General features: G+C 62.0%; 50 protein-coding genes and 1 pseudogene. 26 read left to right on the forward strand and 25 right to left on the reverse strand.

Going from position 1 to position 53,802, the window contains the following annotated elements; genetic code table 11:
• Positions 1–275: 275 nt before the first annotated feature.
• Genes minE through minC form a run of 3 tightly spaced genes read right to left on the reverse strand, consistent with a single transcriptional unit; the run spans position 276 to position 2,240 of the window.
• Positions 276–548: a cell division topological specificity factor MinE gene (gene minE, locus NKH54_RS30905; RefSeq protein WP_023684809.1), complete on the reverse strand. Its 273-nt coding sequence runs from the start codon at positions 546–548 to the stop codon at positions 276–278.
• Entirely contained in the window at positions 545–1,360 is an 816-nt protein-coding gene (minD, locus tag NKH54_RS30910) for a septum site-determining protein MinD (RefSeq protein WP_023670342.1), read from the reverse strand. The genes minE and minD overlap by 4 nt, the downstream gene beginning before the upstream one ends.
• Before the next feature lie 49 nt (positions 1,361–1,409).
• Positions 1,410–2,240, reverse strand: coding sequence for a septum site-determining protein MinC (minC, locus tag NKH54_RS30915; protein ID WP_353029607.1), 831 nt, complete (start codon positions 2,238–2,240; stop codon positions 1,410–1,412).
• A gap of 685 nt (positions 2,241–2,925) precedes the next feature.
• On the opposite strand from minC, the gene NKH54_RS30920 reads away from it, so the two are divergent.
• The 5 genes from NKH54_RS30920 (at position 2,926) to NKH54_RS30940 (ending at position 7,775) form a co-directional block, all read left to right on the forward strand.
• Entirely contained in the window at positions 2,926–3,420 is a 495-nt protein-coding gene (locus NKH54_RS30920; RefSeq protein WP_353029608.1) for a hypothetical protein, read from the forward strand.
• Positions 3,421–3,531: 111 nt separating this feature from the next.
• Positions 3,532–4,575, forward strand: a complete 1,044-nt coding sequence (locus NKH54_RS30925) for an SIR2 family protein (protein ID WP_353029609.1) — start codon at positions 3,532–3,534, stop codon at positions 4,573–4,575.
• The gene (locus tag NKH54_RS30930) at positions 4,565–6,397 is read left to right on the forward strand and encodes an ATP-binding protein (RefSeq protein ID WP_353029610.1); all 1,833 of its coding nucleotides are present in this window, start codon (positions 4,565–4,567) and stop codon (positions 6,395–6,397) included. Before NKH54_RS30925 ends, NKH54_RS30930 begins: the two co-directional genes overlap by 11 nt.
• Before the next feature lie 38 nt (positions 6,398–6,435).
• Positions 6,436–7,089 carry a hypothetical protein gene (locus NKH54_RS30935; protein WP_353029611.1) on the forward strand — a complete coding sequence of 218 codons (654 nt, stop codon included), beginning with the start codon at positions 6,436–6,438 and terminating at the stop codon, positions 7,087–7,089.
• 8 nt (positions 7,090–7,097) lie between these two features.
• Positions 7,098–7,775, forward strand: coding sequence for a PIN domain-containing protein (locus tag NKH54_RS30940; protein WP_353029612.1), 678 nt, complete (start codon positions 7,098–7,100; stop codon positions 7,773–7,775).
• Between the two features lie 74 nt (positions 7,776–7,849).
• On the opposite strand, the gene NKH54_RS30945 is transcribed toward NKH54_RS30940, so the two are convergent.
• The 4 genes from NKH54_RS30945 to NKH54_RS30960 all read right to left on the reverse strand — a co-directional run bounded on the left by NKH54_RS30945 (position 7,850) and on the right by NKH54_RS30960 (position 14,114).
• Positions 7,850–8,164: a DUF2934 domain-containing protein gene (locus NKH54_RS30945; RefSeq protein WP_353029613.1), complete on the reverse strand. Its 315-nt coding sequence runs from the start codon at positions 8,162–8,164 to the stop codon at positions 7,850–7,852.
• 87 nt (positions 8,165–8,251) lie between these two features.
• A complete protein-coding gene (locus NKH54_RS30950) occupies positions 8,252–8,842 on the reverse strand; it encodes a BA14K family protein (RefSeq protein WP_352915814.1) in 591 nt (196 codons plus the stop codon).
• A gap of 190 nt (positions 8,843–9,032) precedes the next feature.
• Entirely contained in the window at positions 9,033–12,842 is a 3,810-nt protein-coding gene (metH, locus tag NKH54_RS30955) for a methionine synthase (protein ID WP_353029614.1), read from the reverse strand.
• Positions 12,843–12,992: 150 nt separating this feature from the next.
• A complete protein-coding gene (locus NKH54_RS30960) occupies positions 12,993–14,114 on the reverse strand; it encodes a KamA family radical SAM protein (RefSeq protein WP_353029615.1) in 1,122 nt (373 codons plus the stop codon).
• A 201-nt stretch (positions 14,115–14,315) separates the two neighbouring features.
• Between NKH54_RS30960 and NKH54_RS30965 the strand changes: the two genes are divergently transcribed.
• The 3 genes from NKH54_RS30965 (at position 14,316) to NKH54_RS30975 (ending at position 19,984) form a co-directional block, all read left to right on the forward strand.
• The gene (locus tag NKH54_RS30965; protein ID WP_353029616.1) at positions 14,316–15,962 is read left to right on the forward strand and encodes an acyl-CoA synthetase; all 1,647 of its coding nucleotides are present in this window, start codon (positions 14,316–14,318) and stop codon (positions 15,960–15,962) included.
• Between the two features lie 244 nt (positions 15,963–16,206).
• Positions 16,207–17,100: a hypothetical protein gene (locus NKH54_RS30970; RefSeq protein WP_353029617.1), complete on the forward strand. Its 894-nt coding sequence runs from the start codon at positions 16,207–16,209 to the stop codon at positions 17,098–17,100.
• A gap of 262 nt (positions 17,101–17,362) precedes the next feature.
• Entirely contained in the window at positions 17,363–19,984 is a 2,622-nt protein-coding gene (locus tag NKH54_RS30975; RefSeq protein WP_023827696.1) for a bifunctional diguanylate cyclase/phosphodiesterase, read from the forward strand.
• A 45-nt stretch (positions 19,985–20,029) separates the two neighbouring features.
• Here NKH54_RS30975 and NKH54_RS30980 read toward each other — a convergent pair whose 3' ends face one another.
• Positions 20,030–21,652 carry an ABC-F family ATP-binding cassette domain-containing protein gene (locus NKH54_RS30980; RefSeq protein ID WP_023670331.1) on the reverse strand — a complete coding sequence of 541 codons (1,623 nt, stop codon included), beginning with the start codon at positions 21,650–21,652 and terminating at the stop codon, positions 20,030–20,032.
• Positions 21,653–21,878: 226 nt separating this feature from the next.
• Between NKH54_RS30980 and NKH54_RS30985 the strand changes: the two genes are divergently transcribed.
• The gene (locus NKH54_RS30985; protein WP_023814884.1) at positions 21,879–22,193 is read left to right on the forward strand and encodes an EthD family reductase; all 315 of its coding nucleotides are present in this window, start codon (positions 21,879–21,881) and stop codon (positions 22,191–22,193) included.
• Between the two features lie 52 nt (positions 22,194–22,245).
• On the opposite strand, the gene NKH54_RS30990 is transcribed toward NKH54_RS30985, so the two are convergent.
• The 3 genes from NKH54_RS30990 to NKH54_RS31000 all read right to left on the reverse strand — a co-directional run bounded on the left by NKH54_RS30990 (position 22,246) and on the right by NKH54_RS31000 (position 24,246).
• Positions 22,246–22,989: a 2OG-Fe(II) oxygenase gene (locus tag NKH54_RS30990; RefSeq protein ID WP_353029618.1), complete on the reverse strand. Its 744-nt coding sequence runs from the start codon at positions 22,987–22,989 to the stop codon at positions 22,246–22,248.
• 265 nt (positions 22,990–23,254) lie between these two features.
• Entirely contained in the window at positions 23,255–23,779 is a 525-nt protein-coding gene (locus NKH54_RS30995; RefSeq protein ID WP_353029619.1) for a carboxymuconolactone decarboxylase family protein, read from the reverse strand.
• Between the two features lie 44 nt (positions 23,780–23,823).
• Positions 23,824–24,246: an OsmC family protein gene (locus tag NKH54_RS31000; protein WP_023670326.1), complete on the reverse strand. Its 423-nt coding sequence runs from the start codon at positions 24,244–24,246 to the stop codon at positions 23,824–23,826.
• Positions 24,247–24,447: 201 nt separating this feature from the next.
• On the opposite strand from NKH54_RS31000, the gene NKH54_RS31005 reads away from it, so the two are divergent.
• The 7 genes from NKH54_RS31005 (at position 24,448) to NKH54_RS31035 (ending at position 30,132) form a co-directional block, all read left to right on the forward strand.
• Positions 24,448–25,179 carry a 3-keto-5-aminohexanoate cleavage protein gene (locus tag NKH54_RS31005; protein ID WP_353029620.1) on the forward strand — a complete coding sequence of 244 codons (732 nt, stop codon included), beginning with the start codon at positions 24,448–24,450 and terminating at the stop codon, positions 25,177–25,179.
• Positions 25,180–25,281: 102 nt separating this feature from the next.
• Positions 25,282–25,791: an Lrp/AsnC family transcriptional regulator gene (locus NKH54_RS31010; protein WP_023670324.1), complete on the forward strand. Its 510-nt coding sequence runs from the start codon at positions 25,282–25,284 to the stop codon at positions 25,789–25,791.
• Positions 25,788–26,951: a saccharopine dehydrogenase family protein gene (locus tag NKH54_RS31015; protein WP_023733917.1), complete on the forward strand. Its 1,164-nt coding sequence runs from the start codon at positions 25,788–25,790 to the stop codon at positions 26,949–26,951. Before NKH54_RS31010 ends, NKH54_RS31015 begins: the two co-directional genes overlap by 4 nt.
• A 108-nt stretch (positions 26,952–27,059) precedes the next feature.
• The gene (locus tag NKH54_RS31020; RefSeq protein WP_023684789.1) at positions 27,060–27,848 is read left to right on the forward strand and encodes an ABC transporter substrate-binding protein; all 789 of its coding nucleotides are present in this window, start codon (positions 27,060–27,062) and stop codon (positions 27,846–27,848) included.
• 136 nt (positions 27,849–27,984) lie between these two features.
• Positions 27,985–28,662: an amino acid ABC transporter permease gene (locus NKH54_RS31025; protein ID WP_352710028.1), complete on the forward strand. Its 678-nt coding sequence runs from the start codon at positions 27,985–27,987 to the stop codon at positions 28,660–28,662.
• Positions 28,659–29,333 (forward strand): amino acid ABC transporter permease, encoded by a 675-nt coding sequence (locus NKH54_RS31030; protein WP_023684787.1) that lies wholly within the window; start codon positions 28,659–28,661, stop codon positions 29,331–29,333. The genes NKH54_RS31025 and NKH54_RS31030 overlap by 4 nt, the downstream gene beginning before the upstream one ends.
• 70 nt (positions 29,334–29,403) lie before the next feature.
• On the forward strand, positions 29,404–30,132 hold the full coding sequence (locus NKH54_RS31035; RefSeq protein WP_353029625.1) for an amino acid ABC transporter ATP-binding protein: 729 nt from the start codon (positions 29,404–29,406) through the stop codon (positions 30,130–30,132).
• A gap of 208 nt (positions 30,133–30,340) precedes the next feature.
• On the opposite strand, the gene NKH54_RS31040 is transcribed toward NKH54_RS31035, so the two are convergent.
• The 9 genes from NKH54_RS31040 to NKH54_RS31080 all read right to left on the reverse strand — a co-directional run bounded on the left by NKH54_RS31040 (position 30,341) and on the right by NKH54_RS31080 (position 40,795).
• Entirely contained in the window at positions 30,341–31,408 is a 1,068-nt protein-coding gene (locus NKH54_RS31040; protein ID WP_352805498.1) for a cyclic nucleotide-gated potassium channel, read from the reverse strand.
• A gap of 143 nt (positions 31,409–31,551) precedes the next feature.
• On the reverse strand, positions 31,552–32,622 hold the full coding sequence (locus NKH54_RS31045) for an adenylate/guanylate cyclase domain-containing protein (RefSeq protein ID WP_023821290.1): 1,071 nt from the start codon (positions 32,620–32,622) through the stop codon (positions 31,552–31,554).
• Positions 32,623–32,625: 3 nt separating this feature from the next.
• Positions 32,626–33,120, reverse strand: coding sequence for a Rab family GTPase (locus tag NKH54_RS31050; RefSeq protein WP_023670316.1), 495 nt, complete (start codon positions 33,118–33,120; stop codon positions 32,626–32,628).
• Positions 33,121–33,131: 11 nt separating this feature from the next.
• A complete protein-coding gene (locus NKH54_RS31055; RefSeq protein ID WP_352805501.1) occupies positions 33,132–35,810 on the reverse strand; it encodes an OmpA family protein in 2,679 nt (892 codons plus the stop codon).
• Positions 35,811–35,817: 7 nt separating this feature from the next.
• Complete coding sequence (locus NKH54_RS31060; RefSeq protein ID WP_023670314.1) at positions 35,818–36,483, reverse strand: hypothetical protein; 666 nt, start codon at positions 36,481–36,483, stop codon at positions 35,818–35,820.
• Positions 36,484–36,679: 196 nt separating this feature from the next.
• Positions 36,680–37,081, reverse strand: coding sequence for a GFA family protein (locus tag NKH54_RS31065; protein ID WP_023715108.1), 402 nt, complete (start codon positions 37,079–37,081; stop codon positions 36,680–36,682).
• 21 nt (positions 37,082–37,102) lie between these two features.
• Positions 37,103–38,161, reverse strand: a complete 1,059-nt coding sequence (locus NKH54_RS31070) for a Gfo/Idh/MocA family protein (RefSeq protein ID WP_023684783.1) — start codon at positions 38,159–38,161, stop codon at positions 37,103–37,105.
• A 103-nt stretch (positions 38,162–38,264) separates the two neighbouring features.
• Positions 38,265–39,050: a ThuA domain-containing protein gene (locus NKH54_RS31075; RefSeq protein WP_023701869.1), complete on the reverse strand. Its 786-nt coding sequence runs from the start codon at positions 39,048–39,050 to the stop codon at positions 38,265–38,267.
• A 182-nt stretch (positions 39,051–39,232) separates the two neighbouring features.
• The gene (locus tag NKH54_RS31080) at positions 39,233–40,795 is read right to left on the reverse strand and encodes a DUF2778 domain-containing protein (protein ID WP_502907581.1); all 1,563 of its coding nucleotides are present in this window, start codon (positions 40,793–40,795) and stop codon (positions 39,233–39,235) included.
• A gap of 482 nt (positions 40,796–41,277) precedes the next feature.
• Here NKH54_RS31080 and NKH54_RS31085 point away from each other — a divergent pair, with 482 nt between their 5' ends.
• From NKH54_RS31085 to NKH54_RS31095, 3 genes are all read left to right on the forward strand, one after another.
• Complete coding sequence (locus tag NKH54_RS31085) at positions 41,278–41,817, forward strand: cytochrome c (protein WP_023689047.1); 540 nt, start codon at positions 41,278–41,280, stop codon at positions 41,815–41,817.
• 130 nt (positions 41,818–41,947) lie between these two features.
• Complete coding sequence (locus tag NKH54_RS31090) at positions 41,948–42,370, forward strand: hypothetical protein (RefSeq protein WP_023684778.1); 423 nt, start codon at positions 41,948–41,950, stop codon at positions 42,368–42,370.
• A 286-nt stretch (positions 42,371–42,656) separates the two neighbouring features.
• Positions 42,657–42,767: an FCD domain-containing protein gene (locus NKH54_RS31095; RefSeq protein WP_348524571.1), complete on the forward strand. Its 111-nt coding sequence runs from the start codon at positions 42,657–42,659 to the stop codon at positions 42,765–42,767.
• Between the two features lie 323 nt (positions 42,768–43,090).
• Here the strand turns inward: NKH54_RS31095 and NKH54_RS31100 are convergent, their stop codons facing one another.
• Positions 43,091–44,023, reverse strand: a complete 933-nt coding sequence (locus NKH54_RS31100) for a dimethylarginine dimethylaminohydrolase family protein (protein WP_023693913.1) — start codon at positions 44,021–44,023, stop codon at positions 43,091–43,093.
• Positions 44,024–44,037: 14 nt separating this feature from the next.
• On the reverse strand, positions 44,038–45,639 hold the full coding sequence (locus NKH54_RS31105) for a zinc-binding metallopeptidase family protein (RefSeq protein ID WP_353029622.1): 1,602 nt from the start codon (positions 45,637–45,639) through the stop codon (positions 44,038–44,040).
• A gap of 83 nt (positions 45,640–45,722) precedes the next feature.
• Here NKH54_RS31105 and NKH54_RS31110 point away from each other — a divergent pair, with 83 nt between their 5' ends.
• From NKH54_RS31110 to NKH54_RS31135, 6 genes are all read left to right on the forward strand, one after another.
• Complete coding sequence (locus NKH54_RS31110; protein WP_023684774.1) at positions 45,723–46,619, forward strand: LysR substrate-binding domain-containing protein; 897 nt, start codon at positions 45,723–45,725, stop codon at positions 46,617–46,619.
• Positions 46,620–46,722: 103 nt separating this feature from the next.
• Complete coding sequence (locus tag NKH54_RS31115) at positions 46,723–47,814, forward strand: ABC transporter ATP-binding protein (RefSeq protein WP_023689051.1); 1,092 nt, start codon at positions 46,723–46,725, stop codon at positions 47,812–47,814.
• Positions 47,815–47,896: 82 nt separating this feature from the next.
• Positions 47,897–49,012 carry an ABC transporter substrate-binding protein gene (locus NKH54_RS31120; RefSeq protein WP_353029623.1) on the forward strand — a complete coding sequence of 372 codons (1,116 nt, stop codon included), beginning with the start codon at positions 47,897–47,899 and terminating at the stop codon, positions 49,010–49,012.
• Between the two features lie 21 nt (positions 49,013–49,033).
• Positions 49,034–49,867 carry an ABC transporter permease gene (locus tag NKH54_RS31125; protein ID WP_023701874.1) on the forward strand — a complete coding sequence of 278 codons (834 nt, stop codon included), beginning with the start codon at positions 49,034–49,036 and terminating at the stop codon, positions 49,865–49,867.
• Positions 49,867–50,673 (forward strand): ABC transporter permease, encoded by an 807-nt coding sequence (locus NKH54_RS31130; protein WP_023689053.1) that lies wholly within the window; start codon positions 49,867–49,869, stop codon positions 50,671–50,673. Before NKH54_RS31125 ends, NKH54_RS31130 begins: the two co-directional genes overlap by 1 nt.
• A gap of 137 nt (positions 50,674–50,810) precedes the next feature.
• Positions 50,811–51,395: a LysE family translocator gene (locus tag NKH54_RS31135; RefSeq protein ID WP_280790913.1), complete on the forward strand. Its 585-nt coding sequence runs from the start codon at positions 50,811–50,813 to the stop codon at positions 51,393–51,395.
• Between the two features lie 45 nt (positions 51,396–51,440).
• Here NKH54_RS31135 and NKH54_RS31140 read toward each other — a convergent pair whose 3' ends face one another.
• Both NKH54_RS31140 and NKH54_RS31145 read right to left on the reverse strand, forming a co-directional pair.
• On the reverse strand, positions 51,441–52,331 hold the full coding sequence (locus NKH54_RS31140) for an alpha/beta fold hydrolase (RefSeq protein ID WP_502907582.1): 891 nt from the start codon (positions 52,329–52,331) through the stop codon (positions 51,441–51,443).
• Positions 52,331–52,666 (reverse strand): antibiotic biosynthesis monooxygenase family protein, encoded by a 336-nt coding sequence (locus NKH54_RS31145; RefSeq protein ID WP_352790576.1) that lies wholly within the window; start codon positions 52,664–52,666, stop codon positions 52,331–52,333. Before NKH54_RS31145 ends, NKH54_RS31140 begins: the two co-directional genes overlap by 1 nt.
• A gap of 166 nt (positions 52,667–52,832) precedes the next feature.
• Here NKH54_RS31145 and NKH54_RS31150 point away from each other — a divergent pair, with 166 nt between their 5' ends.
• Positions 52,833–53,213: a hypothetical protein gene (locus NKH54_RS31150; RefSeq protein ID WP_023684767.1), complete on the forward strand. Its 381-nt coding sequence runs from the start codon at positions 52,833–52,835 to the stop codon at positions 53,211–53,213.
• A gap of 160 nt (positions 53,214–53,373) precedes the next feature.
• On the opposite strand, the pseudogene NKH54_RS31155 reads toward NKH54_RS31150, so the two are convergent.
• Positions 53,374–53,656 (reverse strand): annotated as a pseudogene (locus tag NKH54_RS31155) (helix-turn-helix transcriptional regulator).
• Positions 53,657–53,802 lie beyond the last annotated feature (146 nt).

Below are 53,802 nucleotides of genomic sequence, written 5' to 3' on the forward strand. Positions count from 1 at the left end.
AACCGTTTGGTTGAATATTTTTTGGGGAGACGGAAAAGGCCGGCTAACGGCGATGGTTGGCGAAGCCGAAGAGGCGCGCAATCTCCCCCCTCGTGGGGGAGATGTCCGGCAGGACAGAGGGGGGCGCGAAGGATCGCTACGTTCGACAAGTCGTGTCGGCTAGGACCGACTTCGGCCCAAGCCGTTGCCAAACAATCGACAGGCCGGCGGGACAGCGCCCCCCTCTGTCCTGCCGGCCATCTCCCCCACAAGGGGGGAGATCAGCAGCTTCAATCTCACCCCGCCATGGCCAGCGGCACCGCGCTCTTGTTGGGGATCTGGATGTCGATCTCCAGCGTCGACATGGTCTCGCCGCGGTCCATCGAAACTTGCAGATAATCCTGGTCGATCTGCACATGCTTGGCGATCACCGCCATGATCTCTTCGCGCAGGATGGAGACGAGATCGGGCTGGCTGCGGTTGCGGCGCTCATAGGCGAGAAGCACTTGCAGCCGTTCGCGCGCCACCGGCGCGCTGGTGCGCCGCTTGAAGATGTCGAGCAGGTTCATGCCGCCCTCCTTCCCAAAAGACGATCGAGAAAGCCCTTGCGCTCGAAGGGCACGATGACCGGCAGCTGTTCGCCCTCGAGCCGCTTGGCCGCGTCGATGTAAGCCTTGGCAGCGGCGTTCAGCGGCTCCGACAGCGTCACCGGCGAACCGAGGTTGGAGGCGCGCAGCACATCCTGGCTCTCGGGGATAATGCCGAGCAGCGGCACCGACAGGATCTCCAGCACATCGTCGATCGACAGCATTTCGCCGCGCGCGGCGCGTCCCGCATCGTAGCGCGTGACCAGCACATGCTTGGCGATCTGCTCGCCCTCCTCGGCCCGCAAGGTGCGGGAATCGAGCAGGCCGATGATGCGATCGGAATCGCGCACCGACGACACTTCCGGATTGGTGACGATGACGGCCTCGTCGGCAAAGCGCATCGCAAGCTGAGCGCCGCGCTCGATGCCGGCCGGGCTGTCGCAGAAGACGTAGTCGAACACCGAGCGCAGCTTGCCGATGACCTCGGCCACGCCCTCCTCGGTCAGCGCATCCTTGTCGCGCGTCTGCGAGGCCGGCAGCAGGAACAAAGTCTCGACCCGCTTGTCGCGGATCAGCGCCTGCGACAGCTTTGCCGAGCCCTGGATGACGTTGACGAGGTCGAACACCACGCGCCGTTCGGCGCCCATGATCAAATCGAGGTTGCGCAGTCCGACATCGAAATCGACCAGCGCCACCTTCTTGCCGGTCTTGGCGACCGCCGCCCCCAGAGCCGCGGTAGAGGTCGTCTTGCCGACGCCCCCCTTGCCCGAGGTGACCACCACTACCTTGCCCATCAATAAAGCCTCCGTTGTTGTTCGTTATGTCGTTGTCGGGCGAGACGCATTAGCTGAAAGGGGCGATGCGCAGCATGCCGTTGTCGAGAAATGCCTGCACAGGCTTGCCCCGGACTGACGGGTCCATCTCCTCGGCCGTGCAATACCAGCCATCGACCGAGAGAAGTTCGGCCTCGTTCCTGCGGCAGAAGACACGCGCCGCCGTGTTGCCTTGAGCGCCTGCCGAAGCGCGGCCGCGCAGCGTGCCATAGACGTGGATCGAGCCGGTGGCGACGATCTCGGAGCCGGAGGCGACGGAGCCCAGCACGATGACATCGCCATGCGGGTGGAAGATCAGCTGCCCTGAACGGATCGGCGAGCGGATCATCAGCGTGCTGGCGTCGGGTGCGGCGATTTTGGCGTCTTTCGGCTGTGCCTTGGCATCGCTCGCCGGTTTCAAATCGCCCGCCTTCAAATCGCCGGCCTCTGCCTTGATGTCACCGGCCGCCTTCATGTCGCTTACCGCAGTGTCCTCCTCCGCCCTGCCCGCCTTGCGGCTGGGCTGCAGCAGACCGTCGGTGGTCGCCTCCTTGGCGCCGACCAGCACCGGCGGCAGATGCGTGCCAAGCTCGGCGCCACCATCGAGTTCCATGGCATAGATGCGGATTCCGCGCTGGCCGAGCAGATCGACCAGCGCTTCGATGGCCACGACATCGGGCTTCAGCACGTTCAGGTCGAGCACCACCGGGCGCCCCGCAAAATATCCCGGCGAGTTGCCGACCCAGCGATCGAGGCTCTCCAGCCAAACATCCAAAGGCGCCTCCGGCGTCAGCGTGAAAGCCACGAAGGAGCGGGCGCGAAAGCGAATGGATTTGGCCTCGAGGGGAGCGGCAAAGGTCACAGCGGGCGATTCCTTACTGAGAGGTAAACGCTAGCCGTGGTATGGTTAATGAAAGGTTAACGGGAGGGGGTATTCGCGGGCTTTGGGAGCGCCTTTCCTGACAACCCGTGCCAGGCATCCCTGCCTCCCTTGCAAAGGCGCTAATCGACACGCCGGCGGTAGGGCAAGCTGCAATCGCGACGACTGCGGCGCGACAAGTGTCGGCGCAGATTGTTGGAAATAATCATGTATTGCCGAGCGCCGAATACTTGCGCACCGCCACGCACCGCGTAATGTCGGCGTGGGACGGGTTTTATTTGGGGGGATTATGAAACGTAGTGTTTTGACACCATCGCTGCTGGCTGGCCTCGCGGGTGCGCCACGCCGCCTGACAAGATTGCCGGCGTTCCAAATTCCGGCCCCTGCATGCCGGCCGACAGACAGCGCCTTGCCGTCATATTGAACCAGCAGAACAAGGCGTCGACTGGAGACGCCCTGGGTGTCCTCCTAATCGGCGTGCCGGTGGCGTCCATGTCGGGAGGCGACCACGAGGCCGAGATCGCGATTCTTAAGGGACGCTGCGGCTCGCCCAAGACGTAATCCAGGCCCGGTCGCTACTATCTTCTTCCGATTCCCGCCCTCTTGGCGTGGCCGGCAGCGCATTTTAGATACCAAACAAACGATCGTCATTTAGGAAGGATCTACTGTGAAAAGGCGCCTTTTTATCGGAGTGTTGGGCAATCGGAATTCAGGCAAATCGACGACTTGGAACACCTTATTCGGAGCAACGGTTCGGACCGGTCGCCACACGCGAACCTTGGCGCTCTATGGCGGTGAATGCGTTGAAGTGTTTTTGGTCAGTGGTTCTCCCGAAGAGCGTCAGCTCTATGCCGGAGACATCCTCGACGATCAGGATTGCCGCATTGTACTATGCTCGATTCAATATATCGAGACTGGACGCAGAACGCTCGACTACGCAGCGGAAGGCGACTTCGATATCTTCGTCCAATGGCTCAACCCCGGTCGTTCGGATGCTGGAGAGAACTACGACCGATTAGGTCTAGTTCCTTGGCTTGTTGGCCACGGGGCGACTGTGTCGATGCGCAATGGGAAGGAACCACCTCGGGAAAGGACCGAGCAAATCCGTCAATTCATTTACGGCTGGGCAAAATCTCGGCAACTGACCTTTGCGTGCCCATAGCTACTCAAAATCAACGAGGCTCCCCGTTACTGTGGTCAAACGCATCCTATGGACACAGAGCCCAGACAGCAGATTCAAATACAACGGTGATACAGACAGACGAGGGATGTGATGGCCGACATCATCGAGGTCGCGGCTGACAACGAAAAGGCGTCGAAGATCTTTGAGTCATACATCCAGTCAGGCAATCTCAATTTCCTGATTGGATCTGGCGCCTCATTTCCGGCCATAGCGACAGCCGGAAACATTGAAACTGAAATCGACACACTGTTAGCCGCGGGCAACGAGAACGAAGCGAGCCGGCGTTGCCTCGAATTCGTGGAGCAGATCGACGCCGTTCATGGCCAGATTTCCGCCGCCGCAATGAGCGATGCTGTTCTTAGTGTCGTTGACAATTACAGAATTTTTCTCTCGCTCATCGATCGCATATTGTTCACCCGAAAGAACATCCTTCTTCCCCGCCAAGCGACGGTTTTTACAACCAACTACGACATGTTCTTGGAACATGCGTCCAGCCTGGTTCCAAGCGTAATCTTGAACGACGGGTTCGATCGGTCTTCGAGCCTCAGTCCGGAATTCATGTTCACGCCTGAGCGTTTCTTTGACCGGACCTATAGATCAGGCCCCATTTATGGGCACCAGATCGAGATCCCCACGATCAACTTGGTCAAGCTGCATGGGTCTCTGTCATGGCGTCGCAGCAAGGATTCCGTCGTATTCGACCCCACGGCGATTCCAAAGCTAACCGACGATCAGAAGGCCGATATCACGCATGTAACCGCCTATCTGGAAAAGCACTTTCTCATTCTGCCGAACTTGAGGAAATTCCATACGACGCTAATGGAACGCGTTTACTACGACCTACTCCGACTGTTCTCGAAGGCGATGGACTACGAAAACTCCGTGCTCATCGCATTCGGGTTTTCGTTTGCCGACGAGCACATCCTTGACCTGACGCGTCGCGCCCTCCGAAATCCGACATCGCAACTCATCATTCTGTCCTACAATACCGCATCGGCAGCGACCTATCAGGCCAAGTTTACCAAGCAGCGGAACGTGACAGTGCTCGCGCCATCGGCAGGCACCGTGATCGATTTCAAGCGCCTCAACGACCTGCTCGTCTCCATTCTGCCAGGACAACCCGATGCCCATTGAACCGGATCGCTTGGCCACCGAGGCCGCCTTGCGCGTGGGCGAAGTTTCAGCTGTTACCGGTCGCAAGGTATTCATCTCTGTGGACAGGGATAAGAACCTTTCCGAACTGTTCTTCAATGGCGACGTGCTGCGCAACATCGCCGTGGGAAGCTACGTGGATATTCGAAAGGGCTTTCTCAGCCTGATCGGCAAAGTCGAAGGGGAGAACGCACAGGCCGAAGACCGCAAGCCGAGCGCACTAGCCTATCTCAATGGCAAGCGCATACTGACGGTCTCGCTAGTTGGATTTCTAGATCACAAGGGTCGATTTTTCGGCGGCACGAAGGAACTACCCTTGGTGGGCAACGAGGCGTTCCTACTAACGAAGGAGAAGGTTCATCAGGTCCATAATCTGATCAGCCAGAACGGCGTTGGGCTCGATGTAGCCCAATCTGAGTATGAGGGCTATGATATTGCTTTGCCGGTTGACGGCCTCATGAACAGCCACATAGCGATCTTTGGCAACACCGGCAGTGGCAAATCGAACACCTTGGCGATGATCTATCAGGAGTTCATCGCCAGAATGCGCGAACGCAATGCCGTTGCCTTTGCGCACAACTGCCGAATCTTACTGTTCGATTTTAACAACGAGTATGTCGGGGACAACTGCCTGACTGCGCACAAGACAGTACTCGCTCTGTCCACGAGGAACGACAACGGGGGAAAGATTCCCCTCGGAGCGGGCGGCTTCAGCGACATCGAAATCATCAGCATACTAGCCGATGCGACAGAGAAGACGCAGAAGCCGTTCTTAAAACGAGTTCTTGCGCTGCAGCATCGCATTCTCAGTGGGGACGATCCTACTGGCCATATCCGGAACACCCTGCGCCAGCAGATCACTCAGATTCTGCAAATGTCGGACAAGGTCAGGGTAGATCTGCTTATGGATTATTTGCGGCAAGTGCTGCCTGAGACAGATGATGCAGATGAGCCAGTCGAACTGGCAGCCGACCTTGAATGGCACAATCAAAGCAACGAGTTCAGGCGTCAGGGCATCTTCTTGAAAGCGAACCCGGCCCAGATTCACAACACGATCGTCTACGGACACGTTGACAATTTCAATTTTGCCAACGACACGATCTCCGATTTGATCACGTTTGCCTACGTGCAACTCATCTACGACGTGCTCTCTAATCGGGCGCAGAATGAGCACATTGCTCCCGCGATAAATAAGCTGCGGAGCAAACAGGCGGACATTCGCAAAGTGTTCAACCCGAATCCCGCAGCCGAGCTATTCGCGTCCAATGTGGTTGTGATAGCCCTTGGAGACGTCAATCTTGAGATGAAGAAGACCATACCGCTTCTAGTTTCAAAAAAAGTCTACGAAGACCACAAACAGCTTGGACCGGGCCACTCACTGACAATCATTATCGATGAAGCGCACAACATTCTCTCGCGGGAGTCCTTCCGCGAATCTGAAAGTTGGAAAGATTATCGCTTGGAAACTTTCGAGGAGATCGTCAAAGAGGGTCGGAAATTCGGTGTGTTTGTAACCATTTCGAGCCAGAGGCCCAATGACATTTCGCCCACCATCACATCGCAGGCCCACAATTATTTCATACATCGGCTCATAAACCAAAAAGACCTCCAATCCATCGCGAGCGCAGTGTCCTACATCGACAAGTTGACCGAGGAATCGATCCCAACGCTGCCGACAGGAACGTGCATTTTTAGCGGAGTCGCGGGGCAGATGCCGCTGAAGCTCGCCATCCGCCCACTTGCGGAGCAGTTGCAGCCGCGTAGTGCGACGGTCCGCTTTCAGGATATCGTTCCTGCCATTTAGGATTGGAAATCCTCTCAGAGATTGTTTGGAAAAAAATGGTGAAACAAATCGAAGTCTTTCAGGACATGTCCATGGCGGGCCCAATTGCTGCGCGGCCCGCGTTGCGTCTTGCCCTTATCGAAGCTGCGGTTCATCCATGGCGCGTCGATCTCGAAAGATCGGCCGAGGTCGCACGAAGTGCGATGACCTCGGAGGATGTAATTCTATTCCGCCGTACTCCGGGCCGGGACCATCCATCCGCTGGGTTAACTCTTTGGGGAAACAACGAAGGCTACTACGTGCCAAACATTGTCCCACTTGAGAGTGGCAGCTTAACCTTCACTCAATACAATACTATCCTTAAGGACTTCATCGCACGTGTCGCTGCTCCAGTTGTGAACAAATTTGGCTATGAAATTACTACTACTGAAGGTCAGCAGTCACCTGATACCTGGTTGTCGTCCAATACCGCGCTGATGTTGCGTCGTTTTTCAAGCGCGGCTAACAAGTCGACGGGTGCGAGCCACCCATCAGATGAACAGCGATGGTTTGACTTTCTCGTTGCCGTGCATCGCTCCAGAGACAAACTCGGGGCCGACATGCTGGCTCGTTGGCTCCATGAAGCGGACGGCTGGGATATAGATTCCGCCCACAAACTCGCGGGAGACTTTGAGAAATCTCTGGCTCTTTTAGATTTCTACGATGAGCACTGAGCCAGAGGATGGATTTGCACACCATTGAATCAGCAGCTGCCCCGATACTATGCATCGACACATGCTCTATCTTGGACGTCATGCGCGACCCCACGCGCGAGACGGCCAAACCACACGATCGACAGGCCGCAATCGATCTGGTGATCGCAGCGGAAGCTGGCAACCTCGTATTGCTTATGGCCGAACAGGTGGAAATTGAGTTCGCTGAACATGACCAGGCTGTGCAGGATGAGGCCGAACGCAACCTCAAGAAACTGGTTGAGCAGGTCAAACGCTTGGACAAGCTTTCCACCGTTTATGGAGCCCAAGGAGCGGTGAGCCTGAGGCATCTTAGCGATCACGTACCTCGTGCCCGTAAGATTGTAGAACGCTGGCTGGCGCAATTACAAAAGGTGAGAACGAGCCACTTGGCTCCGGGCAAAGCATTTGCGCGAGTGAATGCAGGACTAGCACCGGCCAAGCGTGGTAAAGAATCGTCCAAAGATTGCCTGATCTATGAAACTTACCTGGAAGTGGTAGGGGCCTTGCGGGACGCAGGAGTCAGGGCAAAGATTGTGTTCCTCTCCTCAAACATCCACGAGTATTTGACCGGTGTGCTAAGGCCTGAGATTGCCGATGATTTTGGTAAGCTCAATGTCGTTTACGCATCAAACATGAGTGCCGCCAAACACGCGCTTGGCATATAATTCGTCTGCGCTCGCCCAGTGAATCGAGATGCCCAGCCGATCGCAAGAGCTCTTTTTTGCGAAACGCGGCCCGATCAGGACTTCGCCCGCCTCCCCTCAATCCCCCGCGCCGCCTGCTCAACCGCCGCCCTGTCCGTGCCCAGCCTGTCGATCAGCTCCTGCGCCTCGTCGCCCGATATGCCGGTGCGTAGGGCCAGTTCCTCGACCGCCAGGATGTCGGTGCTGGCGATCTCGCGCGGCAGGGCGTCGTCGGCGGTCAGCGGCAGAGCGGCTTCGCGGTCGATTTCGGCCTCGGCCCGGTGCCAGTGGTGCTCGGGGTCGCCAGTGCCTTCGCGCTCCCAGATCTGGTAGGCGCGCTGCTGTATCTTGTGATGGCGGTCGTCTTCCATGGTGGTTCCTCCCCTGGGCTTTGAGGACGATCCGAACGACCCCAGAAATCGCGCGGTCGCAATCGTTCGCGGCGCCCTTCGCGCTGGCTATTCGCATTGCCGTCTCGGCCCGCCGGAATATGGCTGGTAGCTGTTGTCTTCCGGACGGTAGGAGCGATAGCGGCTGAAGCAGGAGGCGACATGGTCCGGTTCGCCGCCGGCGGCCGCGTAGGCGCCCGCGCCCTCGACATAGCTTGCCTCTCGCGGCGCGGCGCGGTCGGCGGCGAGATAGGGCGATACGCAGGTGCGCTGCTGTCCGCTATAGGACATGTAGCTGTTGTCCTCGGGATCGTAAGAGCGGTAGCGGCTGGCGCACCAGGCGAGATGCGGCGGCGGCAGTTCGGTCCTCGCGATGGCGCCGGTGACTGTGGGATCGGGCTGCTGCCTGGCCGGGTCCTGGGCTGGCTCCCTGGCGGCGATGTCGGCAGGCGCGGACTGCTCGGGCGGCACACGTTCGAAGTCCTGCGCCGTCTTGTCCACCGGCCGCGCTTTCCGGGTCCACAGTTCCGCCACGCTGACGGTCGGCCTTGCCTCCCGCGCTGGCTTGGCGGCAAGCAGCCAGGCTGCGAAAACCAGCCCGCTGCCGAACACCGCGAGGGTCAGCACGAAGCCGCCGACCAGTCCCAAAATCGCTTTCACTCGACACTCCTTGTGTCCCTGCCAATAAAATGCGGGACATCACGGCTTGTTCCAGAAAAGCAGGCGCGAGGGACCTAAGTCTGACCGACCGACAACCGGCAGCTCGCCGAGAACCGGGTGCGGCGCGATTTTTTTCGACGGTGAAAAATCAAGGGAGCGGTCGAGCAGCCATTGGGCCACGTCGCAGCCGCTATTCCGCCGCCTCGGCATAGTGCTGAGGGACATAGTTGAGGATCGGGCCGAGCCAGCGCTCGACATCGGCCAGCGGCATGGCTTTGCGGCGGGCATAGTCCTCGACCTGGTCGCGCTCGACTTTGGCGACGCCGAAATAATAGCTTTCGGGGTGGGCGAGATAGATGCCGGAGACCGAGGAGCCCGGCCACATCGCATAGCTCTCGGTCAGGCTGACGCCGGCATTGCGCTCGCCGTCGAGCAGCCGGAACAAGGTCGCCTTCTCGGTATGATCGGGCTGCGCGGGGTAGCCGGGCGCCGGGCGGATGCCGCGATAGGGCTCGCCGACCAGTTCGTCGGGCGCCAGCTTCTCATCAGCGGCATAGCCCCAGAATTCCTTGCGCACTTTCTCATGCATGCGCTCGGCAAAGGCTTCGGCGAAACGGTCGGCCAGCGCCTTGACCATGATCGAGGAGTAATCGTCATTGGCGCGCTCGAAGCGCTCTGATATCGCCACCTCCTCGATCCCCGCGGTGAGGATGAAGCCGCCGATATAATCCGGCTTGCCTATGTCCTGGGGCGCGACGAAATCCGACAGCGCGACATTAGCCTTGCCGTCGCGCTTGGGCAGTTGCTGGCGCAGCGTGAAGAAGGTTGCCAGTTCCTGCGAGCGTGCCTCATCCGTGAACAACCTGATGTCGTCGCCGACGGTGTTCGCCGGCCAGAAGCCGATGACGGCGCGCGGCGCGAACCATTTTTCCGCGATGATCTTTTTCAGCATCGCCTGCGCGTCCTCGAAAAGCTGGCGCGCGGCGGCTCCCTGCTTCTCGTCGTCGAGGATCTTGGGGTAACGCCCCTTTAGCTCCCAAGTCTGGAAGAACGGCGTCCAGTCGATGTAGCGCGCGAGCTCCGTCAGGTCCCAGTTGCCGAAAACCTTGACGCCGGTGAAGGACGGCTTCGGCGGCTCATAGGCGGACCAGTCGACCTTGTGCGCATTGGCCCTGGCCTTGGCCAGCGGCAGCCGCTGCTTGTCGGCCTCGGAGCGGGCATGCGCGTCGGCGACCTTTTTGTACTCGGCCCGCACTCTGTCGACGTAGCCGCCCTTGGTCTCGTTCGACAGCAAGGACGAGACGACGCCGACCGCCCGGCTGGCGTCGTTGACATAGACCGTCTGTCCCTTGGAATAGCGCGGGTGGATCTTCACCGCCGTGTGCACGCGGCTGGTCGTGGCGCCGCCGATCAGCAGCGGAATGTCGAAGCCTTCACGCTCCATCTCGGCGGCCATGTGCACCATCTCGTCCAGCGACGGGGTGATCAGGCCGGACAGGCCGATGATGTCGACATTTTGCTCACGCGCCGTCTGCAGGATCTTTGCCGCCGGCACCATGACGCCGAGATCGATGATCTCGTAATTGTTGCAGGCCAGAACGACGCCGACGATGTTCTTGCCGATGTCGTGGACATCGCCCTTTACAGTCGCCATCAGGATTTTGCCGGCCGTCTGGCACTCGCCATTGTCGATACCATTGGCCGCATTGGCCAGTTTTTCGGCCTCCATGTGCGGCAGCAATCCGGCCACCGCCTGCTTCATCACGCGCGCCGACTTCACCACTTGCGGCAGAAACATCTTTCCCGCGCCGAACAGATCGCCGACGACATTCATGCCGGCCATCAGCGGGCCTTCGATGACATGCAGCGGCCGCTCGGATGCGAGGCGCGCTTCCTCGGTGTCGGCGTCGATGAATTCGGTGATGCCGTTGACCAGCGCGTGCGAAATCCGCCGCTCGACTGTCCAGTCGCGCCAGGCGAGATCGCGCTCCCTGGCTTCCTTGCCGGCGGTGCCCTTGAAACGCTCGGCGATCTCCAGCATGCGTTCGGTGGCGGTGCCGCCGGCCCTGGGCACGCGGTTGAGCACGACATCCTCGCACGCTTCGCGCAGCCCCGGCTCGATCGTGTCGTAGACGGCAAGCTGGCCGGCATTGACGATGCCCATATCCATGCCGCGCTGGATGGCATGGTAGAGGAACACTGCGTGCATGGCCTCGCGCACCGGCTCGTTGCCGCGGAACGAGAAGGACAGGTTCGAGACGCCGCCCGAGATATGGACATGCGGCAGCGTGGCGGTGATCTCGCCGGTGGCCTCGATGAAGTCGACGCCGTAATTGTCGTGCTCCTCGATGCCGGTGGCGACCGCGAAGACATTGGGGTCGAAGACGATGTCCTCGGGCGGGAAACCGGCCTGTTCGGTGAGCAGCTTGTAGGCGCGGGTGCAGATCTCGACCTTGCGCGCCCTGGTGTCGGCCTGACCGGCCTCGTCGAAGGCCATGACGACCACGGCCGCGCCATAGGCGCGCACCAGCTTCGCGTGATGCAGAAAGGCTTCCTCGCCTTCCTTCATCGAGATGGAGTTGACCAGCGGCTTGCCCTGCACGCATTTCAGCCCGGCCTCGATGATCTCCCATTTCGAGGAGTCCACCATCACCGGGACCCGCGCGATGTCAGGCTCGGCGGCGATCAGGTTTAGATACTCGACCATCGCCTTCTTCGAATCGATCAGGCCTTCATCCATGTTGATGTCGATGATCTGTGCGCCATTGGCGACCTGGTCGCGCGCCACGTCGAGCGCCGGAACATAGTCGCCCGCCGTGATCAGCTTTCGGAACTTGGCCGAGCCGGTGACGTTGGTGCGCTCGCCGACATTGACGAAGGGAATCTCATCGGTCAGCGTGAACGGCTCCAGCCCGGACAGGCGCATCTTGCGCTCGATCTCGGGAATCGCGCGCGGCGGATATTTTTTCACGGCCTCGGCAATGGCGCGGATGTGGTCCGGCGTCGAGCCGCAGCAGCCGCCGACGACATTGACCAGCCCTTCCCGCGCAAAATCCTCGATCTGCGCGGCCATGAAGTCCGGGCTCTCGTCGTACCTGCCGAATTCATTGGGCAGGCCGGCATTCGGATAGGCGCAGACAAAGGTGTCGGCGGCACCCGATATTTCAGCCAGATGCGCGCGCATGGCGTTGGCGCCGAGCGCGCAGTTGAGGCCGATGGTGAAGGGGCTCGCATGGCGCACCGAATGCCAGAACGCCGTCGGCGTCTGGCCCGACAGCGTGCGGCCGGAGAGATCGGTGATGGTGCCGGAAATCATCACCGGCAGGTGCACGCCCTTTTCGAGAAAAATCTCGTTGCAGGCGAAGATCGCCGCCTTGGCGTTCAGCGTGTCGAAGATGGTCTCGATGAGAATGATGTCGGCGCCGCCGTCGATCAGGCCGCGCAGCTGCTCGCCATAGGCCAGGCGCAGATCGTCGAAGGTGACGGCGCGGTAGCCTGGATTGTTGACGTCGGGCGACATCGAGGCGGTGCGGTTGGTCGGCCCGAGCGCGCCGGCGACGAAGCGCCGCTTGCCGTCCTCCTGCTGTGCCCTCGCCGCTGCCCGACGCACCAGCCGCGCGCCGCCGCGGTTCAGCGCGTAGACGGCATCCTCCATGCCGTAATCCGCCTGGGCGATCGAGGTCGAGGAGAAGGTGTTGGTCTCGAGGATATCGGCGCCAGCGATGGCGTATTGATAATGGATCTCCTCGATCGCCTTCGGCTGCGTCAGGATCAAGAGGTCGTTGTTGCCCTGCTGGTGGCAGGCGCAGCCGGCAAAAGCCTCGCCGCGGAAATGCTCCTCGTCGAAACCGAGACCCTGGATCTGCGTGCCCATGGCGCCGTCGAGGATGAGGATGCGTTCGCGTGCCGCCGCGGTGAGCGCCGCAAGCACTTCCGAACCGTCGGGCTTGGCCGCGACGGGGCCGAACAATGCGTCCAGCGATGCAGAATTCTGCGACATTTTTTATCCTTGAGGCGACAACCATCACATAAGGATATCTTTATGTCAACATACGGAATGCAGGCGAACGCGTAGTGGCGAGAGTTTGGTGCGATGGTCATCCCGATCGACAATGTGACGGCGGCGGTCATCGTCGCCGCTGCGCCGTGCCTACACCACCACGTCCCGATATACCCTCACCTCGCCATCCTGGCCGCGGATGCGCCAGTCCTGCCCTTCCCGTCCCTCGACATGGCATGGCCCGAGCGGCACCTTGCCACCGCCTTCCGGCAGGTCCAGCACATAGACGGGATTGCAGATGCCCGACAGGCGGGCGCGCAGCGCGCCGGCCAGCGCCTGTCCCTGCGCAATCGTGGTGCGCCTGTGCGCCATGCCGCGCGCGAGGTCGCCATGGTGCAGGTAATAGGGTTTGACGCCGAGCCGGTACATCAGTTCGCGGCAGAGTTCCTCCAGCACCTCGACCGTATCGTTGACGCCCTTGAGCAGGACGGTCTGGTTGAGCAGCACGAAGCCTGCCTGGCGCATGACGCGACAGGCCAATTCGGTGGCCGGCGTGATCTCCCGCGCATGGTTGAAATGGGTGACGATTGTGACCATCAGCCGGCCCTGCAAGGCGCCAACCAGCCCCGACGTGATGCGCGCCGGCAGCACGACAGGCACGCGCGTGTGGATACGCAGCAGCCTGACATGCGCGATCGCCTCGATGCGGGCGCGGATTTCAGCCAGCGCCTTGTCGGGCAGCGAAAGCGGATCGCCGCCGGTCAGGATCACTTCGCGGATTTCGGTATGGGCTTCGATATAGGCAAAGGCGTCTTCGAGCGCCTCGCGCGTATAGCCGCGGCCGATCGAGGTCAGAGACTCCTTGCGGAAGCAGAAGCGGCAATAGACCGCGCATTGGTAGGTCGCAAACAACAGCACGCGGTCGGCGTGGCGGTGCGTCAGTCGCGGCACCGGACTGAAGGCATGGTCGGCGATCGGATCGTCGAGCTCGCCTTCCGTTTCCGTCAGCTCATCCGGCGATGGAATGATTTGCGCGCGGATCGGGTCGGCGGGATCGTTCCAGTCGATCAGGTCGAGATAGGTTTTGGGGGCACGCACCTTGTGGCGTACGACCGCCTCCTGCGCCGCCGCGCGCTCGGCGGGTGACAGCGGCAGGGAGGCGAGATCGCGGACGCGGCGCACGCCCGCGCGGATGTCGTTTTGCCAGGCGGTGTCGGCATCGCGTTCTTCGTCGGCTGTGGCCGCGTCATCGAAAGTTGAGTCTGGGGTCATTGGGGCCTCGGGGCAATTCTGGCGGTGCTATCGGCCGGATGGATGGTTCGGTCAACAGCAGTGGCTCGGCGCGGATTGTCGCTGCGCTGCGGTCCTTCGCATCCCCCGACTATCGCCGTAATCGACCAGCGCAGCAATTTCAGGCAATCTGACCGATAAGGCGCTCCAAGGGGAGATGGGCGCCGCTTAGGGAGGACCGCGATGAGCAAAATGCCGCGCTATGAGGATGCCGCTCAGCGCTTTCGCATCGAAGATGAGATCGCGCGGTTGTATGGCAACCCTGGAACCGGCATCAATGCCTATGTCGAATGCTGCGGCCGCTACACCGGAGAAGACCGGCTGGCGCTGCGCGCGATCTCGGCCGGCGGCGAGCTTCGCGAATTCAGCTTCGACGATCTCGCCGACATGTCCGGGCGCGCCGCCAATGTGCTCAAGGCCGCCGGCGTCGGTGCCGGCGATGTCGTCGCCGGCATGCTGCCGCGCGTCCCCGAACTGGTGGCGCTGATCCTCGGGACGTGGCGCATCGGCGCGGTCTACCAGCCGCTGTTCACCGCCTTCGGTCCGAAAGCCATCGAGCACCGCCTCGGCTATAGCGGCGCCAAGATCGTGGTGACCAACCCGGCCAATCGCGGCAAGCTCGACGAGGTCGAGACATCAGCGCAAATCGCCACCATTCTTGGCAATGGCGGTGTGCTACCTGCAGGCGACATCGATTTCCGCGCCGCGCTTGCCGCCGCCTCGCCCGAGTGCCAGCCGGTGATGCGCAAGGGCGACGACTTGTTCATGATGATGTCGACGTCGGGAACGACCGGCCTGCCCAAGGGCGTGCCGGTGCCGCTTCGCGCCCTGCTCGCCTTCGGCGCCTATATGCGCGACGCGATCGGCTTGCTGCCCGACGACATCTTCTGGAATATCGCCGATCCCGGCTGGGCCTACGGCCTCTATTACGCCATCACCGGCCCGTTGCAGCTCGGCATCGCCACGACCTTCTATGAAGGCGCCTTCAACGCCAAGAGCACTTACGACATCATCGAGCGGCTCGGCGTCACCAGCCTTGCCGGCTCGCCGACCGCCTATCGCCTGCTGATGGCGGAAGGCGCGGAAGCTGCGGCCCGAGTCAAAGGCAGACTGCGCGTGGTGAGCAGCGCCGGCGAGCCGCTCAACCCGGAAGTCATCCGCTGGTTCGACGCAAATCTCGCCGCGCCCATTCACGACCATTACGGCCAGACCGAGAACGGCATGATGGTCAACAACCATCATGGGCTCTCGCATGTCGTGCGCGCGGGCTCGGCCGGCTTCGCCATGCCCGGATATCGCATGGTGGTACTGGACGAGGCCGGCAACGAGCTCGGCCCCAACCAGCCCGGCATCCTCGCCGTCGACATCGCGAAGTCGCCGCTGCGCTGGTTCGACGGCTATCACCAAGCCGAGACGCCGGCGACCACGGGCGGCTACTACCGCACCGGCGACACGGTGGAGTACGAGCCGGACGGTTCGGTTTCCTTCATCGGCCGCGCCGACGATGTCATCACCTCGGCCGGTTATCGCATCGGCCCGTTCGACGTCGAAAGCGCGCTGATCGAGCATCCGGCGGTCAACGAGGCGGCTGTCGTCGGCGTGCCCGATCCGCAGCGCACCGAGATCGTCAAGGCCTTCGTCGTTCTGGCGCCGGCTTACAAGGGCAATTCGGAGCTCGCCGAAGAGCTGGCCCAGCACGTCAAGAAACGGCTGTCGGCGCACGCCTACCCGCGCGAGGTCGAGTTCATCACGGAACTGCCGAAGACCCCAAGCGGCAAGATCCAGCGCTTCCTGCTGAGGAAGGCGGAGGTGGAGAAGCGCAAGGCGTGATTAGGCGCCAATCTCCCCCCTCGAGGGGGAGATGTCGCCGAAGGCGACAGAGGGGGTCGTTTCGCGGGAAGCGCTAAAGTGGTCTAGCGCGGCAAAAAGAGTAAACCCGTAAACCGCGGCGCCCCCCACTGGCCTGCCGGCCATCTCCCCCTCATGTGGGGAGATCTGCAGCTCCAACGGCGTCTTTTTTCAGCCCAATGTTGTCATGTATCCTTGGAATCGAACGTAGAGCAGGGTTTATATCATGCGGTGGGTCTGGACGTTTCTGTTTGCACTGGTGAGCAGCGTGGCTTTCGCGGCCTCGCCGGAGGACGACTATGTGGCCGCGCGTGACAAGGCGATTGCTGATATCGCAGCGCTGAACAGTGCGAACGCGGCAATCGAGACCATCGACGCTGAGAACGAGAAGGCGCTGGCCGACCTCCAGCAGCGTCTTGCCGGCATTATCGGGCCGCTGGCGGTCAAGGACTTTCCGCCAACCGGCACAATCAATATCGAAAGCCTCAGCGACTCCGATATCGGCTATGGCATGCTCGATGGGCTGCGATACACCAAGGACGACGACGGGCCTAGCCTGGTGGCAACGACGCGAGGGCTGCTGGAGCGCTGGCTCCAGTCCAGAACCGCCGAGACCGACGAAAGTTTCAAACTGCCCGCCGGCATCGATGAGGCGCTTAAGCTGGATGCCTTCTATACCCAGGCGATCAACAGCGACGCCGCCTTCGAGGGAACGCTCGACTTTCCATTGAAGAAACCCGAAGGCGCCGACATCGCCTTCGCACGGCTCGGCGGCTGGACGCAGGACGTCGGGCCGATCTATGAGCAGGAAGTCATCGTTACGCTCGTCAAAGGCAACAGCGTGAGAATTATCGCAGCGCCGGCAGCCCCTGCCGTTCCGAAGATCGCCGCCTGCGACGCCGTGTGGGCTGCTGCGGACGCCGCCGCGCAGAAATTCCAGGAGGCCTACCAGGCATCGGACCTGAAGGACGAAAAAGCGTTCGAGTCCTCCAACGCCGCCTGGGACAAGGGCGACAGCGACTACCGGGCCTGCATGGCGCAGCGCCTGCCGGCTGACCCGGCTTTCCCGGCGCTGCTCGCCCAGGCGCAGGCGCTGGCCGATCAAATGGCTGGGAAGTAAGCCTCCCGCAAGGGCCCGCGCGGCAAGATCAGGCGGCTTGTTGCAATCTGAGGCGAATATGACTTCGCCGCTGGGTTGCAGAACGCTGCAACCTGGCGTCCTACTTTCGGACACTCATTCAGATTTCGGCTGGACCCTGGCAGCCAAAAGCTTACCGTTTGTTCTCGGATTCGTCTCGAAGCTCAAACTTAAGCTTTAGCTACTATGGTCGACCGAAGGACTACTGTCCTGGAAAGGTCTTCGGATCGAGTTGGCAGGTGCAATGCTCAATTCCGGCCGGTTGAAACGGGCCGTTTTTTCTTCCGCCAACTTGCCGGCGGCGATTGCCTTTGTCGTGCTTCTCGTCTGCGCCCTGGTTGCCGACCAGAGGAACAGAGAGGTCTCCGATCAGCTGGCGCGCGCCGACGTCCTGGCGAAGGTCAACATCATACGCGCCAAGCTCGAAGGCAACATAGGCGGCAATCTCCAGCTGGTTCAGGGTCTCGTTTCGACAATCGTTACCGAGCCTTATATGGGCCAGCAAAGATTTGCGGCACTCGCCCGTAATCTGTTCGAGCAAAAATCGCAGTTGCGCGATATTGCCGGCGCCCCCGACCTCGTCATCGCGCTGATGTATCCGCTGGAAGGCAATGAAAAAGCCATCGGGCTGGACTACCGCAAGAGCGATACGCAACGCATGGCCGCGCTTCGCGCCCGTGACCAGCGCGCGCTGGTGCTCGCCGGGCCGGTCAAACTGGCGCAAGGCGGACGTGGCTTCATCGGCCGTATCCCGGTCTTCGTGCCGACGGCGGGTGGCGGCGACCGTTTCTGGGGTATCGTCTCGGCCGTGATCGATGTCGATCGGCTCTACGCTGCCAGCGGACTGACCGACCCTGATCTGGATATCGATGTGGCGCTTATCGGCAAGGATGCGCTCGGCGGCGGCGGGGAACTGTTCTTCGGCGGCGATAATGTCGTGTCCGGCAATCCGGTGATGGCAGAGGTGCAATTGCCTTCAGGCTCCTGGCAAATTTCAGCCATACCGAAGGGCGGCTGGCCGACCGCTCCGAAAAATGAGTGGCTGTTGCGTCTGCTCATGGCGCTTGCCGGCGCGCTGGTGGTGCTGCCGATCCTCGTGGCAGGACGTCTTTTCGGTGAGCGGCAGAAAAGTGACGCCGAGTTGAGGCGCCTGTCCCGGCGGCTGGAGCTGGCGTTGGAAGCCTCTGCTATAGGCGTGTGGGAGCACGATACCGTCAGCAACGAACTCGTATGGGACGACCGCATCAACGAAATCTATGGCAAACCCGGCGGCGGCAAGACCCGTAGCTATGACGACTGGGCGCTGGCGATCCATCCCCAAGACTTCGAACGGGCTAAAGCAGATTTCGATTCGGCTGTTGCAACACAAGGCCCCTACTCTTCGCAGTATCGGCTCCTGCGGCCGGACGGCACCATTCGCCATGTGCGCACCCGCGCCAGTTTCTTCCGGGACATCGACGGCACGCCAAAAATGATCGGCGCCGAATGGGATGTGACAGGCGACGTGCTGCTCAACGAGAATCTCGTGCGTGAACGTCGCCTTTCAGAATCGAAAAATGCCGAACTGAACCTGGCCAAAGCCCGCATCGAGCATGTCGCGATGCATGATTCGCTGACCGGTCTGCCCAACCGTCGGTATCTGGACGAGATGCTTGCCGAAAACCGCGAAGCCGACGGCCGTGCGGCGTTGCTGCATCTCGACCTTGACCGGTTCAAGCAGATCAACGACACGCTCGGCCATGCAGCGGGCGATGCATTGCTGGTGCATGCTTCGAAAGTCATCAAGGCCAGCGTCGGCAGTGCCGATTTCGTTGCGCGCATCGGCGGCGACGAGTTTGTCGTGCTGAGCCATGGACGCGACGACAAGGAACTCGCCGCGCTGGCCGACCACATTATCGATGCGATGCGCCAGCCGGTCGACTATCTGGGTCACCAGTGCCGGTTCGGCGTCAGCATCGGCATTGCGGCCAATAGCGGCGTCGATGCAAGGCAGTTGCTTGTCAATGCCGATCTGGCGCTGTACCGGGCGAAAGGCCGCGGCCGCAACCGCTACGAGTTTTTCAACGAAGAGCTGCAGAGCGAGATCGTGCGGACCAAGCAGACCGCCGACGAGATTCTGGGCGGGCTCGAGCGGAACGAATTCATCGTCTACTATCAGCCGCAGTTCGACGCCAAGACGCTGGAGATCGTCGGCGTCGAGGCGCTGTCGCGTTGGGATCACCCGCAACGCGGCATGCTGACCCCCGACGCCTACATCAAGGTGGCTGAAGAACTCAATGTCGTGGCGCTTATCGACCGCACCGTCCTGGAGCAGGCGCTCGATAATTTCGAGCGTTGGTCGCGCAGCCACCTCAACATCCCGCGCGTCTCGGTCAACGTTTCCGCACGGCGCCTGGAAGACAGGGACCTGATCAAGGGTTTGCGCAAGCTTCCCATCAAGGAAGGGACCGTGTCGTTCGAACTGGTGGAGTCGATTTTCCTCGACGAAAACGACGAGCTGGTCAGCTGGAACATCGAACACATCAAGGGGCTCGGCATCGACGTCGAGATCGACGATTTCGGCACCGGGCATGCCTCGATCGTCTCGCTGTTGAAGTTGCGGCCCCGTCGCCTCAAGATCGACCGCCAACTGGTCACCCCCATCACCAGCTCAACCGCACAGCGGCAGCTTGTGTCGTCCATCATCGACATCGGCAAGTCGCTCGGGATCGAAGTGATCGCCGAGGGCGTCGAGACGATGGAGCACGCGCGCATCCTGAAAGAGCTTGGCTGCGACATCTTGCAAGGCTTCCTGTTCGGCTACCCGATGGACGCCAAAGCCTTCAAGGCCTTCGCGCAGTCGCGCAAATGGCTGGCGGCGAGCTGACAAATCCTGGCTTTGCTCGACGCAAATGCGGACGCAGGACCTGCGTCAGGTCCGCAGCCCCGGCGCCTCGTGCCCGGTCCTCTCCACATATTCGGTATAGCCGCCGCCATAGGTGTGGATGCCTTCGGGCGTCAGTTCCAGCACGCGGTTGGAGAGTGCGGCCAGGAAATGGCGGTCGTGCGAGACGAACAGCATGGTGCCTTCGTACTGCGACAGCGCCGTGATCAGCATCTCCTTCGTCGCGATGTCGAGGTGGTTGGTCGGCTCGTCGAGCACCAGAAGATTGGGCGGGTCGAACAGCATCAACGCCATCACCAGGCGCGCCTTTTCGCCGCCCGACAGCACCCGGCATTTCTTCTCGATCTCGTCGCCGGAAAAGCCGAAGCAGCCGGCGAGTGCCCTGAGCGGCGCCTGGCCGGCTTGCGGAAACGCGTCCTCCAGCGTCTGGAACACGGTGCGTTCGCCCTCCAGCACCTCCATGGCGTGCTGGGCGAAATAGCCCATTTTCACGCTCGGCCCCCGCGCGACCGTGCCGGTGTCGGGATCGGAAGCGCCTGCCACCAGCTTCAGCAGCGTTGACTTGCCGGCGCCGTTGACGCCCATGATGCACCAGCGCTCGCGGCGGCGGACCTGGAAATCCAGCCCCTCATAGATCGAGCGACTGCCATATCCCTTGTGGACGTTCTTCAGCGTCACGACATCCTCGCCGCAGCGCGGCGCCGGCTGAAAATCGAAATTCACGATCTGGCGGCGCTTGGGCGGCTCGACACGATCGATCTTGTCGAGCTTCTTCACCCGGCTCTGCACCTGGGCGGCGTGTGACGCCCGCGCCTTGAAGCGCTCGATAAAAGCGATCTCCTTGGCCAGCATGGCCTGCTGGCGCTCGAACTGCGCCTGCTGCTGCTTGTCGGCGATCGCCCGCTGCTGCTGGTAGAATTCGTAATTGCCGGAATAGGCGGTGAGCGAACCGGCGTCGATCTCGACCACCTTGTTGACGATGCGGTTCATGAACTCGCGGTCGTGCGAGGTCATCAGCAGCGCGCCCTCATAACCCTTCAGGAACTGCTCCAGCCAGATCAGGCTTTCGAGATCGAGATGGTTCGACGGTTCGTCGAGCAGCATGACGTCGGGCCGCATCAACAGGATGCGGGCGAGCGCCACGCGCATCTTCCAGCCGCCGGACAGTTTGCCGACGTCGCCATCCATCATCTCCTGGGAAAAGCCGAGGCCGTCGAGCACTTCGCGGGCGCGGCCATCGAGCGCATAGCCGTCGAGCTCCTCGAAACGATGCTGCGCCTCGCCGTACTTCTCGATGATCTCGTCCATCCGGTCGGCCTGCTCGGGATCGGCCATGGCCGCCTCGAGTTCGGCCATTTCGGCCGCCACGTCGCTGACCGGCCCGGCGCCGTTCATCACTTCGGCCACAGCACTATGGCCCGCCATGTCGCCGACATCCTGGCTGAAATAGCCGATGGTGACGCCGCGATCGACCTGCACCTGGCCCTCGTCGGGCTGCTCCTGGCCGGTGATCATGCGAAACAGCGTCGTCTTGCCGGCGCCGTTCGGCCCGACAAGGCCGACCTTCTCGCCCTTCTGTAGCGAGGCCGAGGCCTCGATGAAGACAAGCTGGCGGCCGTTCTGCTTGCTGATGCTTTCAAGACGGATCATGAGGCGGTCCGGGGGAGTTGGTGCAAAGTTGAGGGATTTGCCCGGGGCCATACGCGAATGAGCGCAAGGAGGAAAGAGGCAGAAGCGCCACAGATGGTGGCGAGGACCCGTCATCGCGCCCGAAACAAAAATCCAGCGATTGTCGAAAACCGCCCTCGCGGAACGACATTGGCACGGCGGCCTGCATGGCCCCCAAACAGCGACACCAACAGGCAGGAATATGACGATGGCCAAGATGCTCGTGATCTACAAAACCCCGGCTGATCCGGAGGCGTTCGACCGGCACTATTTCGAGGTTCATGTGCCGCTGGCCAAGAAGCTTCCCGGACTGCGGCGCTACGAAATCAGCAGGCGGCCCATCATCAAGCGCTCGGCGGGCGAGATTCCGTATCTGGTCGGGACACTCTATTTCGACAGCCTCGCCGATATGCAGAGCGCATTTGCCACCGAAATCGGCATTGCCTGCGCCGCTGACCGGCGTATACTCGCCCCAGGAGACGATGACTTGACGATGCTCCTGTTCGACGTCGACCAAGTGTGAATCTTAGCCGATCTCGGAGTGGAACGAAGGAGCCGCGCCGAAGCGGACGACGTTACTTCGCGTCGTGGAAGATGATTCCCACCGTATGCCGCCGTCCCGAGCGCAGGCGGCTGACGCCGTGCCGGAGATTGACGCGGTAGTGCCCTTTCGTACCTTGCACCGGGCGATTGTGGACAGCAAAGATCACTGCATCGCCCCGGGTCAGCGGCACCACTTCGGCACGGCTTTGCATGCGCGGGCGCTGCTCGGTCAGCACGAATTCGCCGCCGGTGAAATCCTCGCCCGGCTGCGACAATAGGATCGCGACCTGCAGGGGAAAAGCGAGGTCGCCATAGAGATCCTGGTGGAGGCAGTTGAAGTCGCCGGGGCCATATTGGAGGAGAAGCGGCGTCGGCCGCGTTTGGCCGCCTTCGTGGCAAAGCTGGAGGAAGGCGGCGTGGTCATCGGGATAGCGCCGTGCCGCGCCCATGCGATCGTTCCAGTCGTTCGCGACGCCGGCCAGCCTGGGATAGAGCGCGGTGCGCAGGCCACCGACCAGATCCGGCAGCGGATAGCGGAAATAGCGGTACTCGCCCTTGCCGAAGCCATGGCGGGCCATCACCACATGGCTGCGGAAATGGTCCTCATGCGGATAGAGACCGGCGATCTCGGCGCACTCCTCGGGTGCAAGCAACGCCGGCATGACGGTGCTGCCGTGGCTGTTCAGTTCGCCGATCAGAGCACTCCAGTCCTGCGCTGCGACGCGCGCTTCGGCCGAATGGGCTGCGCGTTTGGTGCTTATCGAATGGATGGTCATGGATGCCTCCTTTGATGTGATCAAAGTGGGGCGAACGAGAGGTGCGGGCCACCCGATTCCTGCGGAGGTGGCGGAGCTACCAATCTCCCCCCTCGTGGGGGAGATGCCCGGCAGGGCAGAGGGGGGCGTGAAGGATCACAAATCTCTGCGGCTTGCCCTCTGAATCGGCAAAGGCCTCACTTACACATTAGGGCTGACAGGTCGGCGGGACAGCGCCCCCCCTCTGGCCTGCCGGCCATCTCCCCACGAGGGGGAGATGGCAGCGTCACCGCTGGCGATAAGCCTCCAACTCCGGATCAAGATCAACGCGCACCGCGTTGGTGAACACGCAGGTCGCCACCATGATGCCGGCGAAGGCGACGAGGTTGACCAGCAGCGTGTCGTCATAGCGAGCCTTCAGCGCTGCCCAGATGTCGTTCGGAATGACATTGGCATCGGCGGCGACTGCCTTGCCAAATTCGATCAGCAACGCCTCGTCGGAGGTTGGCTGGATTGCCTCGGGATCAAGGCCACCATCGATCAGCGCGCGGCGGAAGAAGGTAAGCGGTATCTCGGCGCGGCATCTCTCGGAGATCGCCAGCGACAACAGCCAGACAGCGCGGTCGTCGAGTGCGGGCTTGAGCAGATCGCGCAGGGTGAACCATTCGGCATAGATGCGGTGGGCCGCCGGTGAATGCAGCAGGATGCGCTTCATGTTGGTCATGCGTCCGCGCAGGCCAAGCTCCCTGTCGTGCTCGGCGCGGATGTCTTGCGATGCCGAGGCGTAGTCGATCGGCGGGATCATGGCCATGGGACGGTCCTTGGTTGGTGGCAGCGAGGCATTCTGCGACACCCTCACCCAAGCGTCGTATGCAATTGCGGCGCGGCGCGCAGCGTGTTGGACACCGTGCAGATCGCTTCGGCGTCCTCGACGATCCGCTGCTTGGTCGCAGCGTCGAGATCGCCTGAGATGTCGAGCCTGATGTTGAGCCTTTCGACGCGCGACGGCTCGTCCTTGGCCTTCTCGCCGCTGACCTCGGCGCGCACCTCGCCAAGCGCGGCGGCAACCCCGAGGCGGGAGGCGGCGATGCGCGCGCTCAGCACCATGCAGGCGGCGAGCGAGGCGTAGAGCAGGTCGAGCGGATTGAAGCCCGGCGCGCTGACGCCGGTGACGACATCGACTGCACCGCCGGTCGGAGTGGTGATGGAAGGCAAGCCGCCGGGCTGCAGCGTCGCCGTCGCGCCGGTGACGCGGGTTCTGACCTTCAACTCAGCCATCGCAAAAACCTTTCAGCCGGCAGCCCGGCAAAGGGGTGAGGATCGCCCGTGGCGTGTCCTGTCCCGCTATATGGTATGTCCTGGGCCGATACCGCAACCTCTGCAGAAGCGGCACCCTGTCAGCAATCTTCACCACGCCCGTTCCCTCTCCGCCCTGCCCTGCGGTAGGCTCGCGCGATCCGCAACAGGATCGCGAGAGCCATGATCGTCCAGGCCTGCATCAATGGCGCGCGCGCCGCCGATTTTCACCCCACACTGCCGCTCGACTCCGACGCTATGGCGCGCGACGGGGCGGCTTCGATTGCCGCGGGCGCAGCTGAGCTGCATGTCCATGCCCGCAGCGCGGACCGCCGCGAGAGCCTTGCGCCGGCAGCGATGGATCCGACCATCGCAGGGCTGCGCCGTGCCTGCCCCGGTACGCTGATCGGCGTCTCCACCGGCGCCTGGATCGAGAATGACGATACAAGCACGCTGGTCGCCATCGCCGGCTGGCGCGAATTGCCGGACTATGCCTCCGTCAATCTCAGCGAGGCGGCGGCACCCATCGTCATGGAGAGCCTGCGCCAGCGCGGCATCGGCATCGAGGCGGGTCTGGCCTCGGTCGCCGACGCCGAGCGCCTCGTCAGCCTCGACCATGGCGGGCGCGTGCTGCGCGTCCTGATCGAGATTTCCGAGCAGACGCTAGACGAGGCTTTTGCGGTCGCCGGCGGCATCGAACAGGTCCTGGAGCGCGCCGGCATTCTCCGTGCCATCCTGCTGCATGGCGAGAACGCGACGGTGTGGCCGTTCGTGCGCCGTGCCGCGGATCGCAACTGGTCGACGCGCGTCGGGCTGGAGGATGGGAAGCATCTGCCGGATGGCGCGGCGGCATCCGGCAATGCGGCGCTGAAAGCTGCGGCGGTAGCGATGTTCCAGTCGATTCGATCAGCGTAGCAACAAACTCACCTCTTGCTGTTATTATAAATATCTCGTAGGCTATTTTCATATCAGGAAGAAATTCCACCACATTTTTCTCCTTTATGAAAGCCTTGCCTTTTGCGTGAGCATCTCGATCAAACCGATCGACGGCTGGTAAAGCTGTTGTCGCAAGATGCCCAGCCCGGCATCAACCGGCTCGCCGAGACGATGGCGATCTCGGTGCCGACGGTGCGCTCAAGGTTGCGCAATCTGCTCGACCGCAACCTCTTGAAGATCGTCGGGCTGCTCAATCTGACCGAACGCCCCGAGTTGATCTCGGCCATTGTCGGCATCAACGCTCAGGGACGTGGCCGCGCCCGGGAACTGGCGCAGCGCATTGCCGAACTGCCTTTCGTCAACTCGGCCTCGGTGGTTACCGGGCGCTTCGACATCATCGTCGACGTGACCGTCGCCGGCGATGTCGCCGACCTCTACCGCATCACCAGCGAGCTGATTCCGGGCGCCGGCATTCCCGGGGAAGTCGTGCGCAGCGAAACCTTCGTCGTCATGGCTTCATGCAACAAATGGGTCAGCCTTCCCGAAGGCTGCTGGTCGGAAGAAACACCGTCACGCAAGGAGCCGGCATGAGAATAGCTGTTCTCGGCGGCCTCGGCCTGCAGGGACGGGCGGCCATCGCCGATCTCGTCGCCAGCGCCGGTGTCGAGGAAGTCGTCTGCGTCGATACGTCGGCTGACGGCCCTGCCCGGCTTGCCGGGCTGACCGACCTTTCCCGCGTGCGTTTCGTCATGCCCGAGGGCGCGATCGGTCCGGCGCTTGCCACCGTGCTGGCGGATGTCGACGCCGCCATCGATCTGTTGCCGCAGCCATTGATGCGCGAGGCGGTGCAGGCCGCGATCGCAACGCGCACGCCGCTGGTCACTACCAATTACGGCAAGGCGATTGCCGATCTGGCGCCGGAGGCTGAACAGGCCGGCGTTTCGATCATGACCGAATGTGGGCTCGATCCCGGCATCGACCTCGTGCTCTATGCGCGCGCCGCAAAGCAGTTCTCTACGATCTCCTCGATCGATTCCTATTGCGGCGGCATCCCCGAACCGAAGGCGATGGCGAAGCCGCTTTGCTACAAGGTAAGCTGGAATTTCGACATGGTTCTGGTCAGCCAGAACCGCGACAGCGTGATGATCGAGCATGGCAAGCGCGTCGAAGTGCCGGCCGGCCGACAGCACGACAATGCCTTCATCCACGAGATCGAGGTCGCGGGCCTCGGCCGGCTGGAAGCTTTCCCCAATGGCGACGCTCTGCACTATGTCGAGATGCTGGCAGCCGCCAAGGGATTGCAACGCTCGGGCCGCTATACGCTGCGCTGGCCGGGATGGTCGGCGTTCTGGGCGCCACTGAAGGAACTCGGCTTCCTCTCCGAAGACAAGGTGCCCGGCACCGGCGCCAGCCCACGCGAATTTCTCGGCCGTCTGCTCGGCCCGCAACTGCAATATGGCGCCGACGAGAAGGACCTTTGCGTGATGCGCAATGTCTTTTCCGGTCTCGAAGGCGGCCGCGCCAAAACGGTGACGTCGGACCTGATCATCGAACGCGACCTGGCATCAGGCCTGTTCGGCATGAGCCTTGGCGTCGGCTATCCCGCCAGCATCGTGGCGCAGATGCTGGCGCGGCGCGAGATCGCCACACCAGGGCTTTTGAACCCGCTGCTGCATGTGCCGGACGGGCCGTTCTTCGACGAGCTGGCCAGGCGTGGCATCAAGGTTGCCGAGACGGTGGCCTGGGACTGAGGATTTTCGAACGGTGGCTGCCGCCGGCAAACGGTGCCGCCGCTCAAAAAACACCCAAAAGGGTGGAATAACAAAGTGGAACAACAACGATAACAGGAGGAATGCCAAATGAAGATTGCCAAGCTTTTCATCGCCGGACTTGCGCTTGCGGGCCTGACCGCTGCTGCCAGTGCCGGAACGCTCGACGAGATCACCAAGCGCGGCGAACTGCGCGTCGCGGTACAGACGCAAGGACCTCCCTTCTCGCTGGTCGGCGCGGCCGGCGAGCGCACCGGCAGTTCGGTCGAACTCGCCGAACTGATGGCCAAGGAAATGGGCGTCAAGATCACCTTCCTCGACTATGATTGGGACGGGCTGATCCCGGCGCTGCTTTCGGGCAAGGCCGACCTGCTCGTCGCCGACATGACGCCGACGCTGGCGCGCGGCATGAAGGTCGCCTTCACCACACCTTACATGTATACGGGCAGCACCGTCTTCACCAAGGCCGACAGCAAGTTCAAGACAACCGAGGACTGCAAGGCCAAGGGCACCAAGATCGCCGTGCTGTTAGGCGCCACCGGCGAAAAGGAAGCCAAGAACGCCTTCCCGGATGCCGACATCAAGAGCTACAAGGGCGGCGGCCCGCTGCTGCTCGACGCGGTCAACAACGGCCAAGCCGATTGCGGCGTCAACGACGTCTCGGCGGTCAAGGGTCAGTCGACAGCCTATCCCGCCGGCACCTTCACCATCATGCCGGACCTGTTGTCGAAGGAGCCGCTTGCCTTCGCCACCCGCTACGACGAGCCGGACCTGTTGATCTGGATGAACCTGTTCCTCAACCAGGTCAGCATCGACGGCCGCTTGCAGAAGAACCTCGACTACTGGGTCAATTCCGACGCCTGGAAGAAGGATCACTAAGCAGAGGTAAGCAGGGAGTAGTGAGTAGGAAGTAGTGAATGGTGAATGGTGAATGGTGAACGGCCATTCCGGACGCCCTTCACTGCTCACCACTCACTACTCACTACTGCCCATTCACCATTCACAATTCACCGCCATGCTCGAAAATTTCAGCTTCCGCACCATCGTCGAATATCTGCCGCTGTTCGGGCAGGGTCTGATCACGACCGTGTGGCTGTCGGCGCTGTCTTTTGCGGGCGCGCTGGCCGTCGGCATCGTGCTCGCCGCCATGAACCTGCAGCGCGGCCAGCTGTTTCGCGTGCTGGCCAAGGGCTATATCGATGCCGTGCGCGCCACGCCGTTGCTGGCGCAGCTCTACTTCCTCTATTTCGGCCTGCCGCGTCTCGGCTTCGTCCTGCCCGAGCTCGTCGTCGGCATCATCGCTTTGTCGCTGAACAGCGGCGCCTATGTCGCGGAAATCATCCGCGCCGGCATCCTGTCGATCCCGCGCGGCCAGGTCGAGGCCGGGGTTGCCTCGGGAATGACCTATGTCCAGCGCATGCGCCTGGTCATCCTGCCGCAAGCCTTCAAGGTGACGATCCCGCCGCTGCTCGGCCAGGCGATCGTGCTGGTCAAGGATTCCGCGCTTTTGTCGCTGATCTCGGTTTCCGAACTGACGCGCGCCGGCCAGTTGCTGGCGTCCGACCGCTTCATGCCGGCGGAAGGCTTTCTCACCATCGCCGCTTTCTATCTGCTGCTCTATTACTGCCTCAAAGGACTGGCGGGGCTGTCCAGTCGGTGGCTCGGTCTGGAGCCGGCAAGGAGCAGCACATGATCTGGCAACAGCTGCAAAGCCTGGCCGGCAGCTACCCCCTCGCCTTGCGCGGCCTTGGCATGACCGTGATGCTGTCGGCGATCAGCCTGGTGCTGGGCACGCTGCTTGGCTTCGGCCTCGGCATATTGCGCACCGGCGGCAACCGGCTGATCTCGAGCGTGATCGGCGCCTGGGTCGACCTGATCCGCGGCACGCCGTTCCTGGTGCAGATCTTCCTGATCTTCTTCATCCTGCCGGAATTCGGCATCGAGCTCGATGCCTTCACGGCCGGCATCATCGCGCTCACCAACCTCGCCGCGTGCTTCATCTGCGAGATCGTCGCCGCCGGCATCCGCTCGGTGCCGACCGGCCAGGTTGAGGCAGCTCTGGCGTCTGGCCTGTCGCGCTGGCAACGCATGCGCCAGGTGGTGCTGCCGCAGGCGATGCGCATCGTGCTGCCGCCGCTGGTCGGGCAATATGTACTGTTGATCAAGGATTCCTCCGTCGTCTCGGCGATCGGGCTGACCGACCTCACCCGCGTCGGCTGGCTTGTGGTGCAGCGTGTGCCCAACGGCCTGCTGGTCTTCTTCCTGGTCGGCGTCGGCTATTTCGTCGTCTGCTATCCGCTGATCATGCTCGCCCGCCGGCTGGAGCGCCGCATGGGCGCGGCGCATGGCGAGGTGCAGCTGTGACATCGAACCCAAAGGGCTGACCGCCATGACCAATCCAAGCCCGACCAAGACAAACCTGACCAAAACGGGCATGATCGACTTTCGCGGCGTCAACAAATGGTTCGGCTCGCTCAATGTGCTGAAGGACATCACGCTCAGCGTCGAGCCGCGCGAAGTGGTCGTCGTCTGCGGCCCAAGTGGTTCGGGCAAGTCGACGCTGATCCGCTGCATCAACGGCCTGGAAGCGATCAAGGATGGCGACCTCGTCGTCGACGGCCAGCGCCTCGGCGACCCCGCCACCAACATGACGCAGCTGCGCACCGAGATCGGCTTCGTCTTCCAGTCGTTCAACCTCTACCCGCACAAGACGGCGCTGGAAAACGTCACGCTGGCGCCGATCCATGTGCGCAAGATCCCCCGCGCCGAGGCCGAGCAGGCCGGGCGCGACTTGCTGGCCAAGGTCGGCCTCGCCGACAAGGTCAACGCCTACCCGTCACAGCTGTCCGGCGGCCAGCAGCAGCGTGTGGCCATCGCGCGCTGCCTCGGCATGCGCCCCAAGATCATGCTGTTTGACGAACCGACCTCGGCGCTCGATCCCGAGATGATTTCCGAAGTGCTCGACGTCATGGTCGCGGTGGCCGAGGAAGGCATGACCATGATGGTGGTAACGCACGAAATGGGCTTTGCCCGCAAGGTGGCGCAGCGCTTGGTGTTCATGGACGCCGGCGCCATCGTCGAAAGCGGCACGCCGGAAGCGTTTTTCTCCGACCCGAAGACCGACCGCAGCCGGGCTTTTCTAAGCAAGATTCTAAGGCATTAGAGTTTAGCCAAAGCCGGTCGTCCGAAAGGCCGCGGGGCAGGAACTGTCGACGCACAGCGCCAAACAACGAGCCGCCGGTAGAGTGGATCGGCTACGTTTAGGTCTCCGGCTACGCCTCTGGGACCTTCCACGTGCCGTCCAGAACCTTCGCGCGTGGTCGATAGAGCCGTACCATCCAGTTCCAGCCGGGCCACCGTCGGCTGTACGGTCAAGCCACCGGCGCCGCGCCGCGCCGCTCGAGCGCTGTCCTGCGGATGATTTCCGCAATTTCCGGGCTGCTGCTGCACAGCATCTGGAAATCCGCCGCGTGCAGCGACAGGAGTGAGACAGAAGTTGCGGCAGTGACGGTCGCCATACGCGGTTCGCCGCTGATCAGCGCCATCTCGCCGAAGAAGGCGCCAGGGCCAAGCTCCACCGGGTTCGGCGTCGCGACGCTGACGCGGCCCTCCACGACGAAGAACATCCGATCGCCGGTCTCGCCGCTGCGGCAGATCACGGCGCCCGCCGGCACCGTGCGGGGTCTTAACGCGCGCACGATCTCGACCAGCGTGGCCGGGCCAAGCTTCTGAAACAACGGAACGCCGGCAATCAATTGCCAATTGCGGACGAAATCCTCGCGACGGACTTCTTGATAAAAGCCGGAGGCAAGAATGCCGGCCCAGAGCCCGAAGATGCCGATGCCACACATCATGACAGCCCCGGCAAGGACGCGGCCGGCGAAGCTTTGCGGAATGTCGTCGCCATAGCCGGTAGTGGACAGCGTGACCACCGCCCACCACATTGTCTCGGGGATGCTGCCGAACTTTTCCGGTTGGACGTCGCGCTCGATGACATAGGCCGCGAGTGCGACACCGAACAGAACCAGGCCGAAGACCGTGGTGACGCCGACCAGGTTGCGCGCTTCGTTGGCCAGAACCCTGCCAAGCAGCGGGAAGAAGGTCGAGTCGCGCAGCGGCTTCAGCAGCCAGACAGCACAGTAGAGGCTCCGGTCGGGCGTGCCGTCGAGCAGAAATGCGGCGACTGGAACCAAAACCGCGAGCACATCGATCGCGATTGCCGGCGTCCTGTCCCTGAGGTCTCCCGCCCAGCGCTTGAGCAGGGTCTCGGCCATCTGCAGAAGATAGGCGGCCCAAATTACAGCGAGCACGGCAGCCAGAAGCAGTCTGCTTCGTCCGGACATGTCGGGCATCGTGAGCGCAGCCACCGCCAGAAGCCCAGGCGCAGCCAGCACCGCATTTAGCGGTGCGTAGATTCTCAGAAAAGGCAGTACCGACATTCTATCCCACCAGCGGCCACTGTGCTCCAGAATAGAGGCCTTCCGGGCAAGCGCAAAGGGTGCTTTGCGATCGCAAGATCAGGTCACCCAATGGCTTTCGGGCGCCGCTACCGGCGCTCCACGGTCGCACCGCAGGCGACGGATCAGCTCGGGAGCCGCCACATTCGCACGCGACCCGCACCGCGCAATTCCGTTTCCTCGAGTGGGTCGCAAGCAAATTTCGGTCCAAGCAGTTGGCAAGTTGCATCGGAAATACGGATTTCATCGGGCTCCGCGGACGTTTGAATACGTGAGGCGAGATTAACGGTCTCACCCCACAGGTCATAGGCGAACCGCCTCTTGCCTATGACGCCGGCGACGATCGGTCCTGAGTGAATTCCAATTCTCAGCCTTATCGGTTCTCCTGCGAAGCGTTCCCGCTTGACCGCTTTGCGCAGCTCAATCGCATAGCGCGTGAGGGCCTTTGCATGATCGGATCGCGCCGTGGGCAGGCCGGCGACCACCATCACACAATCGCCAATTGTTTTGATCTTTTCGCAGCCGTATCGCTCAGAGAGCCGATCCGCCGCCTTGAAGAAGTAGTTTAAAATAGCGAGCGTCGTCACCGCTCCGACGCTGCGCGCTCGTTCCGTAAAACCGACGATGTCGGCAAAAAGCACACTCACCTCTGCGTGGTTGTCGGCAATTTTCTTTTGCGCTTTCAATCGCTCCGCGATCGAGGCCGGGAGAATGTTGAGGAGCAGGTTTTCGGCGCGCTGATATTCACGCGCCAATCCCTCCTGGCTCTTCCTCAACGCCTCGTTCGTCGATTGCAATTTTTCGTTGAGTTGACGCTCCCTCTCTTGCAGGAGCGTCATTTCATAGGCCTTCTGTTGAAGCCGCTGCCTGTTGTCTCGTTCGGCAGTGGCGTCCAGAAAAAGCAGCCACACGAACGCATTGTCAGCAAAAAAATGGAGGTCGGCGACACGCCCGCCGGGCAGTTCAACCATATCCATGCGAAACGGAAGCTCCGGGCAAGGCAGCAAACCTTCCATGAATTCAAGCTGCTCCGCAACAGGCTTGCCGATGCGAAGCGATGACAGCCCGTAATGTTCAACATTACCGCCCTTGGCAGCTATGCAAAGCTCAGCGTCGATTTTCAGATAAGCGACAGCGTGCCCGTCGAAGAAGAAATTGAAAAACCAATTTCTGACTTCTTTTGGCAATTCATGCATGGTCTATTTGGTGACCATCAAGGCAAGTTGACGAAAGGCGTCATCGACCTGCTCGCCCGAAAGCGCACTTGTTAGATAGATTTGCCATCCACGTTGCCTCAACTCGTTGATCTCACCATCCGATATCGCCCACCGATCGGCCAGATCGGACTTGTTGAACAGCAATACGAACGGCATGGCGCCGAATTCGGCCTCGACCCGTTCGCGCAGCGTGAGTGCCACGGCAAGAGTAGCAGCGCGGGTTCCATCGACGACTAGCACGAGCCCGGTTGCACCTCGAACATAGCTGACGCGGAATGAGCCGATATCGTCCTCGCCGGCCAAATCCCACAAAATCAGATCCACGGTTTTGTCCGGGAGCGCGACGCTTTTCTTGTCGATTTTCACTCCGACGGTGGTCAAGTAGGTTTCTGAGAAGATGCTCTGCACAAACCTGCGGACCAGACTCGTCTTTCCGACGGCGAAGCCGCCCAGCATGCAGATCTTTTTTTGCAACATGTTGGGCTCCGCTAGTCCAGGTTTACCGTAATCGAAACCCGGCGATTGGTGGAGCTACCGGTTAGACTGTTTTCAGGTACAGCCGGCTCAAAAGTGCCCGCGCCCCGAACCAGCAGCAGTTCGGGAGCAACGCCGCGCTTGTTGAGAAGCGCACGAACTGTCTCGGCGCGGGCGGCGCTGATCGACGCGTTGGCCGTCTCACGGCCCGTGGTGTCCGAATGCCCGGTCAACATGAACCGCGCCGTTACGCCGGAATTGCGGGCACTCTGGGCGAATTCCTTTATTTGATCCGCCAACCTGTCGAGAACCGGCGTCTGCTCCGGTCCCGGCACAACCTTGCCGGAAGAGAAGAAAATATCGGTCGTCTGGATCGCCTGCCTCAAATGATTAAGTTCTGCGAGGTTCAGCTCACGCAGCTGCGAGACATCCAGAACCACTCCGTCCGCCGAAAGTTGTTCAGCGGCGGCCCGCGCGCGGTTGATCCAGCCGGCAGGAGCCTCACCCACGGCCACAATGCGACCCTGGATGATCGAGAGCTGAACGGTTTTCGGCGGGGACAGCGCCGCCGTCAGCCGCTTCACCACAAACTTCGGATCAAGGCTCTGATAGAATTGCCACTGTGCATGAACGCGGGCAGGATCAACGTCCGTTCCGGACAGCAGGGCTTGCGGGTCGGCGGCAAGCGGGTCTCTCAAGCCGGAAATATAGAAATGTCCGCCCCTCGCCGTTTGTTGGGCGACGATGATTCCCGGTTGGGCCTCAAGTCGCGACACATAATACTGCCAGTGCTCCGCCGCGCGTGCTTCGGGGCTCACGTCACGAACCTTGGAGATGTCGAATTCGGGTCCGCCTGCCGAAAGCTGCCGGGCCGCCGCGCGCGCGCGATCGATCCAGGTGTCGGGAGCCTCACCCTCGGCAACGATGCGATCATCGACGATCGAAAGTCGTACTGTTTCCGGCGGATACAGTGACGCCGTCAGCCGCTTCAGCACGAACTCCGGCTCAAGGCTCTGATAGAACTGCCACTGCGCATGAACCCGGGCGGGATCGACCTCTGTTCCCGACAACAGCGACTGCGGATCGGCGCCAAGCGGGTCTCGCAGGCCGGCAATATAGAATTGGCCGTCGCTTATCTTTTGGTCTGCAACGATGATGCCCGGCTGGGTCTCCAGTCGCGACACATAGGCGTGCCAGCGCTCCGCCTCGCGCACTTGGGGGCTTACGTCACGAACCCCCGAGATATCGAAGACCGGCCCGCCTGCCGAAAGCTGCTGGGCCGCCGCGCGCGCCCGGCTGATCCAGGTGTCGGGAGCCTCACCCTCGGCGACGATGCGGCCATCGACAATCGAAAGTCGCACTGAATCCGGCGGAGCCAGCGACGCCGTCAGCCGCTTCAGCACGAACTCCGGCTCAAGGCTCTGATAAAATTGCCATTGCGGATGAACCCCGGCCGGATCGACTCCCGTGCCTGACAACAGCGACTGCGGGTCGACGGCAAGCGGGTCCCTCAGGCCGGCAATATAGAACTGGCCATCGCGTACCTGCTGTTCGGCAACGATGATGCCCGGCTGGGCCTCCACTCGCGACACGTAAGCCTGCCAGCGCGACACATAAGCCTGCCAGCGCTGCGCTGATTGCCAGGAAAGAAAGTACCAACCGCCTGCCAGACTCAAGAGCAACAGGGCAACGGCCGCCACCAGCCACGGAAATCCGTCGTTTGATTCCTCTTGCTTGAGCTCGACGCAGGTCTGCAACTGCGCCTCTACGGAGGCCAGCTGCGAACCGTCGCCGTCGAACTGCTCTAAAGCCTCTGAGGATTGCTCATGGATGCGAAGCAACACATCGCGAACGATTTCATGCAATTCCTCCGGCGGATTTCCCCGGATCACCGAAACCAGTGTCGCAAACGGTCCAACTTCCGACCAGAGACGAAGCTCGCCGAAACGGATTGTGTCCAGGCCGCTCTGCTCTTTCTCGTTAAATGAGTCTTTTACAAAATCCTGAATCGCACTGAGCATCGAAGAAATGAGCTGAGGATCTTCGCTCGTTGCATTGTCGGCCGTTACATGCGCTATCAAAAGGCCGGAATTCCGATGAATGAGAAACGCATGTTCCACACGGTAGACAAGGGAATGCTTCAGAACAACTGCCGAGAAGCTTGCCCCTGTTCTCCAGGCTTCAAGTCTCCACTTGAGCCCGTGCCAGGTGAATATGTGCCTTAGAGTTTCATTCAGCGACTGAAAGGTCTGGTCGATCTTTTCGCCGATCGACTTGCGAATTGCCGGCAGAAACACCGGGTACAATATGTCCGTCAGCGTGCGCGGGCTCTTCTGGATCGACCGTTGCACAGCCCGTTCGACAGCTGGCGCAAGCGCCTCGCCGAGTTGCGCGTAAGGCGCTCGTCCGGCAGCACTGGGAAGAACGTCGCCCACGGCCGCCGCAAGCTGCTCGGGTTCGTCGAGCAGATGCGTAACGCGTGAAAGCTCCGAGATTTCACGGCTGACCAGCAACTGCCGCAGCGTTTCCATGCGCGGATCGGCGGTTGGAACCGCCTCGAACTGCGCACGGTAGTCCGGATCAACGTTCCGGGCAATTTCGATCAAAAGACGAGCCAGAGCCTCGCGATCAATCTCTGTATCGTTCGAGGCTGTTCTTTGCGGAAGGTTGAATGGGTCGACGGTGGACGTCAAGGTCCCATCAACTCACTTTCCAGCTGCGGTCCGAGTTGCTCTTGCTCCCGACGGGATCCTGATTGAGACACTTTGCAACCTCGACAAACAGGCCAGCCAAAAGATTTCGGTCGGTCTTGACGTTGCTGAGGTCGGCAAACATCTTCTCGATCAGCATCTGAACGCCTTCATTCTTCTGCTTGATTTCCTCACGCAGCAAATGATCGTTTCGATTTATCCGGTCCGAAACGTCGCGCTCGAGCGCGCTCAACTGATCCGACAACGTGCGCACCTGCTTTTCAAGAGCCTGGTTTTGCTCGCGAAGATTCCGGTCGATCTCCTTGTCGGCATCGGCTCGTGAATCTTTTTCGCTCCGCAATTGCCCTGCAAGCGAATCGATCTGCTTCTTTGCATTCGACTCGTACATTTCGAGATTGCGCTTGGCCTCGGACTCGACATCCTTGAAGCGCTGCAACACCCGTTCTTCAAGCTTGGAAAAACGGCGGTCATAGTCCTGCATCTGGTTGCCGAAGAGCAGGTCACGGATCTTGTCGACACCGACGGCGTCGCCGGCGGTTCCGTTTTCGCGGGCCTGAACTCCCATGAAGTTCAGCCCGTTTCCTTCTGTGTTACCTATCAGATTTACGTCCGCCTTCTTTTCTGAAGAAGCGGAATTCGAAGATTCCTTAGCCATCCATATACCCCCATTGAACACATGCCGTCAGGTAAGCATGTCAGCAATCGGGCCGCAAGCCGGATTCGTCTTGACTTATGCCTATTCATGGGGCAGCCGAGCGCGGTGGCTAACGGCCCGGCAATGGCAATCAGGGGCGATGCCCTCTTGAAGGCGCGGAGCGTGCGGACGGTTCCGGGTATCCAAAAAGCGGCCTTCAGTCGAACGTCGCCAGCGGCTCGGCATTGATCTCGACCCACTCACAGCGACGGCTTTCGTGGTAAAAAGACTGGAAGGGCGGCGGGAACGACGGGTCGGCGAAGGCGCCGACGGGAATGGCGATCACACCGGGCTGCGTGTCGATGCGATAGTGGACGGCGGCGCCGCACTCCGGACAGAAATTGTAGATGACGCGGCCGCCCTCGTCGCCGGCGCGCGTGAACTGCTTCGCCCGCCCCTCGATCGATACATCAGCTTGCGCAAACCGGACATTGTAGCTGAAGGCGCTGCCGGTGCGGCGCTTGCAGTCGAGGCAATGGCAGACCGAGATGCGCACCGGCTCGCCCGAACAGACGGCTGAAAGCTGGCCGCAGAGACATTGCGCGCGGCGCGTGACCATTGTTTCTTCCTCCCCTTCACATCACTGCGTATCGGCGCTGGCCCTCAGTTCCGTCCGCTTCTGTTCCGAAACCATGGCCAGATCCAGCACCTTCTGCAGTTCGGCGGCATGGTGGAATGAAGGCTCGGCCTGCACGCCGCTGCGAACCGCATCGACGAAGCGCTGGTAATTGGTCGGCACCGTGCCGGCGTCGAGCACCTGCCATTTGGCGTTCTCGATATCCTCGCCGACACACGCCTTCAGTTCCGAACCCTCGAGATTGTGCACGACTTCGATGCCGCCCTTGTCGCCATAGATGCGCAGGCGCAATTCGTTGATGTGGCCGGTCGCCCAGCGGCTGGCGTGAACGACGCCAAAGGCGCCGTTGGAGAAATCCAGCGTCATGGCGAAGCTGTCATTGGCGTCGAGGTCGTATTCGCCGATACGGTTGCCTGGCGCCTTGTCGAAGGTGCGCAGCCGGCAAAACACGTGGTCGACGTCGAGTGCGGCGCCATAGCTGGCGAAATCGAGGATGTGGATGCCGACATCGCCGAGCACGCCGTTGGAGCCGTGGTCGCGCGACAGCCGCCACAGCCATTTCGGGTCAGTGCGCCAGTCGCCCCAGAATTTCGAGACCAGCCAGCTCTGTAGATAGGAGGACTCGACGTGGCGGACGGTGCCGATCTCGCCGGCCAGCACCATCTGCCGCGCCTTCTGCAAGGCAGCGACATTGCGATAGGTGAGATTGACCATGTTGACGATGCCGGCGGCCTCAGCCGCTTTGGCCATCTCGCTTGCCTTGCCGAAGTCTTCGGCCAGCGGCTTTTCGCACAGCACCGGCTTGCCGGCCGCGATCAGCGCCATGGTGGTCGGGTGGTGAATGCGGTCGGGCGTGACGTTGGCGACCGCATCGAACTCGCCCCACGCCAGCGCGTCTTCCAGCGATGTGAATCGCTTCGGTATCTTGAACCCGTCGGCAAATTCGCCAACGCGCTTTTCATCGACGTCGACAGCACCGACGATCTCGACGCCGTCGATACCGCCGAAGCGGCGGGCATGCTCCTGCGCCATCCAGCCGGTACCCAGTATCAAAAGCCGCATTCTCTGCACTCCGAGCGAATTGGTTCGATTCAATCATATGGCGCAGATACGGTCTAGGAAACCCATGCGGAAAACCGCTACGCCTTTTTTCCTGGATTTTGCTTTAGCGGAAGCCGGCCTCGCCCGAAGCGTGCAGCTTGCCGCCGCGCTCGACGATCGGCTCCAGCGCCTTCTCGACCGGCACGTTCGGCGCCTCGAGGATCGCCGACTTGGTGCCCTGCGGATTGTGCGCCCACTTCACCGCATTGCGCAGCACCTTGTGCACATTGGCGTCGTGATAGGTCGGATAGGTCTCGTGGCCCGGGCGGAAGTAGAAGACATTGCCGGCGCCGCGGCGATAGGTCAGCCCAGAACGGAACACCTCGCCGCCCTGGAACCAGGAGATGAAGACGGTCTCCAGAGGTTCGGGCACGGCGAACTGCTCGCCATACATTTCTTCATTCTCGAGCTCGAAATATTCGCCGACGCCCTCGGCGATCGGATGGCTGGGACTGGTCACCCAAAGCCGCTCGCGCTCGCCCGCCTCGCGCCATTTCAGCGTGCAGGGCGTGCCCATCAGCCGCTTGAAGATTTTCGAGAAATGGCCGGAATGGAGAACGATCAGCCCCATCCCCTCCCAAACGCGGCGGGCGACGCGCTCGACGATCTCGTCGGCCACCGCGCCATGATCCTTGTGGCCCCACCAGACCAGCACGTCGGTCTCGGCCAGACGGTCGGCCGGCAGGCCGTGCTCCGGCTGCTCGAGCGTGGCGGTCGAGGCGGAGATCGCCTTGTCGGCATTCAGCGCCTTGGCGATGGTCGTGTGCATGCCCTCGGGATAGAGGGCTGCGACCACCTCATTGGTCCGCTCATGGATGTTCTCGCCCCAAACGACAGCGCGTATTGTCATGGATGTCCTCGTGGTGAAGCCGACCCGCAGGGGTCACTCATAGTCTGCCTGGGGGTGAAAAGGGAATAGGCAGTGGGGAATAGGCAATAGGGGCAGAAAAACAAATCAACAGGCGATGGACGCTCCTGGGCCCTACTGCCTACTGCCTACTGCCTACTGCCTACTGCCTACTGCCTACTGCCTTACGCTCCCCGGCCTTCCTGAGCGACCCGCGTCAGCGGCTTGGTCAGGCGCGGCACGACGACGAGGCGCTTGATCTTGCCCTTCTTGTAGGCGGCAAGGAAGCGGGCGTAGTCCTTGAAGACGACGCAGCCATTGGATTCCGCACGGCCGCCGCGCAGCATGTAGGTGTGGGCGAGCAGGCCGTCGCGGCCGTATTTATTGCCGCCGCTGACGGGAGTGAGACGGAGCGCCTCGACGCCATGGAAGCGGGATTCGCGCAGTCGCAGATCATAGGTGTTGGGCGGCGTCGGGCCGACATTCTTCTTGTGCACGAAGCGCGGCTGGTCGACCATCGAACCCAGCCCCGAATGGGCCTCCAGCCGCGAGCCGTCCGGCATGTAGACGGTCTTGGCCGAGATATCGTAGACGGCGACGCCGCCGCCCATTCCGGGCGTGGCGAACAGATCCTTGAAGGCGCGACCGACACCGCCCGCCGGGACGTCCGGCTTGGCATAGGCCAGCATCTCGCCGGCCTGTGTCTTCGACCGTTTGCCAGGCTTGATCCGGCTTGATCGGATGCTCTGGCTGTCTGGCACGCCAGGCAGTGCGGCAACCTCCGAAGTACTGCGTGGCGACCGCGGCGACGAATTGCCCGGCAACTGGGGTGCGGGGTTCTCGGCCGTCCTGTCGGTCTGTGGCTTGGCTGCCCTGGGCTTGCTGGCTTGCTGCGCCTCGGCAGGCTGAGCGGTTTCGGCGCGTGGACGCCAACCGGGCAACGCAATGTTGTCGGGCAGATCGTCCTGCGGCGGCAGCGAAGCGACCTGGACCTCGGCCTGCTCAGGATCCTGCCCTCCGGCGATTGCTTCAACGGCCGGCGGCGGCGCCAGCATGTCAGCGTCTTCCGGCAAGCTGTTGGCCAGCGCCAGCGCCAGGCGCGATGAGCGTTCGATCTCAGCCACTTCCGGCCCAAAGCGTTCCGAGGCCGGGCCATGCTGATCGGGCAGCCGGACTTCGGCGAAACGGGCAGCGACCGGAAGGCTGGCAAGCATGAAGGGCGCATTCGAGGCCTTGGCGAAGGCGGCAGCCAGCTTTTGCGGCGACAGCCCTGCCTTGGCCACCACGCCGTCGAAGCGCATGCCGCGCGAAGTGGCGAGAGCGACGCTGGTGTTTGGCGCAATGTTTGAGGCGACAATGCTCGGGGCCACAGCGTGCGCGGCCGGCTTCAGCCGCGCCATCTTGCCGTCATGCGCGAAGTTCGCGGCGGCATGCGCGCAGCCGGCGTCGCATTGGCTGAGCAGCGAGGCCTGTGATTTTTGCGCCGAAAGCCGAGGCGCCCACGTATTGGCGAGGCTGCGGCGCGAATCGGCAAGTGCTGCGTTCGGCAGAAGCAGACTGTGCGGAAGGCTGTTGGAGGCTGCGGTGAGCGAGGTACCGAGCGAATAGAGGCCGGCCATGGTTGCCACCGACCACAGCGCCAAGGCCGCGCCGACAACCGGCACCACCACCCAGCGCTGGCCGGATCTCTTCGAAGTCAAACCCCGTTCAGGAGTATCGCCCCGGTCTTTCAAACGCAAAAACGCCATACAACCACTCTCAATCGGCATGCAGGCTTGCGACCCTCGCATCCGTGACATCCACAGTTCGCTGGTGCCCCCTGCACCTTTCGCGTCTGTTGCCGATTGAATCAAAAGATGGACAAAGTTGGTTAACCAATCCCTCCATCAGCCACCGATTATGCGGCGCCTGATACGAAAAAAAGAGCACTCCATGGTCTGCGCCACGGTAGAATGCTCTCCCTCACCCCCGCCTTGCTGCCCGTTTTTGCGATCCAAGTCAAGGAAACGCTGCGTCAGCTTGCTGCAAGCCTGTGCTGATTGCCCGCTGATCGGCCTTCTCAATCAGTTGACCTTCCGGTGGCTGGAAGGTCTATCTGCTCAGAGACGGAGACCTCCGGCGACGGAAATTTACCGATGAGAACCGGCATCACGACCGAAGAATCCGACTGCAGGTCGAACCCCTGCTGCGGCTTGCTGAGCACGGATGGATGGGGCAAGGACATGGCGCCGTGAAAGCGGCGCTGCTGTGGCTGGTCTGTGCCCTTACGATGGGCGCCTCCGTCGGCAGCGGACCGATCGTCGCGGCCCGCCAGGCGTCGATGAAGGAGATGGCGGCGGCTGCGAAAACCATTGCCGGCATGTTCGACCGCAGGCAAGCCTATGACGCGGCAGCCTTCAAGGCGGCAGCGGACACGCTGCGCGCGCGCACCGGCCCTGCCCTGATTGCCGAATTTCCGAGCGGCTCGCTTGGACCGCCTTCGCAGGCCAGGCTGGAGATCGATCAGTCACGGGCGGAATTCGAGGCCCTGGCAAATCATATCGGAACGCTGGCCGACGCTCTGGCCGCCAAGGCCGAAAGCGCGCCGGCCGTCATCACCGATGACATGCGCATGGGCACCGGCCTGGCGATGGGCGGCGGCAGCCTGCTCGGCAAGCGCTCGATTCCAGAGGAAGCCGATCCGACCAAACTGCCGGCGGAGCATATCCTGCATCTCATCCTGCAGGATTGCTCGACCTGTCATTCGAAATTCCGGCAAAAGGTACAGTGAAGCGACATTATCCGGCGGAGCATTTTCTTGCTGGCCTGCGCCACAGTCACTTTGCATACAAGTAAATTCGTTTGTGCTAATATATCGCCGGTCGTGCATATCCATGCATGACGAGCATCGGGAGGATGCAATGAAAACCATGAATCGCAGGTCTGCAATTGCCCTCGGTCTGACGACCGCCGCGGTAGCGCCTTTGTTCACTTTGGCGGCATCGGCAAAAATCAAGAAATACGGCCCGAAAGAGGGCAAGGAGATTGCGCCCGGTGTCAGGGTGGTGGAGGTCGGCACCGGCAATGCAGACATTCCCGCCTACAAGAGCATCGCAATTATCGACGTTGTGTTTCAGCCCGGAGCACATGCTCCTCAAACCGTGATGGACAACGACATGGTGTGCACCATTACCTCAGGTGCATTCACGATCAAGAAAGCGGACAAGGAATTCAAGCTAAAGACGGGTGATATGTACACCTGCTCCAAGGGCAAGACCGATGAAGCGACGAATACAAGCAAGGAGGTCGGCGTGCATCGCATCGCCGTATTGATACCCGCATAGCAGATGGAATTCCGGCCGGACCACGCCGTCGAGAGTCCGGCCGGCCGGACGAGGCGATCTCGTTCCGTCGTCAGCGCGGCCATCTCACGCCAGCCACTCCCTGATCGCCGGGTGGGCGGGAACGGCGCGCATGTGGTCTTCGCGCTATGGCTTTGTTTGGGCATGATCTTTTGGGGAAGCTGGCTTGGTTTCAAAATCCGGCTAGGTCGAATGGCTGATCAATCAGCGCATCCACGTAGCCAATACGGAGATCGAAAACCGCACGAGTTTTGCCGGCCACCAGGCGGTGTTCGAGGCGATCGAGCGCCGCGACCCGGAAGCGGCCGGCCAAGCGATGCGGGCGCATCTGGAAAACGCCCGGCGCAAGTTCAATTCAGGTTCGGGCAGATTGGACTAGCCGGCAGACGCGGCAGCGCTCTGGCGCAAGCAAAAAGCCCGCCGTTCAAAGCCGGCGGGCTCCCTTCAATCATACAGCGCGATCCGGTCGCCGATAACCAGGACGACCGAATTTCGGCCTTCAGCGGCTGGTTGCGCTCAGGGGGCGGGCTTCGACGGGTTTGAAGCGACCAGCGATCCGAGTTTGCCGGCTTTGGCCAGACTCGGCTTTTCGTAAGTTTTCTTCACAGAATCCCTCCTCTAATGGCATCAATTTCCTCTGCCAGGCCTGTTTTGTCAAATCTGGCAGCAGTCCGTCACAGGTCCCGGCGGCAATTCGTGCCGTTACGCCGGCTCGCGCTTGAGCGCCTGCGCCATGCAGTGAATGCCGCCGCCGGTCTTGGAAATCTCGCTCATGTCGACGGCAGCAACCTCGAAGCCGCGTGCCTTGAGCTGGCCGATCAGCGACTGGCTCGACGTCGGCGCGATGACCCTGTCCTTGCCCAGCGACATGAAGTTGCAGCCGAGCGCCATCGTGTCCTGGAAGGGCACGTCGATGATCTCGTGGCCCTTGCCCTTCAGCCAGTCGACGATGCCGGGCTCGGTGCAGGCGAGGCACACCGCGGTGAGCTTCTCGGCGATCGGCACCACCATCAGGTCGATATGGACGTAATATTCGTCGATGAAGGCGAGGCGCGTTTCCCAGCCTTCCTTTTCGAACCAGTCCTGCACCTGGCGGGCGCCCTCTTCCTGAGTGCGGGCGCCGCCGCAGCCGATCAGCACCACGCCCTCCTCGATGACGTTGAAGTCGCCGCCTTCGAAGGTGCCAGCCGTGACCATGTCGTAGATGGGGATGCCGAGCTTTTCATAGGTGCGGATGGCGGCATAGTTCTCGCCGCGCCGCCACCAATTGGCCATGGCGGTGATGAAGGCGCCGTAGGGCGTCATGACGCTGGAGTCTCTGGAATAGACCTGCATCGGCAGTTCCGGCGTCGGCTCGTGCCAGTGGATGTTGACGCCGAAATGCTCATAGGCGGCGACGAGGTCCTTGTGCTGCGCCTGGGCGATCTGAACGTTGCAGGGCGCTTCGCGCAAATGCTTGCGCGACAGCGAGCTGGTCGAGAGGTGGCGCAGGAAGTTTGGCGAGCCGAGCAACACGTCTGTCAGCACGTCGGTCTCGTTGGCAAAGCCCCATGACGTCAGCGGCTTGGTGCCGCCGGCGGGGTTGCGGCGTTGCAGCGAGAACGGCTCGGCGACGATGCGGTCATGGACGGTCATAAGGTTCTCCTCGATTATGCAGCTTGATTGGGTTGGCTGCTCGGAATCCACCAATCGCGCCCGCGCGCGGTGGTGACATATTCCGGCCAGCGGAAATTGATCGGCGGGTCATAGTCGCAAAGCGGCGCGATCCAGTTGGAGCCACCAATGCCGCCGCCGGTGCGGGTGACGAATTCGTCCATGGCCGCATCGCGCGCGGACTTGTCCTCGAGCAGGCGGAGGGCTGCAAGCGCAACCGTCTTGGCGGCGCAAATGACCATCGGGTCAATGGTGGCCGAGATACCGCCCAGCGCGTTCATCGCCCAGGATGGATAGGCATGGCCATTCGCCGAGCGCAGCGCCGGGCGGGCGACATAGAAGCGTGCGGTCGGCGTGTGCCACGACATGTCGGTGTAGTCGTCGGAGGTCGAGTTGATCTGCGACGGAGGCAAATCGCGGCGCAGGATCGCTTCGGCCTCTTGCGGCGCAATCAGCCGCTCCATCTCGTCGATGAAAGGGTTTTCGGTCGAGGTGCCGCCGGCATTGACCTGGACCTTGCGACCGATCGCTTTCGCCGCCTCGTCCCAGTTCGGAGCGCCAACGGTGGACAGCGCCTCATAGGCAATCCCTGCCATGGCGTGATTGGCGAGGCCCGGCCGCGACTTCGACACCCAATGGCGCTCATAGCGACAACCGCTGATCGCCGCGGCCGCGGCCGCATTACGGTCGAGCACCGCGGTGACCTGCTCTGCCATGGCAATGGTCGGCACGCGGATCATGTACTGGATCTCGGCCAGCCCCGCCGGCAGATTGTCGGCGGTCGCCTGCCCGGCGGTGAGGATCGCCTCGCTGATCGACCAGCCGCCCTGGTGGGGTAGCATGGAATCGCGCAGCGCCTTGGAGGCCATGTACATCGTCATCAGCGCGTCATTGGCGCCGGGCGCCCGCACCGCCGAATGCGCCTGCGGGATCGGCGCGCCATCGCTTGCGCGAACCCAGTTTTCGGGTTCGTCGCAGACAAAACGGTAGATCATCGCATAGGCGGCGCCGCAATGCGTGTCCCAGCGCGCCGTGTTGCAGAGCGGCAGCATATAGAAGGGGTGGAAGGAGATCATGCCGGCAAGGCCGTCATAGTAGCCCTTGGCCGCATGGATCGGCTTCGAGCCCCTGACCTTCTCGGCCGGCTCGCCGGTGAAGCGCAACGTCCCCTCGATGCCGTGGCGTTGCATTGCCGCCTTGGTGGCGAGAAGTCCGCCGAGGCCGGCAATGCCTAGTCCGGAATGCGGATCGGTGTGGCCGCCGGCCTCGACGCCGAGGCCCGGCCGCGATCGCTTCACCGTTGCCGCGTCCTGGCAGTTGCCGGGCACCGCGTCGTATTCGCCGTACATGCCGATGGTCGGCCCCGGGCCATTCGTCCAGTGGGCACAAAAGGCGGTCGGCATGCCGGCCGACCCTTCCTCGACCGAAAAGCCCTCATGCTTCAGCCGCGCGACATACCAGGCCGCCGACTGGTATTCGCGCCAGGCTGTTTCGCCGAAATCGAAAATGGTGCGCGTCCACGCCGACAGCGACGGCTGGATGCTATTGAGACAGGCAAGCGCGGTGGCTTGCGCCGAGGTCGTCACCGGTTTCTCCATGCGGCCCAAGAAAGCAGTGAAGCGGCATTGCAAAAAGTGATATGTTTTTCCGGTTCATGCAAATTCGGTTCACCTGAGGCCTCTTGCGAATACCTTCCACACAGGCGCTGCGCGCCCTCGACAGTTTTGCCCGTCACGGCAGCGTCTGGCGCGCAGCCGATGAACTGCATTTGACCCGCAGCGCCGTCAGCCATCAGTTGCGGCTCCTCGAACGCGACCTCGGCTTCGACCTGCTGGAGCGCATCGGCAAGGGCGTGGCGCTGACACCGCGCGGCCAGCGCTATGCCGCCGATGTGAGAAAGGCGCTGACGGTGCTCGGCGATGCGGTGACGCGCCAGGCCGGCACGGGCGTCGGCGGTTCGTTCGCCGTTTCCTGCACGCCGGGCTTCGCCTCTCTGTTCCTGTGCACGCACATCGGCGAGTTCCGGCAGATGTATCCGGACGTGGCGCTGTCGATCCTGACGCCCAGACGGCTGGACGATGTCAGCAATCCGGACGCCGATGCCTTCATTGCCTTCGGCGTCGGCAACTGGCCGAACCGCTCGGTGGAGTTGCTGTGCGAAATCTCGTTCACGCCACTTTGCAGCCCGACACTGCTCAACAAGGTCGGCGGCTTTTCAAAACCGGCCGACGTGCTGCGCGCCAATCTCCTGCATCTCGGCGACACCGAGGACTGGGCGCGCTGGCTGGCGCTGTCCAAGGTGGAAAACCCCGACACCGAAGGCGGCATCTTCTTCTCGGACATGAACCTCGTTTTTTCCGCGGCGATCGCCGGCCAGGGCATCGCCATGGGCGACGAGTTGACCAGCCGCCGGGCGCTGAGCGAAGGCCGTCTGGTGCGCCCCTTCGATATCGCGATCCCCTCGCCGCGCTCGTATTTCCTGGTGTCGGAACATGCCAAGGCCAGCCACCCGGTGCTGGAAGCATTCAATGGGTGGTTGAGGTCGAAGCTGTCGGAGAACCGGATCAGCCCGTACTAGCCTCCCATCCGTGAATCAAATTTGCCGATCAGGCGAAAACTATTCGGTTGCGGTGAGCCGGGGCCCTGCCCTACGCTCAAGCCACGACCAAGGAAGAGGCAGGATGCAGCAACCCGGCCGGGCCGCAGAGATCAAGGCAATCGGGATCGGCAAGAGCTTCGGCTCGTTCCGGGCGCTGGACGACCTGACGCTCAATATCGGCCGCGGCGAGTTTTTGACGCTGCTCGGTCCCTCCGGCTCGGGCAAGACCACATTCCTGATGATCCTCGCCGGCTTCGTGCAACCGACCGCCGGCAAGCTTTTCAGCGACGGCATCGACATCACCGAGCGGCCGGCCGAACAGCGTGCCGCCGGCATGGTCTTCCAGGGCTATGCGCTGTTCCCGCACATGTCGGTCGAGGCCAACATCGCCTTCCCGCTCAAGGTACGCAAGAAATCGGCTTCCGAGATCAAGCGCCGCGTTGCCGAGATGATCGAGCGCGTCGGCCTCAAGGGCCATGAGACGAAACTGCCGGCGCAGCTTTCCGGCGGCCAGCAGCAGCGCGTGGCGTTGGCCCGCGCTTTGGTGTTCGAACCCGGCGTGCTGCTCCTCGACGAGCCGTTCTCGGCGCTCGACAAGAGCCTGCGCGGCCAGATGCAGGCCGAGATGAAGCGGCTGCATCAGGAGACCGGCACCACCTTCGTCTTCGTCACCCACGACCAGAGCGAGGCGCTGGCGCTGTCGTCGCGCGTCGCCATCTTCAACCACGGAAAATTGCTGCAGGTCGGAGCGCCGGACGAGGTCTACGACCGGCCGGACAACCGCTTCGTCGCCGAGTTCCTTGGCGAGATCAACATGCTGCCGTTGAAGGGGGTCAAGCCCGCCGACAATGGCTCGACGGGCCTCTGCGAGGACCGCGCGGTCAACATGCTCTGCAAGGCCGAGAAAGTCCGTGGCGATGCCATATTGGCGATCCGGCCCGAACATATGTCGATCACGCGCGAAGCCGCCGCCGGCGAGAACGGCATTGCCGCCACCGCCATCGGCTCGACCTATCTGGGTGCGGCGACCAAACTCGATCTGACGACACGCCAGGGCGCCAAGGTGACCGTCTCGGTGCCGAACGAGGTCGCGGCGGCTGCACTCAGCAAAGGCAATTCCGTCTGGCTGACATGGCCGGCGGAAAAGGGTTTCCTCCTTCCGGACGGAGGATGACGACGAGAACGGCGAAGTCTTCCAGCAAAGAATCTGGAGCGCGCCATAACCACCGGAACCAAAACGAAAAAGGGGAACTAAAATGACAAACCAAAGCAAAAAACAAGCCATGGACGGGCTGACCGCCCGGGCTGTGCGCGGCGAGATTTCGCGCCGGCAATTCACCCAGCTTGCAGCCCTCGTGCTGGCCGGCACACCGATGCTGCTGCGCCCGACCGGTGCCTTTGCGCAGGCCAAGGAGCTGGTGCTGGTCAACTGGGGTGGCGATGCCCTTACCGCTTATGACGCCGCCTACGGCCAGGCCTTCACCAAGGAAACCGGCATCACCGTCAAGATGGACGGTTCGGGCCCGACCGAAGGCGCGATTGCCGCACAGTTCAAGAGCGGCGCGCCGACCTGGGACCTTGTCGACGTCGACCCGTTCTCGGCCATCACGCTCGGCGCGCAGGGTGCGCTCGAGCCGATCGACTACGCCATCGTCGACAAGAAGAAGATGCGCGAGGGGTTCGGCTGGGAATACGCGGCGTCGACCTATTTCTTCTCCTATGTCATCGCCTATGATTCCGAGAAATACGGCAAGGACGCGCCGACCGGCATGGCCGACTTCTTCGACGTGAAGAAGTTTCCGGGCAAGCGCTCGCTCTACAAATGGGGCGTGTCGAGTTGGGAAGCAGCGCTGCTTGCAGACGGCATCGCGCCGGCCTCGCTCTACCCGCTCGACCTGAAGCGAGCGCATGACAAGATCGCCGCTTTCAAGGAAAACGTCGTGGCTTACTGGGGCGGCGGCGCCGAGAGCCAGAGCGTGCTGCTCAACGGCGAAGCCTCGATGGCGATCGTGTGGTCGACCCGCGCCTCGCTGATCGAGCAGGACTCGGGCGGCAAGATCAAGTTCATCTGGGATCAGGGCCTGATTTCGCCCGGCGCGCTGGCCGTGCTCAAGGGCAACCCCGGCGGCAAGGACGCAGCGATGAAGTTCATCGCCAGCGCCCAGGATCCGCAAAAGCAGCTGGTGATGTTCGACAAGCTCGGACAGGGTCCGGCCAATCCGGCCGCCGATGCGCTGATCCCCGCCGACAAGAAGCGCATCAACCCGGTCGATCCCGAAAACATGAAGAAGCAGATCGCGCTCGACATGGACTGGTACGCCAAGAATTACGGGGCAGCACTCGACGAATACACCAAGATCATCTCGGCCTGACCAGGCCGGGCACGAGCTTCGATGAGAGGCACCCTCTCCGACAGGATGGGCGCGGCGGTGCTGATGGCGCCGCTGCTCCTGTTCCTTGTGCTGGCCTACGCCTGGCCGTTCCTCGGCGTCGTCAAGTGGAGCGTCACCTTGCCGACACCGGGGCTCGGCCAGTATGGCGCGCTCGCCACCGATGCCCTGGTGCAGTCTGTGTTCATCCGCACGCTGCGCATCGCGCTGATCGTCACCGTGGTTTCCGTGGCGGCGGCATACGCCATCACCATGGTGTGGGTGCGCGGCAGCCCGGCACAGCGCATAATCGCTGAATTCTGCATTCTCGTCCCCTTCTGGATCTCGGTGCTGACCCGCGCCTTCGGCTGGGTGGCGCTTTTATCCAACCGCGGCCTGATCAACACCTGGCTGCAATCGATCGACTTCATCTCCGAGCCGCTGGCGCTGGTGCGCAACGAGTTCGGCGTCATCGTCGGCATGACGCATTTCCTCATTCCCTTCGCGGTGTTCCCGCTGGCCTCCGCCATGCGCAGCCTCGACGAGCGCGTGCTGCTCGCGGCGCGCGGGCTCGGCTCCAGCCGCATGCGCACCTTCTGGACCGTGTTCGTGCCGATGACGCGCTCCGGCATCATCGGTTCGGCGATGATCGTGTTCGTCTTCTCGCTCGGCTTCTTCGTCACGCCGGCGATCCTCGGCGGCGGCCGCAGCGTGATGATCGCCGAGCTGATCTATCTGCGCATCTTCCAGAGTCCCGATTGGGGACTGGGCGCGGCGATCAGCGTCGTGCTGGTGCTGTTCGTCGGCGCGCTCATGGCGCTGCTGTTCCGCTATGTCAGACCGAAGCAACTGATCTGATGCCGACCTATCGCCCCGGTCCCGTCTCGCTGATCCTCGCCGTGCTGGTGGCACTGTTCCTGCTGCTGCCGCTGCTGGCGGTCATCCCGGTGTCGCTGACGCCAAGCCGCATGCTGGCTATGCCGACGGGCGAACTGTCGCTGCGCCACTACCGCGCGCTGATCGAGGATCCGCGCTGGCTCGACGCCATCCTGCTGTCGATCCGCATCGGCATCGTCAGCAGCGTCATCTCCACCGTGCTGGCGCTGTGCTTCAGCCTTGGCGTCTGGATGTTCCAGCCGCGCTTCACGGCCACCCTTGTCGGCTTCGTGCTGTTGCCGATGGTGGTGCCGCCGGTGGTCTCGGCGATCACGCTCTACTTCCTGCTGACGTCGATCTCGGGCATGAGCTCGTTCTTTGGCTATGACACATGGCTCGGCGTCGCCATGGCGCATTCGGTGATGACGGTGCCTTTCGCCACGGTGCTGATCCTGGTCTCGCTCAGCCAGCTCGACCGCCGCATCGACCTTGCCGCGCGCGGCCTTGGCGCCGGCGTGTGGGAACGCGCGACGCGCATCATCATGCCCAACATCAAGTTCGGCATCGTCACCGCTGCACTTCTCTCCTTCGTGCTGTCTTGGGAAGAGATCGGCGTGACCCTGTTCATCACCTCGGTCAACGCCATCACGCTGCCGCGGCTGATGTGGATGGGCCTGCGCGACAACATCGACCCGGCGATCGCAGCCCTTTCGGTGATCCTGATCATCATCACCGTGCTGGTCCTGGCGGTGAGGACTGTGGTGGTGAAGATGCGCGGCGGGCACTGAGCCAAGGTGGCCAACAACAATCGGCGATAGCCAAGCCGCTGTGTGAAGGGCGTTACGGACGGTGAGCGCCGGGTGCATTACGCGGCGTCATGGGAAACCTGCCGCTGGTGACATTTGCCTTCGTGTCGGTGCTCGGAATGGCGGTTCCGGGACCGGACGTCGTGCTCGCCATCACCAACGGCTCCCGCTACGGTTTTCGACGCGCGTTTCTCGGCATGGCCGGCGTCGTACTGTCTGATTTCGTTCTTATCAGCATCGTCGCGCTGGGCTTCGGCGCTCTTCTGCTGGCTTCGGAATTCTATCTCTCGGCTCTCAGGATGTTCGGCGCGGGCTATCTGCTTTTCGTCGCCATCGGTACCCTGCGCACCGCGTCCCGACCTTCGTTCAACCCTAACGTTCCCGAAACACGGCATTCAGCCAAGGCACTCATTGGGCGCTGCTTCCTGGTGGCGGTCACAAATCCGGCGGCCTGGCTGCTTTTCCCCGCGATCCTGCCGCATTTTGTCCGCGTGGATGAGCCGATCGCGATCCAGTATGGCATCCTGGCCATTATCGCCGCGCTTGCCGATGTGTTTGTGCTGACGTTTTACGCAGCCCTTGGCGCGCGGGCCGCAAGGCTTCTGGCTGGGCCAAACGCCGTGTGGATCGACCGGTTGTACGGTATCGCCCTGCTTGGTCTTTCGAGCACTTTGATCCTGCAATCCCTCGGGCATCTGAGATAGTCGACACAGGACTACACAGGGCCGGATTTAGCAATCGGCCCGTAGTCAGCTTGCGAAGAATCTCGACAGCCTTGCAGCCGTGTCTTCGGGGTGCTCTTCCGGGAAGAAATGCCCACCCTTGACCGAGCCGCCTCCGACGTTATCAGCCCATTGCCGCCAGATCGCCAACGGGCCGCCCTCCTCCGCATACCAGTTCTCCAACCCGCCCTCGCCGCTCCAGAGCGCAAGCAGCGGGCATCTGATGCGACAGCCATCAGCCTGGTCCTGCGCGTCGTGCTCGCGGTCGATGCCTGCGGCGGCGCGATATTCCTCGCAGATGGCGTGGGCATGGGCGGGATCACGCAGCGCCTCGATATAGGCGGCCCTGACCTCAGCGGGAATAGCATCTGGAGCCGAGCCCCAGCCAGCGATCGCATTGTCGACAACTGCGTCGGGTGCTGCGGACAACAGGCGCTCAGGCAGCGGTTCCGGCTGGGCGAGCAGGCTCCACGGCCAGAAGGCCAGCGCCAACCTGGCATCGGCCCGATCCCAGGCGGAGGCCGTGGGGACGATGTCGAGAACGGCGACTTTCGACACGGTTTCGGGATGGTCGAGCGCCAGCCGGTAGGCGACGCGACCGCCACGGTCGTGGCCGGCAACCATGAAACGGTCGAAACCGAGAACGTCCATAACCTGCACCATGTCGCGCGCCATCGCTCGTTTGGAATAGGCGGCATGATTGGCTCCGGAAGCCGGACAGCCGCTTTGTCCGTAGCCTCTCAGATCGGCGGCGACCACGCTGAAATGCGGCGCCAGGGCCACGGCGATGTCCCGCCACATCACATGCGTTTCGGGAAAGCCATGCAGGAGCAGCAACGGCGGCCCTGAGCCACCGGCCCTGACGAAGATCGATGTCTCCTCCATTTGAACGGTCCTGGCGTCAAAGCCCGCAAACATCAGCTGCCGCCAACCAGTCCGTGGCTGGAACGGATTCGCAGCACCTGGACACCCTTCGGCAATTCGATCAGGAACTCCTTGTCGCGGTCGAGATGGTGGATGCTTTGCGGATCGCCGCCGGTAAAGGCGGCCATCGCCTCGACGCTCTCCCAATAGGAGATGGTGATGAATTCCGAATGCGTCGGCGTGTCCTCGCGAAAAGTCTGCACGCCAAGCGCTTTCTCGATCAGCGGCTTGATACCAGCCTCGTAATTGTAGCGCTCATAGGCGTCGGCCCTGCCGGGCGAGGTCCTGCCGCGCCAGATGCGCGCAATGGTCGGGGTTTTCGGTACCATCTCCTATAACACCCGAAGGCGCGCCGCGTTCCGACTATCCTGACTGGCCGCACAACTGGCTGATAGTCGACGTATGGCAAAGGTTCCGTACAGTAACTTGCACTGGACACGCGGCTATCCTGTCAAGTCCAAACGTGCTCTCTTGTGCTCAACTTGGGAGGGCACAATGAAACTACGTCTAGCTTTCGCTGTATTCACCGCAGGAATTTTCTTCGCATTGTCGGCTGCCTCGGCCGGACAAGGGGAACAGCAAAACATCAACTTCCTGGCTCGGATGTCCGATGCAAGGTTAAATTCGGCCGCCAGAATGGCCGGTGACCTCGTTGGCGTAAGGCAAAGATGTCCGGCGTTGAGGCCAACGGAAGACGGAAAAGCAATTTTCGCCGTCCCGGTCCTTTTGTATGATGGGCGGGACAAACACCTGACCCCAGACCCCCGAAAGTTCAACATGGCCATCCATACCTATGAGAGGGCTTTCGCAATGGCGGCCCAGAGATCGGCAAGTTGCCAAAGCGAGAGGGCCAAATACCCGAAACTTTACCGGTAGATGGCTAACAAGGACGACCTTCAGTCTCCGGCGCCGCGACGCCTCACCTAAGGTATTGAAATTATTGGCAGGATTCGAAGCTGTGACCATCGGTTTAGAAGGCCGGTGCTCTATCCGGCGGAGCTACGGGACCGCTGCCGTCAGCGAACGCGCTCTACCTTCAGGCAGCATGCAGGGTCGGGATGGCGCTAACGTCAACTTCGCGCTCCGCATGCCAGGCATCATACGCGGCCTGCATCCTGAGCCAGATCGCGGCACCATCGCCGAACATCTTGCCAAGGCTGATATCGTAGAGCTGCTGGGCGCGAGATTCCGAGCAGATTGGCGATTTCCACCTTGGTCTTGCCGGCGGCGGGAACGATGTCGTCGAGCAACGCGCCAGGATGGGAAGGGCAGCGCTCGGTCGTTCTGTTTCGTTCGTACACCTTCAGAGTGCTACCCATATGCCAGGTACAAACCGTAACCTATGTGTCCGGAATGGACCCGTGCCCTTCCCGAGAGATGGGTGACAGTTCATTCCGGAGACATGGGTTACACTTTCGGCCCTTTGCAAGGAGAGCAAGGTGCCTTGGAAGGAGTGTAACGTCAT

This window comes from Mesorhizobium sp. M1004 (assembly GCF_040318795.1).
GTDB lineage: Bacteria > Pseudomonadota > Alphaproteobacteria > Rhizobiales > Rhizobiaceae > Mesorhizobium.

What these genes read in the sequence shown, in the direction of transcription:
- NKH54_RS30980 (WP_023670331.1), bottom strand. Translation starts at nt 21,652, where the DNA reads ATGATCCGTCTTGAAAGCATCAGCAAGCAGAACGGCCGCCAGCTTGTC.
- NKH54_RS30985 (WP_023814884.1), top strand. Translation starts at nt 21,879, where the DNA reads ATGGCCAAGATGCTCGTGATCTACAAAACCCCGGCTGATCCGGAGGCG.
- NKH54_RS30990 (WP_353029618.1), bottom strand. Translation starts at nt 22,989, where the DNA reads ATGACCATCCATTCGATAAGCACCAAACGCGCAGCCCATTCGGCCGAA.
- NKH54_RS30975 (WP_023827696.1), top strand. Translation starts at nt 17,363, where the DNA reads ATGCTCAATTCCGGCCGGTTGAAACGGGCCGTTTTTTCTTCCGCCAAC.
- NKH54_RS31040 (WP_352805498.1), bottom strand. Translation starts at nt 31,408, where the DNA reads ATGTCGGTACTGCCTTTTCTGAGAATCTACGCACCGCTAAATGCGGTG.
- NKH54_RS31145 (WP_352790576.1), bottom strand. Translation starts at nt 52,666, where the DNA reads ATGGTACCGAAAACCCCGACCATTGCGCGCATCTGGCGCGGCAGGACC.
- NKH54_RS31045 (WP_023821290.1), bottom strand. Translation starts at nt 32,622, where the DNA reads ATGCATGAATTGCCAAAAGAAGTCAGAAATTGGTTTTTCAATTTCTTC.
- NKH54_RS31035 (WP_353029625.1), top strand. Translation starts at nt 29,404, where the DNA reads ATGATCGACTTTCGCGGCGTCAACAAATGGTTCGGCTCGCTCAATGTG.
- NKH54_RS31025 (WP_352710028.1), top strand. Translation starts at nt 27,985, where the DNA reads ATGCTCGAAAATTTCAGCTTCCGCACCATCGTCGAATATCTGCCGCTG.
- NKH54_RS31100 (WP_023693913.1), bottom strand. Translation starts at nt 44,023, where the DNA reads ATGACCGTCCATGACCGCATCGTCGCCGAGCCGTTCTCGCTGCAACGC.
- minE (WP_023684809.1), bottom strand. Translation starts at nt 548, where the DNA reads ATGAACCTGCTCGACATCTTCAAGCGGCGCACCAGCGCGCCGGTGGCG.
- NKH54_RS31070 (WP_023684783.1), bottom strand. Translation starts at nt 38,161, where the DNA reads ATGCGGCTTTTGATACTGGGTACCGGCTGGATGGCGCAGGAGCATGCC.
- NKH54_RS30940 (WP_353029612.1), top strand. Translation starts at nt 7,098, where the DNA reads ATGGATTTGCACACCATTGAATCAGCAGCTGCCCCGATACTATGCATC.
- NKH54_RS30970 (WP_353029617.1), top strand. Translation starts at nt 16,207, where the DNA reads ATGCGGTGGGTCTGGACGTTTCTGTTTGCACTGGTGAGCAGCGTGGCT.
- NKH54_RS31060 (WP_023670314.1), bottom strand. Translation starts at nt 36,483, where the DNA reads ATGGCTAAGGAATCTTCGAATTCCGCTTCTTCAGAAAAGAAGGCGGAC.
- NKH54_RS31120 (WP_353029623.1), top strand. Translation starts at nt 47,897, where the DNA reads ATGACAAACCAAAGCAAAAAACAAGCCATGGACGGGCTGACCGCCCGG.
- NKH54_RS31135 (WP_280790913.1), top strand. Translation starts at nt 50,811, where the DNA reads ATGGCGGTTCCGGGACCGGACGTCGTGCTCGCCATCACCAACGGCTCC.
- NKH54_RS31015 (WP_023733917.1), top strand. Translation starts at nt 25,788, where the DNA reads ATGAGAATAGCTGTTCTCGGCGGCCTCGGCCTGCAGGGACGGGCGGCC.
- NKH54_RS31105 (WP_353029622.1), bottom strand. Translation starts at nt 45,639, where the DNA reads ATGGAGAAACCGGTGACGACCTCGGCGCAAGCCACCGCGCTTGCCTGT.
- NKH54_RS30930 (WP_353029610.1), top strand. Translation starts at nt 4,565, where the DNA reads ATGCCCATTGAACCGGATCGCTTGGCCACCGAGGCCGCCTTGCGCGTG.
- NKH54_RS31005 (WP_353029620.1), top strand. Translation starts at nt 24,448, where the DNA reads ATGATCGTCCAGGCCTGCATCAATGGCGCGCGCGCCGCCGATTTTCAC.
- NKH54_RS30945 (WP_353029613.1), bottom strand. Translation starts at nt 8,164, where the DNA reads ATGGAAGACGACCGCCATCACAAGATACAGCAGCGCGCCTACCAGATC.
- NKH54_RS31065 (WP_023715108.1), bottom strand. Translation starts at nt 37,081, where the DNA reads ATGGTCACGCGCCGCGCGCAATGTCTCTGCGGCCAGCTTTCAGCCGTC.
- NKH54_RS30995 (WP_353029619.1), bottom strand. Translation starts at nt 23,779, where the DNA reads ATGGCCATGATCCCGCCGATCGACTACGCCTCGGCATCGCAAGACATC.
- NKH54_RS31150 (WP_023684767.1), top strand. Translation starts at nt 52,833, where the DNA reads ATGAAACTACGTCTAGCTTTCGCTGTATTCACCGCAGGAATTTTCTTC.
- NKH54_RS30925 (WP_353029609.1), top strand. Translation starts at nt 3,532, where the DNA reads ATGGCCGACATCATCGAGGTCGCGGCTGACAACGAAAAGGCGTCGAAG.
- NKH54_RS31090 (WP_023684778.1), top strand. Translation starts at nt 41,948, where the DNA reads ATGAAAACCATGAATCGCAGGTCTGCAATTGCCCTCGGTCTGACGACC.
- NKH54_RS31125 (WP_023701874.1), top strand. Translation starts at nt 49,034, where the DNA reads ATGAGAGGCACCCTCTCCGACAGGATGGGCGCGGCGGTGCTGATGGCG.
- NKH54_RS31115 (WP_023689051.1), top strand. Translation starts at nt 46,723, where the DNA reads ATGCAGCAACCCGGCCGGGCCGCAGAGATCAAGGCAATCGGGATCGGC.
- NKH54_RS30965 (WP_353029616.1), top strand. Translation starts at nt 14,316, where the DNA reads ATGAGCAAAATGCCGCGCTATGAGGATGCCGCTCAGCGCTTTCGCATC.
- metH (WP_353029614.1), bottom strand. Translation starts at nt 12,842, where the DNA reads ATGTCGCAGAATTCTGCATCGCTGGACGCATTGTTCGGCCCCGTCGCG.
- NKH54_RS31030 (WP_023684787.1), top strand. Translation starts at nt 28,659, where the DNA reads ATGATCTGGCAACAGCTGCAAAGCCTGGCCGGCAGCTACCCCCTCGCC.
- minD (WP_023670342.1), bottom strand. Translation starts at nt 1,360, where the DNA reads ATGGGCAAGGTAGTGGTGGTCACCTCGGGCAAGGGGGGCGTCGGCAAG.
- NKH54_RS31000 (WP_023670326.1), bottom strand. Translation starts at nt 24,246, where the DNA reads ATGGCTGAGTTGAAGGTCAGAACCCGCGTCACCGGCGCGACGGCGACG.
- NKH54_RS31080 (WP_502907581.1), bottom strand. Translation starts at nt 40,795, where the DNA reads ATGGCGTTTTTGCGTTTGAAAGACCGGGGCGATACTCCTGAACGGGGT.
- NKH54_RS31075 (WP_023701869.1), bottom strand. Translation starts at nt 39,050, where the DNA reads ATGACAATACGCGCTGTCGTTTGGGGCGAGAACATCCATGAGCGGACC.
- NKH54_RS30960 (WP_353029615.1), bottom strand. Translation starts at nt 14,114, where the DNA reads ATGACCCCAGACTCAACTTTCGATGACGCGGCCACAGCCGACGAAGAA.
- NKH54_RS31050 (WP_023670316.1), bottom strand. Translation starts at nt 33,120, where the DNA reads ATGTTGCAAAAAAAGATCTGCATGCTGGGCGGCTTCGCCGTCGGAAAG.
- NKH54_RS31130 (WP_023689053.1), top strand. Translation starts at nt 49,867, where the DNA reads ATGCCGACCTATCGCCCCGGTCCCGTCTCGCTGATCCTCGCCGTGCTG.
- NKH54_RS31140 (WP_502907582.1), bottom strand. Translation starts at nt 52,331, where the DNA reads ATGTTTGCGGGCTTTGACGCCAGGACCGTTCAAATGGAGGAGACATCG.
- NKH54_RS31020 (WP_023684789.1), top strand. Translation starts at nt 27,060, where the DNA reads ATGAAGATTGCCAAGCTTTTCATCGCCGGACTTGCGCTTGCGGGCCTG.